This is a genomic window from Pelagibius litoralis, assembly GCF_011683915.1.
Classification (GTDB): Bacteria; Pseudomonadota; Alphaproteobacteria; order Kiloniellales; family Kiloniellaceae; genus Pelagibius; species Pelagibius litoralis.
Map to the genome: position 1 here is coordinate 171,391 of NZ_JAAQPH010000009.1, position 54,519 is coordinate 225,909.

Annotated in this window: 57 protein-coding genes (1 of these 57 only partly in view); 34 read left to right on the plus strand and 23 right to left on the minus strand. The window is 63.9% G+C overall.

Annotated elements, in window-relative coordinates:
• From HBA54_RS13405 to HBA54_RS13430, 6 genes are all read right to left on the minus strand, one after another.
• Nucleotides 1-1,453 carry the 5' portion of a hypothetical protein gene (locus tag HBA54_RS13405; protein WP_167225338.1) on the minus strand. Its footprint begins 794 nt before the window's first position, so 1,453 of the gene's 2,247 nt are visible here — the first part of the coding sequence; it begins with the start codon at nt 1,451-1,453; the stop codon falls past the left edge of the window.
• A gap of 220 nt (nt 1,454-1,673) precedes the next feature.
• Nucleotides 1,674-3,476 (minus strand): hypothetical protein, encoded by a 1,803-nt coding sequence (locus HBA54_RS13410; RefSeq protein ID WP_167225340.1) that lies wholly within the window; start codon nt 3,474-3,476, stop codon nt 1,674-1,676.
• A 1,603-nt stretch (nt 3,477-5,079) separates the two neighbouring features.
• Nucleotides 5,080-5,976, minus strand: coding sequence for a pirin family protein (locus tag HBA54_RS13415; RefSeq protein ID WP_167225342.1), 897 nt, complete (start codon nt 5,974-5,976; stop codon nt 5,080-5,082).
• A 56-nt stretch (nt 5,977-6,032) separates the two neighbouring features.
• Complete coding sequence (locus HBA54_RS13420) at nt 6,033-6,371, minus strand: hypothetical protein (RefSeq protein ID WP_167225343.1); 339 nt, start codon at nt 6,369-6,371, stop codon at nt 6,033-6,035.
• A gap of 72 nt (nt 6,372-6,443) precedes the next feature.
• A complete protein-coding gene (locus HBA54_RS13425) occupies nt 6,444-7,259 on the minus strand; it encodes a competence/damage-inducible protein A (protein ID WP_167225345.1) in 816 nt (271 codons plus the stop codon).
• Between the two features lie 5 nt (nt 7,260-7,264).
• Nucleotides 7,265-7,840 (minus strand): hypothetical protein, encoded by a 576-nt coding sequence (locus tag HBA54_RS13430; RefSeq protein ID WP_167225347.1) that lies wholly within the window; start codon nt 7,838-7,840, stop codon nt 7,265-7,267.
• 196 nt (nt 7,841-8,036) lie between these two features.
• Here HBA54_RS13430 and sfsA point away from each other — a divergent pair, with 196 nt between their 5' ends.
• The 4 genes from sfsA (at nt 8,037) to purB (ending at nt 11,791) form a co-directional block, all read left to right on the plus strand.
• The gene (sfsA, locus tag HBA54_RS13435) at nt 8,037-8,753 is read left to right on the plus strand and encodes a DNA/RNA nuclease SfsA (RefSeq protein ID WP_167225348.1); all 717 of its coding nucleotides are present in this window, start codon (nt 8,037-8,039) and stop codon (nt 8,751-8,753) included.
• 64 nt (nt 8,754-8,817) lie between these two features.
• Complete coding sequence (gene map / locus HBA54_RS13440) at nt 8,818-9,645, plus strand: type I methionyl aminopeptidase (RefSeq protein ID WP_167225350.1); 828 nt, start codon at nt 8,818-8,820, stop codon at nt 9,643-9,645.
• Entirely contained in the window at nt 9,635-10,387 is a 753-nt protein-coding gene (gene radC, locus HBA54_RS13445; RefSeq protein WP_167225352.1) for a RadC family protein, read from the plus strand. Before map ends, radC begins: the two co-directional genes overlap by 11 nt.
• 111 nt (nt 10,388-10,498) lie before the next feature.
• A complete protein-coding gene (gene purB, locus HBA54_RS13450) occupies nt 10,499-11,791 on the plus strand; it encodes an adenylosuccinate lyase (RefSeq protein ID WP_167225354.1) in 1,293 nt (430 codons plus the stop codon).
• 32 nt (nt 11,792-11,823) lie between these two features.
• On the opposite strand, the gene HBA54_RS13455 is transcribed toward purB, so the two are convergent.
• A complete protein-coding gene (locus HBA54_RS13455; RefSeq protein WP_167225356.1) occupies nt 11,824-12,147 on the minus strand; it encodes a DUF1476 domain-containing protein in 324 nt (107 codons plus the stop codon).
• A 199-nt stretch (nt 12,148-12,346) separates the two neighbouring features.
• Between HBA54_RS13455 and HBA54_RS13460 the strand changes: the two genes are divergently transcribed.
• The 12 genes from HBA54_RS13460 to grxD all read left to right on the plus strand — a co-directional run bounded on the left by HBA54_RS13460 (nt 12,347) and on the right by grxD (nt 21,008).
• A complete protein-coding gene (locus HBA54_RS13460) occupies nt 12,347-13,180 on the plus strand; it encodes an NRDE family protein (RefSeq protein ID WP_167225358.1) in 834 nt (277 codons plus the stop codon).
• Nucleotides 13,181-13,380: 200 nt separating this feature from the next.
• On the plus strand, nt 13,381-14,142 hold the full coding sequence (gene purC / locus HBA54_RS13465) for a phosphoribosylaminoimidazolesuccinocarboxamide synthase (protein ID WP_167225360.1): 762 nt from the start codon (nt 13,381-13,383) through the stop codon (nt 14,140-14,142).
• Nucleotides 14,143-14,243: 101 nt separating this feature from the next.
• Nucleotides 14,244-14,738 (plus strand): MarR family winged helix-turn-helix transcriptional regulator, encoded by a 495-nt coding sequence (locus HBA54_RS13470; RefSeq protein WP_205944633.1) that lies wholly within the window; start codon nt 14,244-14,246, stop codon nt 14,736-14,738.
• A gap of 94 nt (nt 14,739-14,832) precedes the next feature.
• Complete coding sequence (locus HBA54_RS13475) at nt 14,833-15,231, plus strand: Spy/CpxP family protein refolding chaperone (RefSeq protein WP_167225362.1); 399 nt, start codon at nt 14,833-14,835, stop codon at nt 15,229-15,231.
• Complete coding sequence (locus tag HBA54_RS29080) at nt 15,228-15,710, plus strand: methyltransferase family protein (RefSeq protein WP_167225364.1); 483 nt, start codon at nt 15,228-15,230, stop codon at nt 15,708-15,710. Before HBA54_RS13475 ends, HBA54_RS29080 begins: the two co-directional genes overlap by 4 nt.
• Before the next feature lie 58 nt (nt 15,711-15,768).
• Nucleotides 15,769-16,332 carry a lipid-binding SYLF domain-containing protein gene (locus tag HBA54_RS13485; RefSeq protein ID WP_167225366.1) on the plus strand — a complete coding sequence of 188 codons (564 nt, stop codon included), beginning with the start codon at nt 15,769-15,771 and terminating at the stop codon, nt 16,330-16,332.
• Between the two features lie 120 nt (nt 16,333-16,452).
• Nucleotides 16,453-16,695: a phosphoribosylformylglycinamidine synthase subunit PurS gene (gene purS, locus HBA54_RS13490; protein ID WP_167225368.1), complete on the plus strand. Its 243-nt coding sequence runs from the start codon at nt 16,453-16,455 to the stop codon at nt 16,693-16,695.
• A 10-nt stretch (nt 16,696-16,705) separates the two neighbouring features.
• Nucleotides 16,706-17,335 (plus strand): putative glycolipid-binding domain-containing protein, encoded by a 630-nt coding sequence (locus HBA54_RS13495; RefSeq protein WP_167225370.1) that lies wholly within the window; start codon nt 16,706-16,708, stop codon nt 17,333-17,335.
• 58 nt (nt 17,336-17,393) lie between these two features.
• Nucleotides 17,394-18,083 carry a phosphoribosylformylglycinamidine synthase subunit PurQ gene (gene purQ, locus HBA54_RS13500; protein WP_167225372.1) on the plus strand — a complete coding sequence of 230 codons (690 nt, stop codon included), beginning with the start codon at nt 17,394-17,396 and terminating at the stop codon, nt 18,081-18,083.
• 8 nt (nt 18,084-18,091) lie between these two features.
• Nucleotides 18,092-20,296 carry a phosphoribosylformylglycinamidine synthase subunit PurL gene (purL, locus tag HBA54_RS13505; protein ID WP_167225486.1) on the plus strand — a complete coding sequence of 735 codons (2,205 nt, stop codon included), beginning with the start codon at nt 18,092-18,094 and terminating at the stop codon, nt 20,294-20,296.
• Nucleotides 20,297-20,359: 63 nt separating this feature from the next.
• Complete coding sequence (locus HBA54_RS13510) at nt 20,360-20,599, plus strand: BolA family protein (RefSeq protein ID WP_167225374.1); 240 nt, start codon at nt 20,360-20,362, stop codon at nt 20,597-20,599.
• 70 nt (nt 20,600-20,669) lie between these two features.
• Nucleotides 20,670-21,008: a Grx4 family monothiol glutaredoxin gene (gene grxD, locus HBA54_RS13515; protein ID WP_167225376.1), complete on the plus strand. Its 339-nt coding sequence runs from the start codon at nt 20,670-20,672 to the stop codon at nt 21,006-21,008.
• Between the two features lie 68 nt (nt 21,009-21,076).
• Here the strand turns inward: grxD and HBA54_RS13520 are convergent, their stop codons facing one another.
• Both HBA54_RS13520 and HBA54_RS13525 read right to left on the minus strand, forming a co-directional pair.
• Nucleotides 21,077-21,772, minus strand: coding sequence for a transglutaminase-like cysteine peptidase (locus HBA54_RS13520; RefSeq protein WP_167225378.1), 696 nt, complete (start codon nt 21,770-21,772; stop codon nt 21,077-21,079).
• A 224-nt stretch (nt 21,773-21,996) separates the two neighbouring features.
• The gene (locus tag HBA54_RS13525) at nt 21,997-22,860 is read right to left on the minus strand and encodes an MBL fold metallo-hydrolase (RefSeq protein ID WP_167225380.1); all 864 of its coding nucleotides are present in this window, start codon (nt 22,858-22,860) and stop codon (nt 21,997-21,999) included.
• Nucleotides 22,861-23,147: 287 nt separating this feature from the next.
• Between HBA54_RS13525 and HBA54_RS13530 the strand changes: the two genes are divergently transcribed.
• From HBA54_RS13530 to HBA54_RS13540, 3 genes are all read left to right on the plus strand, one after another.
• The gene (locus HBA54_RS13530) at nt 23,148-24,374 is read left to right on the plus strand and encodes an MFS transporter (protein ID WP_167225382.1); all 1,227 of its coding nucleotides are present in this window, start codon (nt 23,148-23,150) and stop codon (nt 24,372-24,374) included.
• A gap of 11 nt (nt 24,375-24,385) precedes the next feature.
• Entirely contained in the window at nt 24,386-24,769 is a 384-nt protein-coding gene (locus HBA54_RS13535) for a hypothetical protein (protein ID WP_167225384.1), read from the plus strand.
• Between the two features lie 132 nt (nt 24,770-24,901).
• On the plus strand, nt 24,902-25,483 hold the full coding sequence (locus HBA54_RS13540; RefSeq protein WP_167225386.1) for a CARDB domain-containing protein: 582 nt from the start codon (nt 24,902-24,904) through the stop codon (nt 25,481-25,483).
• Between the two features lie 58 nt (nt 25,484-25,541).
• Here the strand turns inward: HBA54_RS13540 and HBA54_RS13545 are convergent, their stop codons facing one another.
• Together HBA54_RS13545 and rpsD are read right to left on the minus strand one after the other, a co-directional pair.
• A complete protein-coding gene (locus HBA54_RS13545; RefSeq protein WP_167225388.1) occupies nt 25,542-25,943 on the minus strand; it encodes a cyclophilin-like fold protein in 402 nt (133 codons plus the stop codon).
• A gap of 90 nt (nt 25,944-26,033) precedes the next feature.
• Entirely contained in the window at nt 26,034-26,648 is a 615-nt protein-coding gene (gene rpsD / locus HBA54_RS13550) for a 30S ribosomal protein S4 (protein ID WP_167225390.1), read from the minus strand.
• A gap of 311 nt (nt 26,649-26,959) precedes the next feature.
• Here rpsD and HBA54_RS13555 point away from each other — a divergent pair, with 311 nt between their 5' ends.
• The 3 genes from HBA54_RS13555 to HBA54_RS13565 all read left to right on the plus strand — a co-directional run bounded on the left by HBA54_RS13555 (nt 26,960) and on the right by HBA54_RS13565 (nt 28,883).
• Nucleotides 26,960-27,805 carry a DMT family transporter gene (locus HBA54_RS13555; RefSeq protein WP_167225392.1) on the plus strand — a complete coding sequence of 282 codons (846 nt, stop codon included), beginning with the start codon at nt 26,960-26,962 and terminating at the stop codon, nt 27,803-27,805.
• Nucleotides 27,802-28,224, plus strand: coding sequence for an alternative ribosome rescue aminoacyl-tRNA hydrolase ArfB (gene arfB, locus HBA54_RS13560; RefSeq protein WP_167225394.1), 423 nt, complete (start codon nt 27,802-27,804; stop codon nt 28,222-28,224). The genes HBA54_RS13555 and arfB overlap by 4 nt, the downstream gene beginning before the upstream one ends.
• 80 nt (nt 28,225-28,304) lie before the next feature.
• Nucleotides 28,305-28,883 carry a histidine phosphatase family protein gene (locus HBA54_RS13565; protein WP_167225397.1) on the plus strand — a complete coding sequence of 193 codons (579 nt, stop codon included), beginning with the start codon at nt 28,305-28,307 and terminating at the stop codon, nt 28,881-28,883.
• Between the two features lie 20 nt (nt 28,884-28,903).
• Here HBA54_RS13565 and HBA54_RS13570 read toward each other — a convergent pair whose 3' ends face one another.
• The 5 genes from HBA54_RS13570 to gcvA all read right to left on the minus strand — a co-directional run bounded on the left by HBA54_RS13570 (nt 28,904) and on the right by gcvA (nt 34,056).
• On the minus strand, nt 28,904-29,644 hold the full coding sequence (locus HBA54_RS13570) for an SDR family oxidoreductase (RefSeq protein ID WP_167225399.1): 741 nt from the start codon (nt 29,642-29,644) through the stop codon (nt 28,904-28,906).
• A 134-nt stretch (nt 29,645-29,778) separates the two neighbouring features.
• Nucleotides 29,779-30,561, minus strand: coding sequence for an RNA methyltransferase (locus tag HBA54_RS13575; RefSeq protein WP_167225401.1), 783 nt, complete (start codon nt 30,559-30,561; stop codon nt 29,779-29,781).
• Nucleotides 30,562-30,578: 17 nt separating this feature from the next.
• Nucleotides 30,579-31,349 (minus strand): hypothetical protein, encoded by a 771-nt coding sequence (locus HBA54_RS13580; RefSeq protein WP_167225403.1) that lies wholly within the window; start codon nt 31,347-31,349, stop codon nt 30,579-30,581.
• The gene (cimA, locus tag HBA54_RS13585; protein ID WP_167225405.1) at nt 31,346-32,959 is read right to left on the minus strand and encodes a citramalate synthase; all 1,614 of its coding nucleotides are present in this window, start codon (nt 32,957-32,959) and stop codon (nt 31,346-31,348) included. Before cimA ends, HBA54_RS13580 begins: the two co-directional genes overlap by 4 nt.
• A 134-nt stretch (nt 32,960-33,093) precedes the next feature.
• Nucleotides 33,094-34,056 (minus strand): transcriptional regulator GcvA, encoded by a 963-nt coding sequence (gene gcvA / locus HBA54_RS13590; protein ID WP_167225407.1) that lies wholly within the window; start codon nt 34,054-34,056, stop codon nt 33,094-33,096.
• 153 nt (nt 34,057-34,209) lie between these two features.
• Between gcvA and HBA54_RS28715 the strand changes: the two genes are divergently transcribed.
• The gene (locus HBA54_RS28715) at nt 34,210-34,485 is read left to right on the plus strand and encodes a DUF1127 domain-containing protein (RefSeq protein ID WP_205944634.1); all 276 of its coding nucleotides are present in this window, start codon (nt 34,210-34,212) and stop codon (nt 34,483-34,485) included.
• A 166-nt stretch (nt 34,486-34,651) separates the two neighbouring features.
• Here the strand turns inward: HBA54_RS28715 and HBA54_RS13600 are convergent, their stop codons facing one another.
• A complete protein-coding gene (locus HBA54_RS13600; RefSeq protein ID WP_167225410.1) occupies nt 34,652-35,230 on the minus strand; it encodes a hypothetical protein in 579 nt (192 codons plus the stop codon).
• 96 nt (nt 35,231-35,326) lie between these two features.
• Nucleotides 35,327-35,755 (minus strand): universal stress protein, encoded by a 429-nt coding sequence (locus HBA54_RS13605; protein ID WP_205944635.1) that lies wholly within the window; start codon nt 35,753-35,755, stop codon nt 35,327-35,329.
• Between the two features lie 212 nt (nt 35,756-35,967).
• Here HBA54_RS13605 and HBA54_RS13610 point away from each other — a divergent pair, with 212 nt between their 5' ends.
• Entirely contained in the window at nt 35,968-36,672 is a 705-nt protein-coding gene (locus tag HBA54_RS13610; RefSeq protein WP_205944636.1) for a DUF1287 domain-containing protein, read from the plus strand.
• An 85-nt stretch (nt 36,673-36,757) separates the two neighbouring features.
• Nucleotides 36,758-37,489, plus strand: coding sequence for an SIMPL domain-containing protein (locus HBA54_RS13615; protein ID WP_167225414.1), 732 nt, complete (start codon nt 36,758-36,760; stop codon nt 37,487-37,489).
• Nucleotides 37,490-37,492: 3 nt separating this feature from the next.
• On the opposite strand, the gene HBA54_RS13620 is transcribed toward HBA54_RS13615, so the two are convergent.
• Nucleotides 37,493-37,852: a GFA family protein gene (locus HBA54_RS13620; protein WP_167225416.1), complete on the minus strand. Its 360-nt coding sequence runs from the start codon at nt 37,850-37,852 to the stop codon at nt 37,493-37,495.
• A gap of 177 nt (nt 37,853-38,029) precedes the next feature.
• Here HBA54_RS13620 and HBA54_RS13625 point away from each other — a divergent pair, with 177 nt between their 5' ends.
• The 5 genes from HBA54_RS13625 to HBA54_RS13645 all read left to right on the plus strand — a co-directional run bounded on the left by HBA54_RS13625 (nt 38,030) and on the right by HBA54_RS13645 (nt 43,952).
• Nucleotides 38,030-39,430 (plus strand): class II 3-deoxy-7-phosphoheptulonate synthase, encoded by a 1,401-nt coding sequence (locus tag HBA54_RS13625; RefSeq protein ID WP_167225418.1) that lies wholly within the window; start codon nt 38,030-38,032, stop codon nt 39,428-39,430.
• A 326-nt stretch (nt 39,431-39,756) separates the two neighbouring features.
• On the plus strand, nt 39,757-40,275 hold the full coding sequence (locus HBA54_RS13630; protein WP_167225421.1) for a DUF1127 domain-containing protein: 519 nt from the start codon (nt 39,757-39,759) through the stop codon (nt 40,273-40,275).
• Between the two features lie 257 nt (nt 40,276-40,532).
• The gene (locus HBA54_RS13635) at nt 40,533-41,645 is read left to right on the plus strand and encodes a nicotinate phosphoribosyltransferase (protein ID WP_167225491.1); all 1,113 of its coding nucleotides are present in this window, start codon (nt 40,533-40,535) and stop codon (nt 41,643-41,645) included.
• A gap of 87 nt (nt 41,646-41,732) precedes the next feature.
• Nucleotides 41,733-42,173, plus strand: coding sequence for a SufE family protein (locus tag HBA54_RS13640; RefSeq protein WP_167225423.1), 441 nt, complete (start codon nt 41,733-41,735; stop codon nt 42,171-42,173).
• A 54-nt stretch (nt 42,174-42,227) separates the two neighbouring features.
• Nucleotides 42,228-43,952 (plus strand): NAD+ synthase, encoded by a 1,725-nt coding sequence (locus tag HBA54_RS13645; protein ID WP_167225426.1) that lies wholly within the window; start codon nt 42,228-42,230, stop codon nt 43,950-43,952.
• A 48-nt stretch (nt 43,953-44,000) separates the two neighbouring features.
• Here the strand turns inward: HBA54_RS13645 and HBA54_RS13650 are convergent, their stop codons facing one another.
• A complete protein-coding gene (locus HBA54_RS13650) occupies nt 44,001-45,506 on the minus strand; it encodes a methyl-accepting chemotaxis protein (RefSeq protein ID WP_167225428.1) in 1,506 nt (501 codons plus the stop codon).
• Nucleotides 45,507-45,829: 323 nt separating this feature from the next.
• Here HBA54_RS13650 and gltX point away from each other — a divergent pair, with 323 nt between their 5' ends.
• Together gltX and cysS are read left to right on the plus strand one after the other, a co-directional pair.
• On the plus strand, nt 45,830-47,152 hold the full coding sequence (gene gltX / locus HBA54_RS13655) for a glutamate--tRNA ligase (protein WP_205944637.1): 1,323 nt from the start codon (nt 45,830-45,832) through the stop codon (nt 47,150-47,152).
• Between the two features lie 205 nt (nt 47,153-47,357).
• Nucleotides 47,358-48,740, plus strand: a complete 1,383-nt coding sequence (gene cysS, locus HBA54_RS13660; protein WP_167225432.1) for a cysteine--tRNA ligase — start codon at nt 47,358-47,360, stop codon at nt 48,738-48,740.
• Between the two features lie 250 nt (nt 48,741-48,990).
• Here the strand turns inward: cysS and HBA54_RS13665 are convergent, their stop codons facing one another.
• A complete protein-coding gene (locus HBA54_RS13665) occupies nt 48,991-49,227 on the minus strand; it encodes a helix-turn-helix domain-containing protein (RefSeq protein ID WP_167225434.1) in 237 nt (78 codons plus the stop codon).
• Between the two features lie 260 nt (nt 49,228-49,487).
• Between HBA54_RS13665 and HBA54_RS13670 the strand changes: the two genes are divergently transcribed.
• On the plus strand, nt 49,488-49,718 hold the full coding sequence (locus HBA54_RS13670; protein WP_167225436.1) for a helix-turn-helix transcriptional regulator: 231 nt from the start codon (nt 49,488-49,490) through the stop codon (nt 49,716-49,718).
• Nucleotides 49,719-50,015: 297 nt separating this feature from the next.
• On the opposite strand, the gene gor is transcribed toward HBA54_RS13670, so the two are convergent.
• Entirely contained in the window at nt 50,016-51,392 is a 1,377-nt protein-coding gene (gene gor, locus HBA54_RS13675) for a glutathione-disulfide reductase (protein ID WP_167225438.1), read from the minus strand.
• Between the two features lie 243 nt (nt 51,393-51,635).
• Here gor and HBA54_RS13680 point away from each other — a divergent pair, with 243 nt between their 5' ends.
• Nucleotides 51,636-52,868: an SAM-dependent methyltransferase gene (locus HBA54_RS13680; protein WP_167225440.1), complete on the plus strand. Its 1,233-nt coding sequence runs from the start codon at nt 51,636-51,638 to the stop codon at nt 52,866-52,868.
• 159 nt (nt 52,869-53,027) lie between these two features.
• Here HBA54_RS13680 and gabD read toward each other — a convergent pair whose 3' ends face one another.
• Nucleotides 53,028-54,515, minus strand: a complete 1,488-nt coding sequence (gene gabD / locus HBA54_RS13685) for an NADP-dependent succinate-semialdehyde dehydrogenase (RefSeq protein WP_167225442.1) — start codon at nt 54,513-54,515, stop codon at nt 53,028-53,030.
• Nucleotides 54,516-54,519: the final 4 nt, after the last annotated feature.

Genomic DNA, 54,519 nt, shown 5'->3' on the forward strand with positions numbered 1-54,519 from the left:
AGGCAAGGGTGCCCTGGATGATCGGCTCGCATTTGAAGGTTTGGCTGGACTTGATGGTATCAACCACCTCGCCAGTCATATTACGGATGACCATCTGAAGATGAACCTCCTGGCCCTGCACATTACCAACGTGCCAGGATAATTCCCGTTCGCCCCCGAAATAGACCGTCTCACCCTGATCGACATCGTAAACTTCCGCGGCCAACTGTTGTTGATCGACGAACAGAACCACCGTGCCGGCCCCCTTGCCCCGCCCCTGGAGGCCGCCTTCAACCCGCATTCGCGCGGGACAAAGGTAGGGATGAGACGTGCTTTCCTCGCCCACGACGGTAAGAGTCTGCACGTTGACGGTTTCTTTGGCGCCGGAAAAGGCCTCCAGGCGGGTGGCCTTCGGCGGCAAGGCGACCAGCAGGTCGTTCGTCGGCGCGGAGCAGTCGACGTCGTAGTCGGCCCAGTCGGAGGTGAAGTCGATATTCTCGCCGACCATCCGGATTTTGCCTTCGTTCTTCTCGCCGACCACATGATCAAGAGGATAGGAGTGCGTAAAGACATGCTGCATCGCTTTTACCACGCCGGGAACCGGAGAGATGGTTTTCACATCGCTTTCCTTGCCCGTTTCATCAACGTAGCGAAACGTGACGGGCATATCCGAGCGCGTGGTGGTTATGGTCCCGGCGAGTTGCAACACGCAGCTGCCCTGCAGATGAACCGAGTCGAAGGTTCCGGCGGAAAGATTGGACGACAGGACAGCCGGCGGCAGCGGCGGCGGCGGCGCGGCAACAGGCGTCTTGAGGCAGACGATCGTGACCGGCTTAATCTCATGATCATTTATTGGGAAGTTCAGGCCGATCTGGTTGTCGTTAGCTCCACCTGACATTTTCCAAGTCATCCCGGTGCTGACCTTGACAGAAATCGAGCGATCGCGCGCGAAGATGTACTCATCGGTCTTGTTAAGCGTATTACGCAGAAAAGAGGCCCGTCTGTTGCAACTGTCTGTGGCGTAATCTCTGTAAGCCTCCAGTGGGATGAAAAGGGGATACTTGCGCGTCACCTTCTTGGGCCTGTCGCCGAGTGGATAGCTGGCCGACTTGCCGAGTTCCGGGAAGTCCTTAGTGGGCCCGCTATCAGTCACCATGGCCGGCCATGCAGCCCAGGATTTCACCCGGCCACGTATGTCAGCATCCAAGTGTACCACCCACATGCCGGTAATGGCAGGGGACGAGTCCGATACTGTCGTATAGTTCTCGCCATCGCTGGCAACCTCGATAATGGCGGCGTCCAGTTTATAGACATGTGTGTACGTGTAGTCGGCCAAAGCCGGGCCGGCGGCGGTCATGGCCAGGGCCAGCGCGCCGGCGGGCAGCAGGGCGCGGCGCCAGGCGGCGCTTGCGCGGTGACGAGTGGACAGGACTTGATCAAGGCACTCGACGCCCGGTTTGGTTCGGCTGAACACGGCTGCTCTCCTGTGATTCATACATTGAATACGTGGCGAAGAATACGTGGCGAAAGCGCGACCGGAAGCCGGGCCCGTAACTGTTGGTCGTCTGCCGCCGCGCCAAGGTTCAATGGCCCGGCCCGGAGATCCGGCAAGCTGCCCCTATGGATGACATCGGGGGATAAAGCGTGAGGCAAAGACAGGCGGCCGGGCCGATTGACGGGCCCGGCCTTGGGATTCATCCGCCGATATTCGGGATGATGGAGTAGGTTGGTGACTGCTGCGGGTCACCCGTGGGGGCCTGGAACGTACCGGCCGCCAGCACCTTGAAGTCCGACGTCTTGCAGGCCTTGACGTTCGGGATCTTGCCGCCCTTTGCCATCGGACAGACCCGCAGGCGCCAGGTACCGGCGTTCAGCGCGGCCATGTTGAAGCTGGCCGCGTTCCCGGTCATCTGCTTGGGCAGCTGGGCCGAGTTGACGATCTTGTAACCGCCGCTGTTGGACTTGCGCAGGAAACGCAGCTTAAAGGCCTGGTCCGGCTTGGCACCGGACAGACGGATCTGGCCGTTGCGGACCCGGTTCTTCGGCGTAACGATATTGAAATTCAGACCGGCCTGCGCCGTGGCATTGTCGTTGGTGGATTGTGGCGGCGTGCTGCCAGACCCGGCACTTGCCTTGTCGTTGGTGGGCTGTGGTGGCGTCAAAGCGAGAGCGCCCTGAACGATCCGCTCGCACTTGAAGGTCTGGCTGGACTTGATGCTATCAACCACCTCGCCGGCCATATTGCGGATCATCAACTGAAGAACGACCTCCTGGCCGTGCACATTACCGACGTGCCAGGACAGCTCACGTTCGCCCCCGAAGTAGACCGTATCACCCTGGTCGACGTCATAGACTTCCTCGGCAAGCTGCTCTTTACTGGCAAACAGCACCGCTTTACCAGACGCTTTGCCCCGCCCCTGGAGGCCGCCTTCAACCCGCATCCGTGCGGGACAAAGATAGGGATGAGACGTGCTTTCCACGCCCACGACGGTAAGGGTCTGCACGTGGACGGTTTTCTTGGCGCCGGAAAAGGCCTCCAAGCGCGTGGCCTTCGGCGGCAGGGCGACCAGCAGGTCGTTCGTCGGCGCGGCGCAGTCGACATCGTAGTCGGCCCAGTTCGATTCAAACTCGATGTTCTCGCCGACCATCCGGATTTTGCCTTCGTTCTTCTCGCCGACCACATGATCAAGTGGGTAGGAATGCATGAAGACATGCTGCATCGCTTTTACCACGCCGGGAACCGGAGAGATGGTTTTCACATCACTTTCCTTGCCCGTTTCATCAACGTAGCGAAACGTGACGGGCAGATCCGAGCGCGTCACGGTTATGGCGCCCCCAAGCCGCAAGACACATTGACTCTGGAGGCCGCTGCTGATGTTTCCCGCTTCCACGGAAAGTTGCGATGCGACCACTTTCAGCTCAGGCGCCGGCTGGGTCGGCGTCTTGAGGCAAACGATCGTGACCGGCTTAATCTTGTTATTTTCTGCTCCGGGAGTGACCTCCACAGCGGGGGGGTTTTCGTTGGCTCGACCTGACATATCCCAGGTGATCCCGGCGCTTACCTCGACAGGAATCGAACGGTCGACCGCGAAGATCTCGTCATTGGTCTTGCCGCTGTAGTTGCGCAGTCTGAAGGCCATTTGGTTGCAGGCCTCTTTGACGTAGGCTCTATAAGCCTGCAAGGGAATGAAAAGGGGATACTCGCGGTTCACTATCTTGGGCCTGTCGCCGAGTGGATAGCTGGCCGACTTGCCGAGTTCCGGAAAGTCCTTGGTGGGCATGCCCTGAGCCTGCATGGCCGGCCATGCAGCCCAGGATTTCACCCGGCCACGTTTATGAGCATTCAGGTGTATAAACCACATGCCGGTGATGGCGGGGGACGAGTCCGACACTGTCGTATAGGTCTCGCCATCGCTGGAGACCTCGATAACGGCGAGGTCCAGTTCTTCGATGTCCGCGTTCCCAGTATCCGCCAGAGCCGGGCCGGCGGCGGTCATGGCCAGGGCCAGCGCGCCGGCGGGCAGCAGGGCGCGGCGCCAGGCGGCGCTGCCGCGAGGACGGGTGAAAAGGGATTCATTGGCGCGCGGGGCGCCAAGCTCAGTCCGGCGGGACATGGCGGTTCTCCTGAAATCCATCAAAACGTTGCGCGGCCCAAGGCCGGCGCTTTTGTGTTGGTCGTTGGCGCCCGGGTCAGGGTTCAATGTTTCTCTGGGCGTGTTCCCAGGGCCCGCAGGGGCGGCATCGGCGAATAGGGCGCGAGCCTGGGATACAGACAAACCGGCCCGGCTTGAACCCGTGAAACCGCACGAAGGCCATGCAACTTTGCAGGGCATGCCCGTTAACTTATTGGAAACAATACAACTAATTGATAGAGAAGAGCTTTCCCCGCGTCCGTGACCGGACCAAAGCGGCCGGAACGGGCGTTGCCGGGGCGCTCTCACCAGCTCCCTGAAAGCAGCCGGAAAAGAAGGAACGGCCCTGGTCGCCGACCGCCGCCGTCCCTCCTCCGCCTGACCTGCCCGCTCCCGGGTTTATCCGCCCAGCCCGGGCAGGATGAATATCTTCGCCGGCTTGAGTGCTACCGCCCCGGACAGTTTGAAGCTGGCCGAAGCAGCCGCATAAACGGAACGTCAGCTCCGATTAACCCAGGTTGGACAACGCGAACCTCTGGCCCGCGCCAAGAGAAAGTTTTCATGAGAGTGAGAGAGAGATAACGGGCGGCTGCAGTCGCCGCCGACAGCCGCCCGTCGGCAAGTGCTGGGCCGACCGATGGGTCCGACCCCACCCCCGCGCCCATCCTGACACGGCTACGGGAGTCCACTGAAAAGACGTCGTGTGGGCGACACTTCGCAGCTGACACTTGCAGCCGATGAGGTAAAGACAAAGCCGTCGGATTTGAACCCGAGAAACCGCACAAGCTCAATGCAAGAACGCAGGACCACACTCAGAATAGGCAAACGACAGGCCGGGCGGCTCCCCACTCAGGAGAGTCGCACGGCCTCTGTACAGGTTATCGGCGTGTGGATCTCCACAGCCGCTTTGTCACTGGGAGCATTGTTATTGGCAGCATCGTTGCCGGGAGTGTCTGCGAGACTTTAGAAAGGCGGCGGCCTGACAGATAGGCTGATGGGTCAAACAACAAGAAGACGGGCGGCTGTAGTCGCCGCCAACAGCCGCCCGTCCACGGGGTCCGTACAGATAAATTGCACAGTCCCCGTCTCCCCGGGCCTTGTTCAGGCCCGATGATGCCCTTCAGTCGCGGGCAGTAGCGGCGGGGTTCAAAACAATCTGCGGAATTTCACACCTGCGGCATCACCGGATGTCTTTCAGGATTCTGATCTGGCTCCAGCAAAGATGGCCACCTGACCGGCCTGCCGGTGGTGTGGTCAACAGGGAGACGGGCGGCTGAAGTCGCCGCCAACAGCCGCCCGCCCACGAGGCCCGAGCAGATAAATTGCGCGACCCCCGTCCCCCCCGGGCCTTGTTCAGGCCCGATGACGTCTTTCAGTCGTTGGCATTGGGGACGAGGTTCAAAGAGAGGGATTTTTTCTGAACCCGGGGGAGCGGGCTGGAACCGATCCGACGCAAGTCGAAAACGATCTAGTCTTCCGGCAGGGGAATGAATTCGTCGTCGCCGGGCACCCTGGCGAAGCGGCCGGCCTTCCAATCCGCTTTGGCCCGCTCCATGCGCTCCGGCGAGGAGGAGACGAAGTTCCACCAGATGGCCCGCTCGCCCGGCAAGGTGGCGCCGCCCAGCAGCATCACCCGGCTGGATGCTGTCGCCGTCATCTCCACAGGCACGCCCGGTTTGAACACCGCCATGGTGTTCGCCTCATAGCGTTGCCCGGCGATCTCGACGGAGCCGTTCACAACATAGACGGCACGCTCCGCATAGCTGTCAGGCAGGGCAAGCTCCGCGCCTTCCGCCACCTCGGCATGGAGATAGAACATCTCCGAAAACACCTTCACCGGTGACGTCCGGCCGTAGGCAGATCCGGCGATCAGGCGCATCCAGACGCCGGGCCGTTGGATCTCCGGCAGCGCCGCGGTCGGGTAGTGCGTGAAGCCGGGCTCCGCTTCCTCGTCTTCCACCGGCAGGGCGATCCAGGACTGCATGCCGTGCAGGCGCTGTGCGCCCGCCCGCGCCTCCTCGCCGGTCCGCTCGGAATGGACGATCCCCCTGCCCGCGGTCATCCAGTTCACCGCCCCCGGCCGGATCGCCTGTGCATAGCCCAGGCTGTCATGATGCATGATCTCGCCGTCGAAGAGATAGGTGACCGTGGCCAGGCCGATGTGCGGATGGGGACGCACGTCGATGCCCTCGCCCGCCGGGAAATCGGCAGGGCCCATCTCGTCGAGGAAGATAAAGGGTCCGACAAGGCGGCGCTTGGCGTAAGGCAGGATACGGCGCACGGAAAACCCGCCGAGGTCGCGGCTGCGCGGCTCTATCGTCAATTCCACCGGATCGTTGCCGGCGGCCCGGGATGGCTCGCTCATCTTTTCCTCTCCTGCCGGCGCCGGTAGGGTAGCGGCCCGTCAGCTGCACCGCCCGGCTACTGCTCGTTCTGTTTCAACGACGAAGGGCGGGTCGCCTTCAGCCGCCACATCTCGAAGAGTCCAAAACATATCGGAACCACGGCGCCGAACACCAGCGCCAAGCCACCGAGATCGTAGCCCAGACTGCGCTCGATAAGAGCGGTCGCATAAAAGTCGTCGACAAAAGGCTGGCCCCATTCGCTGTAAGACAGCATAGCGATCCCCCAGGCGGCGAGGCAGACGGCAGCACAGAAAAGCGCCGTTACCCGGATGATCGAACGCGCCAGATCGGCGCTGCCAAGGGACAGCACATAGGCCACCAAGGCAGTCGTAAACAGCAACGGCAGGAGGTCCATCGCTTATTTTGCCCTTCTCACTCCCCCCGGCGCCCATCGCCGAGGCTCTCCCCCATTCAACGTACCCGAAGGCTAACCGGCGGCCCGTTCATCCGACACCGGCGCTTCGCGGCTTTCCACTTCCCCTGATTGCTGCGTCCCTCTGTCCCAATCGCCGGTGCTTCCAAAGCCGGCGATCATCGTATCCATTACCCCACAGGCTTGCTCCAGCTGGTCCTCTTCGGTCGAACGCAAAACGACGCGGACGCCGAAATTGCCATTCCGATTGAAGGGGTAACTGCCGATTTCCACGCTGGGGAACTGGTCCTGTATCTTCCCCAGAGCCGCTGCGATCGTGCCCTCGCCCAACGCCAGGGTGACCGTTCTCGATTGCAAGGGGGCACCGCCGACAAGGCGGTGGCGAAGGCTCTGAAACATCGCCTGCATGATCGCCGGAATGCCCGCCATCACGAAGACGTTCTCCATCTGGAAACCCGGTGCCTTGCTGACCGGGTTGTCGATCAGATCGGCCCCTTCGGGGGTCCGCGCCATGCGCAGCCGGGCCTCGTTCAGCTGGCCGGCCTCATAGTGCGCTTCCAGAATTGCCCGGGCCTCTGGGTTAACGATCAGCGGCACGCCAAAAGCCTTGGCAACGCACTCGGCGGTGATGTCGTCGTGGGTCGGCCCGATCCCTCCCGTGGTGAACACATAGTCAAAGCGCCGTCGCACTTCGTTCAGGGTGCTCACGATAACGGCCTCGTCATCGGGGACGACCCGAACCTCCATCATGCGCACGCCCAGCAGATTGAGCTGCTCACCGATGTAGGCCAGATTCTTGTCCTGGGTGCGCCCGGAGAGAATTTCGTTGCCGATGATAAGAAGGCAGGCGGTGACCGTCGGCGTCGTCATAGCTCTCAGAATTCCAGGCGCGGCAACACGGTATCGCTGCGGGCGTAGCCCTTGGCCTCCATGCAGCCGGTCATCAGCGAGCCGCGGCGCTGGCGCAGGTCGAATTCATCGACCCGCTGACGCAGGCCCGCGTAGCGCGATGAACTGGTCAGGGTGTCGATCCCGGCATTACGGTCGTCGGTAATCTGGGCGTCCCGGCGCGTCTGAGCCCAGGCGTAATTGTAGCAATCCTCAATGTCGATCCGATAAGCCTCTTCGTCCTTGTCGCTCTGGATCGTCCAAGTCGTGCCGTCCGGGCCCTTAAGGATCACGCCTTCCTCCTCGGCCGCCGCTTCTCCACCGGCTTGGTCCTGAGAGGGCACGGCCGGCAGGCCGGCCGACTGCTCGCCACCGTCCGCGCCCGGCGGCGGCAGGGCGTTACCGCCGGCGGCGCCACTGTCCTGGCTTCCCGGCGGCGGCGCCGCACCACTGCTTTCGCCGCCCAGGACGACGGGGTCCGACGCACAGGCGGCAAGCATCAGCAAACCGGCAGAGGCGATGGTAATGGACGAAAACAGACGGCGACGTGGCTGAACGAGCATTTAGGATTCCTTGCAGCGACTGGCCCAAAGACCCGGCACCCCGAAGTGCCGGGTAGAGCGAGCGGAAACGCATTGCTAGACTGTGCTTCGTACAGTGGCTCCCCGGGCTGGAAGTTGCAAGCCCATGTCATTAACTCTTCTCGCGATAAGCACACCTAGTGGTTGCGCTTTCTCGAGTTCTATCTATACCGGCGAAATGCGATTTCCAGCCCCCCTGATTCAAGGCCGTCTTGTCAAGCGTTACAAGCGTTTCCTCTCCGACATCGCCATGCCGGACGGCACCGAGGTGGTCGCCCACTGCGCCAACCCGGGATCCATGCTGGGATTGGCGACTCCCGGCTCGGTTGCATGGCTTTCGCCTGCGACAAACCCTGCGCGAAAGCTGAAATACTCCTGGGAACTGGTCGAGGCCGAGGGCGCCCTGGTCGGCATCCATACCGGCCGGGCCAACGCCCTGGTCGAAGAGGCCCTGGAGGCCGGCCGCATCGAGGCATTGCGGCCCTATGGGTCGATCCGGCGCGAAGTGCCCTACGGCACCAACAGCCGGGTGGATTTTCTGCTGCAAGCCCCGGAAACCCAGGACCGTTCTCTGCCGGACTGTTATCTGGAAGTGAAGTCGGTCACCCTGATGCGCCGTCCGGGCCTGGCGGAATTTCCGGACTCGGTCACGGCGCGGGGCGCCAAGCATTTGGCCGAATTGGCAAAGATTGCCCAGGGCGGGCAAAGAGCTGTGCTTCTTTTCCTGGTCCAGCGGGGCGATTGCGACACCGTGGCAGTGGCCGCCGACATCGATCCGGCCTATGCCAGGGCCCTGAACACGGCAGTAGCGCAAGGGGTTGAAGTCCTGTGCTATAGTTGCAAGGTATCGGCAGAGGCGGTCGTGTTGGACGCAGCCCTGACTTTGGCGCTATAAGCGGCCTCTGGCCACACGGCTGGCGGCAATTTCTTTGAACTACTCCCCAGCAGGGGTCGGATTGATGAAGCAAGGTTACAGTGCAGAGCGGGTCAGCCCCCAGGACGGCGGCTATGTTGTCCATGACGAGGCGGGCTTTGAAGGCATGCGCCGCGCGGGCCAACTGGCGGCGGAAACCCTCGACATGATCACCCCGGAGGTGAAGCCGGGCATCACCACGGAAGAACTCGACCGGATCTGCCACAACTATATCGAAGGCCACGGTGCCGTTCCGGCGCCTTTGAACTATCGCGGCTTTCCCAAATCGATCTGCACCTCGGTGAACCATGTCGTCTGCCACGGCATTCCCAGCCCGGACAAGCGCCTGGAGAATGGGGACGTCGTCAACATCGACGTTACCGTGATCATCGACGGCTGGCATGGCGATACCAGCCGCATGTTCTTTGTCGGGGAACCCAAGATCAAAGCTCGCCGCCTTGTCGAGGTCACCTATGAATCGATGATGCGCGGGATCGAGGTGGTGAAGCCCGGCACCACCCTGGGCGACATCGGCCATGCCATCCAGAGCTTCGCGGAGAAGCAGCGCTTCTCGGTCGTCAGGGATTTCTGCGGCCACGGTCTGGGCCAGGTCTTTCACGATGCCCCCAGCATTTTGCACTATGGCCGGCCGGGCGACGGGATCGCCCTGCGCGAGGGCATGTTCTTCACCATCGAGCCGATGATCAACGCCGGCCGCCCGGAGGTGAAGATCCTGCAGGACGGCTGGACCGCCGTCACCCGTGACATGAAACTCTCCGCCCAGTTCGAACACTCCATCGGCGTGACCGCAACGGGCTACGAGATCTTCACCCTCTCCCCCAAGGGCTGGCACGCGCCGCCCTATGCCGTTTAAGGCGCCGGCCGACAAGCCGGCCCGACCGACCGTGGAAGAGGCCCAGCCCCCGGACCCGACCCCCGCCCCCAAGCCCCACTACCACGGTCACCGCGATCGCCTGCGCGACCGTCTGCTGGATCGCGGCGGCGACAGCCTTTCGGACTACGAGATCCTGGAGTTCCTGCTGTTCGGCGCCAAACCGCGCGGCGATATGAAGCCTTTAGCCAAAACACTGCTCGCCAAATTTGGTAGCCTTTCCAAAGTTTTGGCTGCCGAACCGGAAGTTTTGTCCAAGGTGTCCGGCATGGGCAAGGCGTCCATCGCCGCCCTGAAGGTCGTACCGGAGGCCGCCGCCCGGCTGGCCCGTGAGGAGATGATCGAGGCAGCGGAAATTTCCGCCTGGGACAAGCTGCTGGACTACTGCCGCATTACCATGGCCCACGAGCCGGTCGAACAGTTCCGGCTGCTGTTTCTCGACAAGCGCAACCGCGTCATCGCCGACGAGGTGCAGCAGCGCGGCACCATCGATCACACGCCGGTCTATACCCGCGAGGTGGTGAAGCGGGCCCTGGAGCTGGGGGCGGCGGCGCTCATCCTGGTCCATAACCATCCCTCCGGCGAGCCGGAACCCTCACCCGCCGATATCGCGATGACCGAGGAGCTGCGCCAGGCGGCCGAAAAACTGGGGATCGCCATTCACGACCACGTGGTCATCGGCCGCGCCGGCCACGCCAGTTTCCGGGCAATGGGTTTGCTGTAAGCGCGCCACGGCGCTATAAAACAGACTCCGCAGCGCTCTTTAAAGCTCTCTGCAGCTCCCTTCTTTCAGCGGCCCCTTTCGGGGCCCGCTCTCGTTCAGGACCCGACATCGATGATCCCACGCTACAGCCGTCCCGAAATGACCGCCATCTGGGAACCGGAGAACCGGTTCCGCATCTGGTTCGAGATCGAGGCCCATGCCTGCGACGCCCAGGCCGAACTCGGCGTGATCCCCAAAGAAGCCGCCAAAGCGGTTTGGGAGCGCGGCGCCTTCGAGGTGGAGCGGATCGACGAGATCGAGCGGGAAACCAAGCACGACGTCATCGCCTTCCTGACCAACCTGGCCGAACACGTGGGCGAAGAAGCGCGCTTCGTGCACCAGGGCATGACCTCCTCCGATGTTCTGGATACCTGCCTGGCGGTGCAGCTCACCCAGGCCGCCGACATTCTGCTGGCCGATCTGGACCGCCTGCTGGCCGCGCTGAAAACCAGGGCCCTGGAGCACAAGGACTCGGTCTGCCTGGGCCGCAGCCACGCCATCCATGCCGAACCCACCACCTTCGGCGTGAAGCTGGCCGGCCACTACGCCGCCTTTCAGCGCAACCGCGCCCGCCTGGAGGCCGCGCGGGCGGAGATCGCCACCTGCGCCATCTCAGGCGCCGTCGGTACCTTCGCCAACATCGACCCCTTCGTCGAAGAATACGTCGCCGGAAAACTCGGCCTGACGCCGGAGCCGGTCTCCACCCAGGTGATCCCGCGCGACCGCCATGCCGCCTTCTTCGCGACGCTGGGCGTCATCGCCGCGTCGATCGAGAACCTGGCGACCGAGATCCGGCACCTGCAGCGCACCGAGGTGCGCGAGGCCGAAGAGTTCTTCGCGCCCGGCCAAAAAGGTTCCTCGGCCATGCCGCACAAACGCAATCCGATCCTGACGGAAAACCTGACCGGCCTGGCCCGGGTGGTGCGTGCCGCCGTGGTGCCGGCGCTGGAGAACGTGGCCCTCTGGCATGAGCGCGATATCTCCCACTCCTCGGTCGAGCGGATGTTCGGCCCCGACGCGACGGTCACGCTGGATTTCGCCCTCAACCGGTTGGCCGGGGTCGTCGAGAAGCTGCTGATCTATCCGGAGACGATGCAGAAGAACCTGGATCAGCTCGGCGGGCTGGTCCATTCCCAACGCGTGCTGCTGGCCCTGACCCAGGCCGGCATCAGCCGCGAGGACTCCTATCGTGTGGTCCAGCGCAACGCCATGCAGGTCTGGGCCGGCGAAGGCGACTTTCTGGCTTTATTGAAGGCGGACCCGGACGTCTCGGCGAAGATGGAGCCTTCGGCCCTGGAAGCCTGCTTCGATCCGGCCTATCACACCAAGCACGTCGACACGATTTTCAAGCGGGTCTTCGGCTGAGCCCGGCCTGCCGGGTGTAGGGAACCTGCCCCCTACTCCTCCATGATCTGCTTCTTGGCCTCGACCATCAGATCGTCCATGCGGGTGCGCAGGCGATGCTCGGTGAAATCGACGGCCTTGGCCTCGAGATCGGCCATGACCTTGCGGACCACGTCGTCGGGGCCGGGTTCGTCGAGGTCGGACGCTACGACCTCTTTGGCGTAGGCGTCCACGGCGTCGCCTTCCAGGCCGAGCAGTTCGGTCGCGAGCCACCGCCCCAGGAGCTTGTTGCGCCGCACCTCTGTGCGGAACTGCAGGTCCTGGTCGTGCTTGAACTTGTCCTCGAATGCCTTTTCGCGGTCGCTGAATGTGTTCATCGGCCCCTTAGTCTCCCGGAACGATCTATACGTTAATATCAGGTGGCGGTTCACACCCGCCGCTTCAAGCAGTGGAATGCCTGAAGGCTTTATAAACTCCTTCGCGGCGGGGGGAAACTGCTTGCTGCGCCCGCGGGACCTGTGGGAAAGGGTGACCGGTCGGGCGAAAGCCCCGTCGAAAAGGATCCTGATCGCCGCCATGTGCACGCTTGTCCTTCTGCGCCGTCCCGGCCATCCCTGGCCGCTGCTGCTGGCGGCCAACCGCGACGAGATGATCGATCGCCCCTGGGCGCCGCCCGGCCGCCACTGGTCCGACCGGCCGGAGACGGTCGCCGGCCTGGACCGGACGGCGGGCGGTTCCTGGCTGGGCATGAACGACCATGGCCTGGTGGCGGCGATCCTCAATCGCAAAGGCTCCCTGGGTCCGGCAGCAGATAAGCGCAGCCGCGGCGAACTGGTGCTGGAGGCGCTGGACCACGCCGACGCGGTTTCCGCCGCCGAGGCGCTGGCCGACCTCAATCCCGCTGCCTACCGCAGTTTCAACCTGGTAGTGGCCGACAACCGCGATGCCTACTGGATCAGCAATCCGGACGGTCCGGCGGCGCGCGCGGTCGCGCTGCGGCCGATTACCGAGGGGCTCTCGATGGTCACCGCCTATGACCTGAACGACCCCCAAAGCCCGCGTATCAAGCGCCACCGGCACGACCTGGAACAAGCGGCCGCGCCGGATCCGGCCTCCGGCGACTGGAGCGCGTGGCAGGCCATCATGGCCCGCAGCGCCGCCGACGATCCGCAGAGCGAGGCTGAGGCTGCCATGACGGTGGACCTGGGGGCCTTCCAAACTGTGTCCTCTTCGCTCATCGCGCTGCCCGCAGCACCGCAAAGCCTGGGCGCGGAGCCGCCCCGGCCGGTCTGGATGTTCGCTGCCGGACGCCCGGACAGGCAACTTTACGAGCCGGTCGGGCTGGGCTCGCCGCCTACCGCCGAGAGCCAGACGGACCCCGCTTCATGGGACCCGACGGAAGGAATCTGAGGCCCTGTAAGGCCCCGCTGGGCCGCAGCCGGACCGGCTCTGGGCAACCTCTGGGCGCGATTGTTTTGCCCCCCTTCACCTGCTATATCAACTGCCCCGTCCGAGCAGCCGGTGGAGAGCCAGGAAAGGCGCCGCAGCCCTTATCAGCAAACTGGCCAATCCGACCAAATGGGACAATGATCCTAATATAGGTGCAATCGATGCGACGCAGACAGATCTACGAGGGCAAGGCCAAGATCATCTACGAGGGCCCCGAGCCCGGCACAGTTGTCCAGTATTTCAAGGACGATGCGACCGCCTTCAACAATCAGAAGAAGGGCACCATCACCGGCAAGGGCGTGCTGAACAACCGCATCTCGGAATACCTGATGACGCGGCTGGAAAGCATCGGCATCCCCACCCATTTCGTGCGCCGCCTCAACATGCGCGAGCAGCTGGTGCGCGAGGTCGAGATCGTCCCGATCGAAGTCGTCGTCCGCAACATTGCCGCCGGCACCCTGGTGAAGCGTCTGGGGCTGGAAGAAGGCGCGCGCCTGCCCCGCTCCATCGTCGAGTACTATTACAAGAACGACGAACTGGGCGACCCGCTGGTCTCCGAAGAGCACATCACCGCCTTCGGCTGGGCCAACACCCAGGATCTCGACGAGATGCTGCAGTACGCGCTCAGGATAAACGACTTTCTCTGCGGCCTGTTCCTCGGGGTTGGCCTGAAATTGGTCGACTTCAAACTGGAGTTCGGGCGCCTCTGGGAAGACGAGGAGATGCGCATTGTCCTGGCCGACGAGATCAGCCCGGACTCCTGCCGCATCTGGGATGTCGCCACCGATAAGAAACTGGACAAGGACCGCTTCCGTCGGGATCTGGGCGAGGTCGAAGAGGCCTATCAGGAAGTCGCTCGCCGCCTCGGCGTTCTGCCGGAAGCAGGCCCGATCGACATCAAGGGTCCGCGCCTGATGCAGTGATGGCGCGGTTGCGGCACGATGGTTGTCGCCCTGCACCAAACTGACATGGCCAAACTGACAAGTATGTTGTCATAAGGCCATCGCCTTGCTAACCCTGGGCGATGGTTGACACTTCATCCAAAACATCAAAACGCAACACGCCGACGCCGGAAGCGCGGGCGGTCTTCGATCTGCTGCTGGAGGTCTCGGCGACCTTCTTCAAGCTGCGCGCGGTCGGGCAGCGCGGCGGCAGTGTCACGGCCTGGGGCGGCGGTCTCTGGGGCCTCCTGCACAGCCTGCAGACACAGGGCCCGCAAACCGTCCCACAGCTTGCCCGCGCCCGGCCCGTCGCCCGCCAGCATATCCAAAAACTGGCCGATGAAATGGCCGCCGAGGGTCTGGTCGAGTTTGTCGAGAACCCGGCCCACAAGCGCTCGAGGCTGTTGCGGCCGACGCCGGAGGGCGAGGCCGTGTATCTTGAAATCACGGATGAGCTTCTGACGCTCTGCCGTGATTTCTCAACGGGGCAGGATCTGGATGATCTTCAGACAAGTCTGAGTACAATCAGAGATTTGAAAGAAAGCCTTGCGGCATTGCTTGATGATGAAAACGCCTGACAGGCGTCACTCGTAAATCACCTATTGACAATTTTGTTGTCATTTTACATGCTGCTCTAAATGACAATAGAGTTGTCACTTTAGGAGCAAGCTGATGTCTTGGATGAAGTACCTTGGTGGACCCCAGCAACAGCCGCCTGCGCCGGCACGGCGGTCGTCCCTGTGTCCAGCCGAGCCCGCTGCACTGACCGACAGTCTGGCCCTTTTCATTGAGCGCGACCTGCAGCTCACAGAGGAACAGAAACCGGCGTGGCAGCGTCTGACGGGCGACGTTAAAGCGGCGATAGCGACGATCGACGACGGCGCACGAAAGCCGAGCCTGGTGCCCTCCGGCGATGCCCTTGACCAGCTCGAAGACCTGCGCCGGCTGTTCACCCGGGGCCTGGACACCCTCGATCAGGTCGAACCTGCCTTCCGCGATTTCTATGCCCTGTTGGACCACCGGCAGCAGGCGCGCCTCGATGCCGCCTTGCAGCACGGGGGGCACCCGTGAACGACCGGCGGGAATCCGATACGGCCGGTGTCATCGCACACCCACCGGTCCTCTATCTCGGCTTTCTGCTGGCCGGCCTCGCCGCCGACAGGCTCCTCGGCCTGCCCGCCCTGCCCTATCTTGCCGGTGACCTGGGTTTTTCCCTTGGCACCGCCTCGGGCCTCGCCGGTCTGGCTTTGCTCTTTGCCGCGGCGGCCCGCTTCATCAAGGCCGGCACCAACATCCCCACCAGCCGTCCCTCGACGGCGCTGGTGACCGGCGGGCTCTACCGGTTCAGCCGCAACCCGATCTATCTCGGCCTCACCCTCATATACCTGGGCCTGACGCTGGGCCTCGCCAGCCTGGCCGCCCTTCTGTTCCTGCCGTTGCTGCTCGCGGTCATGCAGGTCGGCGTGATCCAGCGCGAGGAGCGGTACCTGGAAGCGAAGTTCGGCGAGCCTTACCGGGCATACAAACAAAAGGTACGGCGTTGGCTCTAGGCGGGTCCGCGCGGTAGAATGACGCCAGGCACAGAGCCTGTCGGATTCGGAGGAGACAATGATGCGCTTGCCCTTCCCAGCCATGTTCACCGTCCTTATGGCAGCCATGATCGTCCTGGCTTTTCAGGGCGCCCCGGCCAGGGCGGAAAAGGCGGCAACCATCGAGCAGCACTCGCGTGAGGCGCTGGCGCTGCTGCTCCAGCAATCGGAGGCGGCGAAGCGGCTGGCGGACGATGCATCCGGCATTCTGGTGTTTCCGAAGATCGTAAAGGGCGGCCTGATCGTCGGCGGCCAGTACGGCGAGGGCGCCCTTTTTAAGAGTGACGACGTCGCCGGGTATTACAGCACCGCCTCGGCTTCTTTCGGCCTGCAGGCGGGCCTGCAGACCTTCGGATACGCGATTTTCTTCCTCAACGATGACGGCCTGAAGTTCCTGGACAACAGCGACGGTTGGGAAATCGGCACCGCCCCCAACGTGGTACTGGTCGACAAGGGCGCTGGGGCTTCGCTGACCACGACCTCAGGGCGCGGCAACATCTACGTCTTCTTCTTCGATCAGAAAGGCCTTATGGCCGGCGTGACGGTCGAGGGTACGAAGATCACAACCATCAATCCGGAATAGCGCTCGAAACAGAAGCCGATTTGGCGCCGCTGCGGCTTGTCACTGCGGCTTGTCACGAGGGCCCGGGAGAGCTAAGTTCCGGCCAACTTTCCACCCCCCGCGAGTCGGAGCGATGTGCCCATGAAGGCCCGCGTTCATGTTACCCTGAAAAACGGCGTCCTCGATCCCCAGGGCAAGGCCATCGAACAGGCTCTCGGCGCCCTCGGCTTCGGCGGTGTCGAAGAGGTCCGCCAGGGCAAGGTCATAGAGTTCTCGCTGCAGGAGAGCGATCCGGCAAAGGCTCGCGCCGATGTCGAGGCCATGTGCCAAAAGCTTCTGGCCAACACCGTGATCGAGAACTACGCCATTGAGCTGGACGGCTGAAGCTGCGCCCGTGAGTTCCGCCGAAAGCAAACCGAGCGAAACCGCCGCCTCAGGCAATACGGTGCGCGATATCTACTGGACACCCTGGACGGGCCCGGGGGTCGAACACCTGCACATGACCGATCATGGCGACCGCATCGCCGCCTTCGGCCTGATCCTGCGTCCCCTGCGCGACGAACATGTGCGCATCCGCTTCGGCTTTCATACCGATGCCCTGTGGAACACCCGCCGGGTGATGGTGGCTTTGGCCAACGCGGAAGAAGAGCGGCCGAGGCGCGTGGTCCTGGAAGGCGACGGCGAAGGTCACTGGCAGTTCATGGAACGCCCGGCGCCGCAGTTCGACGGCTGCCGCGATGTCGACATCGAAGCCAGCCCCTTCAGCAACACCGTTCCGATCCGCCGCCTCAATCTGGCGACCGGGCAGTCGGCGGAGATCAAGGCAATCTACCTGCCGCTCCCCGGCCTGGAGCCGACCCTGGTGCGCCAGCGCTATACCTGCCTGGAGCCGCTGGGGCCGCTCGGCGGGGCTTTCCGGTATGAGAATCTCGACTCCGGCTTTGCCGCCGACCTTCAGGTCGACGGCGACGGGCTGGTGAAAGACTACCCCGAAACCTTCCGGCGCAGCTGGCCGACGTGGTAGGGCGCGGATTGCCCATGGCCATACGGACCAAAGGCCGGATTCTGCAGGGAGAGCGTGCATGAAAGCAGCGGTCATCGTCTTTCCAGGATCGAACTGCGATCGCGATGTGCAGGTTGCCCTCCGGCAATCCATGGGTCGCGAACCGCTGATGGTCTGGCACAAGGAAACCGACTTCGATGCCGTCGACCTCATCGTACTGCCGGGCGGTTTTTCTTACGGCGACTATCTGCGCTGCGGCGCCATGGCCGCCAACTCCCCGGTCATGAAAGAGGTGGTCGCCCGCGCCGCCAAGGGCGTCGCAGTGCTCGGCATCTGCAACGGCTTTCAGATGTTGACGGAAACCGGCCTGCTGCCCGGCGTTCTGATGCGCAACGCCGATCTGCGCTTCGTCTGCCGCGATGTGGGCATCAAGGTTGAAACCAGCCAAAGCGTCTTCACCAGCAGATACGAACAGGGCGAGGCGATCCGCATTCCCGTGGCCCATCACGACGGCAACTACTTCGCCGACGAAGACACCCTGTCGGCCCTGGAGGATCGAGGCCAGATCGCTTTCCGCTATTGCGACGCGGACGGGACCGTCACACCGCAGGCCAACCCCAACGGCTCACAGCGCAACATCGCCGGGGTCTACAATGAAGCCAAGACAGTGCTGGGCCTGATGCCCCACCCGGAGCGTCTGGCCGACCCCAAGCTGGGCGGCAACGACGGGCGGCCGATCTTCGACGGCCTGGTGGAGGCGCTGTCGTGACTACAGCCATGGCCAGCGAACGCCCGGTGACGCCGGAGGTGGTGCGCGAGCACGGCCTGAGCGATGCCGAGTACGAGCTGGTGCTCGACATCATGGGCCGCGCCCCCAATCTGCTGGAACTGGGCATCTTCTCGGTCATGTGGTCGGAGCACTGTTCCTACAAGTCCTCCAAAAAGTGGCTGAAGACCCTGCCCACCAAGGGTCCGCAGGTGATAAAGGGGCCGGGCGAGAACGCCGGCGTCATCGACATCGGTGAGGGGCTGGCCGCCATCTTCAAGATGGAGAGCCACAATCACCCCTCTTTCATCGAACCCTATCAGGGCGCGGCGACCGGGGTCGGCGGCATCCTGCGTGACGTCTTCACCATGGGCGCAAGGCCGGTGGCCAATCTGAATGCCCTGCGCTTCGGCGCGCCGGAACACCCCAAGACACGCCATCTTGTGGCCGGGGTGGTGGCGGGCATCGGCGGCTACGGCAACTGTGTCGGCGTGCCCACCGTGGGCGGCGAGATAAACTTCGATCCCTCCTACAACGGCAATATCCTGGTCAACGCGATGACCGTGGGCATCGCCCCAGCCGACCGGATCTTTTATTCCGCTGCCGCCGGCGTCGGCAAACCGGTGGTCTACGTCGGCTCCAAGACCGGGCGCGACGGCATCCACGGGGCCACCATGGCCTCGGCGGAGTTCGACGAGGATTCAGAGGAGAAGCGTCCCACGGTGCAGGTCGGCGATCCCTTCACGGAAAAGCTGCTGATCGAAGCCTGTCTGGAGCTGATGGCGACCGACGCCATCGTTGCGATCCAGGATATGGGCGCCGCCGGCCTCACCTCTTCGTCTTTTGAGATGGCCTCAAAGGGCGGCTCCGGCGTCGAGCTTGAGCTCGACAAGGTGCCCTGCCGCGAAGACGGCATGACGCCCTATGAGATGATGCTCTCGGAAAGCCAGGAGCGCATGCTGATCGTGCTGCAGCCCGGCAAGGAAGGTCTGGCGCGCGGCATCTTCCAGAAATGGGATCTCGATTTCGCCGTTATCGGTCACCTGACCGACAGCGGCCGCATGGTCCTGAAAATGCATGGGCAAGTGGTTGGCGACCTGCCCATCGACCCGCTGGCCGAGGCTTCGCCGGAATACGACCGGCCCTGGCAGCCGACACCGCCCCGCGGCGACATCGACCCGGCAAGCCTGACGACCGCAACCGCTGCCGCCGAAGCCCTCACCCGTCTGATGGCGACACCCGATCTTTGTTCAAAACGCTGGGTCTGGGAACAGTACGACCATACGGTCATGGCCGACACGGTCGCCCGGCCCGGCGGCGATGCCGCTGTGGTGCGCATCCACGGCTCCAACCGCGGCCTTGCCATGGCCAGCGACTGTACGCCGCGCTATTGCGAGGCCGGGCCGGAGCGCGGCGGCGCCCAGGCGGTGGCGGAAAGCTGGCGCAATCTGACGGCGGTCGGCGCCCGGCCGCTGGCGGTTACCGACAACATGAACTTTGGCAACCCGGAGCGCCCGGAAATCATGGGCCAGTTCGTCGGCTGCATCGCCGGCATGAAGGCAGCCTGCGACGCGCTGAGCTATCCGGTGGTTTCCGGCAACGTCTCGCTCTACAACGAGACCAACGGACAGGCCATCCTGCCGACCCCGGTGATCGGCGGCGTCGGGCTGATCGACGATCTGGACTGCCTGATCGGGGCGGCCCTGCCCGGCCCGGACCAGGCCATCGTTCTGATCGGCGAAACCCTCGGGCATCTGGGCGCCTCGATCTACCTACGCGACATAGAAGATCGCCGCGACGGCGCCCCGCCGCCGGTCGATCTGGCCGACGAACGGCGCAACGGCGACTTCGTGCGCGCGCAGATCCACCAGGGCGGCGTGAGCGCCTGCCACGACCTCTCCGACGGTGGGCTGGCCGTGGCCCTGGCGGAAATGGCCCTGGCCGGCGATTGCGGCGCCGACATCTCCGGGGCCTTGCCGGAGAACACCCCACTGACCGCATGGTTGTTCGGGGAAGACCAGGCGCGCTATCTTGTCACCAGCAGCGATGCCGAAGCAGTTCTGGCGGCAGCCGCGGAGGCTGGCGTAGCGGCCCGGCTTCTGGGGCGCAGCGGCGGAGATCGGTTGATCCTGGCAGAGGGTGAAGCCATATCCCTTGCAGAGCTGCGCGAAGCCCATGACAATTGGTTGGGCGACTACATGAAGGGACAAGGCTAAAGCCCTGTTTCGCAAAGAAAATTAAAAGGCCCGATAATAAGGGATGTGGGAAGGATCGAGAGCATGCCGATGAACCCGGCGGAAATCGAGGGCATGATAAAAACGGCAATGCCGGACGCCGAGGTCCGCATCGAGGATCTTCGCGGCGATGGCGATCACTATGCCGCCTATGTCGTCTCGGCAGCCTTCCAGGGAAAGTCCAGGGTGCAGCAGCATCAGATGGTTTACGAGGCCCTGCAGGGGCGAATGGGTAACGAATTACACGCACTGGCGCTGCAGACCTCGACCCCGACGGAGGCCTGACCGCCGGCAGATCGATGAAAACGAGCAGCCCCAGCGGCGCTAAATCGCAATCGCGAAAGGAGTGAAGGTTATGGATGAAACCGTAGCCACGAGGATCAAGCAGGAGATCGACAACAGCCAGGTCGTGCTGTTCATGAAAGGCACGCCCGTGTTTCCGCAGTGCGGCTTTTCCGCCGCCGTGGTGCAGATCCTGTCGCATCTGAATGTGAAGTTCAAAGGCGTGGACGTCCTGCAGGACCCGGGCATCCGCCAGGGCGTCAAGGACTTCAGCAACTGGCCGACCATCCCCCAGCTTTATGTGAAGGGGGAGTTCGTCGGCGGCTGCGACATCATCCGCGAGATGTTCCAGACCGGCGAACTGGCCGAGTTTCTCCAGACCAACGGGGTCGAAGTCAAACCGGCGGCCTGATCCCAAGTTCATATTCTACATGAGGGCCGCTCCAGCACACCGGGGCGGCCCTTACTCCGTCCGCCGTCTTATGATGTTTTGATGTAGACCAGGGTCTTCTGATGAGGGCCGATCTGGTATTTCGGCGTCCAACCGCCGAACGGCCTAGCATGAATGCGTGGTGTCAGATTGTCCAAAAGCACCCGGCGGTCGGGGCCATAGTCGACACCAAGCATCATATGGGCTTCACCCGACAGCAGGATGCCGGCCACCAGGTGCAGACGTTCAAGCGGCCACCCCCGGGTATAGAGAACGTAGCCCTTGAGCAACGCGTAGTCCTCACAGTCGCCGCCCTCTTCCAAGGTCTCGACGGGCCCATACCAGCGGTCGCGGGTATGGCCGTGCAGCCAATCCGAAATGTAGCGCACGTCGCCGTTGACCATCTGGTTGGCCGCCACCGCCAGGCGCTCGTCATGGACCCTGGCCAGGCTCGAAAGTTCCCGGCGCCAGCGAACCAGCACCGGATGATCCGAACGATCCAGCGTCGTGGCCTCGCGCCGGACAAGATCCACCCAGCGCTGCAGCCGCGCCTCCACCTTGGGCGCCGAACGTTGCATGGCAAGATAAGTGTGGTGATGTGGCGTCGAGGGGTGGAAGGGGCTGATCGCGGGATGCCGATGCTGGCCCGGCGGCGCGGCGGACGGCATCGCCGTGAAAGGGACGGAGGCGCAACCCGCCAGAACGGCTGCCGACAAGGAAAGCACGCTGCGACGGGTAAGCTGCATTCCAGAATCCTGTCCTGCCACCGCAAGAGAGTCTGCGTTGCCTTGCTTGAATCGCTTTGATCATGCATTAATCAAAACATCAGCATCAGGGCGAAGGTAGCAGGCAAAGGATGCCGACTGCAATCACAGGAAAAGCCCGCAGGCACAAAATCCCCAATGAGTAGTAATGCGCCGGAACGTCCTCGCGCAGCCCGTCAATTTCGGCAACGGCCGTCTGGTGCCGATCAGTTGCCGCGGCGGTGCAGGGCGATGTTGGCCGCCATGCCTTCGATGTTCTCGACGCGCCACTTGTCGTACTGACCCCAGTCCTTATAGGCGTCGAGGGTGATGGAGGCCTTCATCTCTTCCACCGACTTGCCGGCCCGTGCCGCCGCCAGGACTTCGGCGTAGAGCGCTTCCAGGTAGCCGCGGTGATCGGCGGCGTCTGCCTTGGTCCCCACCGCGCCGTGGCCGGGCAGCAGGATATCGAAGTCGATCGCCTCGACGCGCCGGATCGCCTCCATCCAGCCCGGGAAGTAGGCATCCGAAAGCGTGCGGAAGGGCAGCCGCTTCACCGAGATGAAGTCGACGGCAAAGACCGCCCGTTCGACCGGGAAGTGCGCCACGATCATGTTGTTTGAATGGCTGGGCCCGACGGAGATCAGTTCCACGGTGTGGCCGCCGAGGGTGAGAGTCATGCGCTCGTCAAAGGTGATATCAGGCACCGCCGTCGGGCGCTGCTCGCCGATGATGGTCTGCTTGGCGTTTTCATGCGCGACCACGACGGCCCCAGCCTCCTTGAAAACCTCGCCGCCGGCAATGTGGTCGCGGTGATCGTGGCTGTAGACCACGTAGCGGATCGGCTGATTGAAGCGTTCCATGACTTCAGCCTGCAGCCAGGCCGCCGCTTCGGCATCGATGGGATCGGTGGCGATCACCCCTTCTTCGGTCACCAGAAAGACCGAAAAGTGAAAATTGTTCTGGAAACGATAGAGATCGCCGGCGACCTGGGTGATCGACCGTTTCACCTCGGACTGCTGTGCCGCCGCCGGGGTTGCCGCCATCAGCACCGCCGCCATGACCAAAACCGCCCTCGCCCATCCAATCATTGCACCGCTCCTTTTTCATCCAGGCTTTGGACCAGCATATAGCGCGATGCGATGACCGGCGAAGGCCCAACGGCCTGAACCCCTTCACTTGGTCGTGAAGCACCCGACTGCCACGATCTCACCAAGGCCTGGCAGAAATCGGGGGATCGGTCACGGGCCGCCGCCGGATTCCTCCGATACAGCCATGCCTTGAGAACATGCCCCCCTGCGAGCCTGCAGGTTTGCGCCTTTTTCCGGCAGTCCCTAGACTTTGGGGACCTTCACCCCAAGCAAAGAGCGGCCAGTCGATGACGGTTTCCAGCCCAGCCCCACAGCCTCTGCCGTTCTGGCGCGCGACCCTGTTTGTGATCGCCGCCGGCTGCCTGCTGGCCCTGCTTTCTTTCGGGATAAGGGCCAGCTTCGGGCTGTTCCTGGCGCCGATGTCCAGCGAGTTCGGCTGGGGGCGCGAAGTTTTTGCCATCGCCATTGCCCTGCAGAACCTGCTCTGGGGTCTGGCGCAACCGGTCGCCGGCGCCTTTGCCGACCGCCACGGCTCCGGCCGGGTGCTGACCATTGGTGCTCTGGTCTATGCCGCCGGCCTGTTCATCATGGCCAATGCCTCGACGCCTGGAATGCTCACCCTCTCCGCCGGCATCCTGGTCGGGCTCGGGGTGGCCGGTGCTTCCTTCGCCATCGTACTGGCCGCCTTCACGCGCCTGGTTTCGGAGGAGAGGCGCTCCTGGGCGCTGGGCATCGGCACGGCGGCCGGCTCCGCCGGCCAGTTCCTCATGGTGCCCCTCGGCCAGAGCTTCCTCAGCGCCTACGGCTGGTCCATGGCGCTGACCATCTTCGGCTTCATCGCCCTCTTGATGGTGCCCTGCGCCGCCGCCCTGACCGGCCGACCGACGACGAAGTACCAGATGCCACAGTCGATCGGCGTGGCCCTGGGCGAAGCTTTCCGCCACCCCAGCTACAACTATCTGATCGCCGGTTTCTTCGTCTGCGGTTTCCACGTCGCCTTCATCCAGGTCCATCTGCCGGCCTATATCACCGACATGGGCCTGCAGGCCGGGCTCGCCGCCTGGGCCCTGGCCCTGGTCGGCGGTGGCAACATCATCGGCGCCTACATGTCGGGCGTTCTGGGCGGGCGCTTCAGCAAGAAGTACCTGCTCTCCGGGCTCTACCTCGCCCGCTCAGTCGTCATTACCATTTTCATCACCCTGCCGATCAGCGAGATCAGCGTGCTCGCCTTCTCGCTCGCCATCGGCCTGCTGTGGCTTTCCACGGTGCCGCTGACCTCCGGCCTGGTGGCCCAGTTCTTCGGTACCCAGCACATGGCCATGCTGTTCGGCATCGTCTTCTTCAGCCACCAGATCGGCGCCTTCCTGGGGGTCTGGATGGGCGGCTACTTCTTCGACGTGACCGGCTCCTACGATATGGTCTGGTGGGTCAGCGTGGCGCTCGGGCTTTTCGCCGCCGCCATCCACTGGCCGATCCGCGAGCAGAGCATCGCCCGCCCGGCGGCGACCGGCTGACGGGCCACATCATGATGAAAGGGACACACGGCATCGCATTGAAAGTGCTGCTGTTGTTCCTCGGCCTCTGGCTGGCCGCCATGGCGCTCGCCCTGCCTCAGGCAGCCCTGGAAGACGATGAAACCGGCTTGGTGCTGGCGGTCTTTCCCTTGCAGCTTCCCGAGGACGGCAACTTGCTGAACATCGCCGCGGCCGAGGGACGCGCTGTGCGCAGCCTGCTCGGCGGACGCCTCTGGCTCACTCAGTCCGACCGGCCCGGCTTCGTCCGGCAACTGAAATCCGCCGGCGCCTGGGCAGCCTTCGATCCAGGGATCCTTATCGGCCTGCCCCAGGGCGGATGCTTCTTCATTTCAGTGCACCCACCGGGACCGCCGCGCCCTCACCCACCGATTTAAGATGGGGATTTTTTATATATTTTTCAATATATTATAGGGATTTCTTGAATTTCAATAGAGGCGGATGAACCTTCGTCACAGGGCTTTCGACTACCAGAGCGAACCGTATCGAGCCTCATGGAGTAAGCCCTTATGATTAAGAACCTGATTCTGGCCTCGGCCACGGCAGTTACTGCCCTGACTTTCAGCGCCCCGGAATTCGCAGGGGGTTCTCAGGCTGCCGCAGGAATGACGGCCCAGTCAGCCCAACTGAAGGCAGGCCCCGCAAAGCAGCAACCGCCGACGCGCAAGCCGACAGATCTGCCGGGCGCCGGCGCCGCCGATGACTATAAACCCGCACCCTATGTGGACCTCTACGGCACCTTTGGTTTTCCCCTTGGCCTGGAGGGAACGCCCGGCGCCTTTTTCTGCGCGCCGCTGTTCACCGGCGACACGAAGTCGGAGTTCGTTCAGATCAAAGTGCGCAATCAGGGGACCAAGGCCGCCGGGCCGGTCCGGGTGGTGTTCGAGTTCCCCGGCAGCGGGCGCGTGGCCCAGACCATGCCGATGAACAACCTGAACGGCACCTACGTTTATCAGGCCAACATTCCGGCGAATGCCTGGAAGAACGGCAAGGTGGACTTCACCATGCGCATCGACCACCCCAACAAGGTGGCCGAGAGCAACGAAAACAACAACGTCTACTCAAGCTTCTGCACCGATCCCAATGCCTGACCTTCGCCAGGCGGTCCGTGGACCAGCAGAACATGGCTGAAAAAGGGGCGGCCGCGCGTCATCGCCGGCGGTCCCTTTTCGGTTCTTCAGACAGCGCTACTACGGTCACGGACTCGCCGTCGCGTACAGCGGCCAGCGTTCGCACGTCGTCCAGGGCGTCGGCCCAGATGTTGGTGGGTGAGGCCAGACGGATCTCGTCGCCCTGGGAAATCGGCGTACGCCCGAAGCCGATGGCGATGGCATCGCCGTCGGTCCAGAAGGCGATCTCCCCCGCCTTCACCACCGCCTTGGCGTCCGCTTCCCGCGCCACGCTGACGGGGGTGTCGAAATAGACCTCCTCGCCCCAGGTGCGCGCCGTGGAGTGGATCGGCAAAGCCGCAAGGATCGCCGCCGCCGTCGGTGTATCGCGGGTCTCGATCACCATCGATACAGGCCCGGCGGTCACCATCAGTTTTGCCATCGGCGCCATCCTTTCTCATGAAAAAAGCCGCTCAGCAGACTGCTGAGCGGCTTCGTTCTTGGCAACCCCGCGGGGCTGCGTCTCCCAGAATTAACGCGAGTAGAACTCGATGACCAGATTCGGTTCCATGGAGACCGGATAGGGCACGTCAGCCAGCTTGGGCGCGCGCACGAAGATCGCCTTCATCTGGTTGTGATCGACCTCGATGTAGTCCGGCAGATCGCGCTCGACCGACTCGACGCCTTCCAGCACCAGCGGCAGCTCGCGGCTCTTGGACTTGACCTGCACGATATCGCCGTCCTTCACGTTGTAGGAAGGGATGTTGACGCGCTTGCCGTTCACGGTGATGTGGCCGTGGTTGACGAACTGGCGGGCGGCAAAAACCGTGGGGACGAATTTGGAGCGGTAGATCACCGCGTCCAGGCGGCGCTCCAGCAGGCCGACCAGGTTCTCACCCGTATCGCCGCGGCGCCGTGAAGCCTCTTGATAGTAGCGGCGGAACTGCTTCTCGCCGATGTTGCCGTAGTAGCCCTTGAGCTTCTGCTTGGCCGCCAGCTGAATGCCGAAATCCGTCGGCTTGCGGCGCCGCTGGCCATGCTGGCCGGGGCCGTATTCACGCTTGTTGACGGGGCTTTTGGGGCGGCCCCAGAGGTTGACCCCGAGGCGGCGGTTGATCTTGTACTTCGAAGCAATGCGCTTGGACATGGCCGAGCGGCTCCTTTCCTTGTTTAATGCCGCCTCGCTTCGAGGTCGGCTGTTGTTGTTCCGGTAGTTTCAAGACCGGCGAAAATCGCCTAAGTAGTAGTCCTGAACGGGGTTGGGGTCTTTGCCCGCCCACATTCCCGGAAAGAAGCGCGGACTATACGAACCGCCACCGAAATGTCAAACCTTCAGGACTGTGAAGTTCCGGACCCCTTATGACCCTGTCTTCTCCCCCTATCGCCACGGGAAAAAGCCCCAAAAACAGCCATAGTTCTAGCCCGGGGACGGGTCCGGCGGCGTCCCGCCCCCGGGGCTTGCTGCTGACCACCCTGGGCGTGCTCATCCTGACCCCGGATACCCTGCTGGTGCGCCTCGTCGACCTGGACCCCTTCTCCCTGCTGGTCTGGCGGGGACTGCTCCAGGCCCTGGGCACCACCGCCATCCTTTTCATCCTCTATCGGGGCCGGACCTGGGAGAGCTTTCACGCCGTCGGCCGTCGGGGCCTGCTGGCCGCCGGGTTCTTCACCGGCAGCACCTTTTTCTTCATCCTCGCCCTGCATGCCACCTCGGTCGCCAACACCCTGGTTATCATCGCCGCTGCGCCACTCTGCGCCGCCCTGATGAGCCGGATTTTCCTGGGCGAGAGCATTGCCGGACGCACCTGGGCGGCGATCTTCGGCGCCCTGGCCGGGATCGCCATCCTGGCCTGGAACGACCTAGGTGCCGGCCAGTTCTGGGGCAACCTCTTTGCGCTGGCCGTCGCCTTCTGCCTGGCCGGCAACTTCACCATCCTGCGCCATTCCAAGGCGGTGAACATGATTCCCTCCATGGCGATCGGCGGTATCATGGTGGCGGTGCTGGCCCTGCCTTTCGCAGACTTCACGGCCATCGTGCCGCCGGGTCCGCGCTTCGGCTATCTGCTGCTGATGGGCCTTGTGGTCCTGCCGCTGTCTTTCGCCTTGATCACGCTCGGCCCGCGCAGTCTGCCGGCCGCAGAGGTTGCCCTGATCCTATTGTTGGAGACCGTGCTGGGGCCGCTCTGGGTCTGGCTGGCAATCGAGGAGTATCCCGGCGACTGGTCGCTGATCGGCGGCGGCGTTGTGGTCCTGACCCTGGTCGCGCACGCTCTGGCCGCCAACGGCAAGTCGCGGTCGCCATGATCGAAATTACCGAACGGATCAGCCTGGACCCCGAGGAAATCGAGGAAACCTTCGTGCGTGCTTCCGGCCCCGGCGGCCAGAACGTCAACAAGGTCTCCACCGCCGTTCAGTTGCGCTTCGACATCAGGCATTCACCCTCCCTGCCGGAGGCGGTGCGCCTGCGTGCTGAGCGGCTGGCCGGAAAGCGCCTCACCAAGGACGGCGTCCTGGTGCTGACGGCCGCCCGCTTCCGCAGCCAGGAGCGCAACCGCGAAGACGCCGTAGAGCGCCTTGTCGCCTTGCTGCAGGAAGCCGCGCAGCGGCCCGAGCCGCGGCGCCCGACCCGGCCATCGCGCGCCGCCAAACAGCGCCGGGTCGATACCAAGACCCAGCGTGGCAGCATCAAGAAGCTGCGCCAACGCCCGCCGCGCGACGACTGAGGCCCTTGCCAGCCCGGTGCCCTTGCCAGCGGGCCGGCGGCGACTAGGTTTTAGCCCAACAGCAAAGACTGGGAGCCGCCATGCGTGCCGCACTACTCGCCATTGTGATCAGCGTCTTGGTTCCGCTGGGCTGGATCTCCGTCGCCGCCGCGGCAGAGGACCCCACGGTGCTGCAGCGCCTCGACGAACCGCGGACCCATGCGATCATGCGACACGCCCTTGCCCCCGGTACCGGCGATCCGGCCGACTTCGCCCTCGGCGACTGTACGACCCAGCGCAACCTGAACGACCGCGGCCGGGATCAGGCTCGCGCCATCGGCGCGGCCTTTCAAACAGCAGACATTGCGGTCGATCAGGTGCTGACCAGCCAGTGGTGTCGTTGCGCAGAAACCGCCCGCTTGCTCGGCCTTGGAACGGTGACGGAGGAACCGGCCCTGAGTTCCTTCTTCGCCGACCGCAGCACTGCCGCGGCCCAGACGGCAGTCACCCGCGACCTCCTGGCGGCAATGCCGGAAGATCAAACAGCGATCCTGGTCACCCATCAGGTGAACATCACCGCCCTGATCGGCGTCTTTCCGCGCTCCGGCGAAGTCTTTGTGTTGAAGGTCGGCGACGGCGGCGAGATCGAGGTTCTGGGTTCCTTCCTCGCCGCCGAATAGACCGGCGTCGCGAGGACTCGCTAGCCGCGCCCGATGAAGGGCATGTTGGTTGCCATGATCGTCATGAACTGCACATTGGCCTCAAGCGGCAGGCCGGCCATGGACACAACCGCATCGGCGACATGGGCCACATCCATGACCGGCTCCGGCTTCATGGTGCCGTCGGCCTGGGGTACACCGGCGGACATGGCGGCTGTCATATGCGAGGCCGCGTTGCCGATATCGATCTGGCCGCAGGCGATGTTGAAGGGCCGCCCATCCAGCGAGATGCTGCGCGTCAGGCCGGTGATGGCGTGCTTGGACGCCGTATAGGGCGCGGAGCCGGGCCGCGGCACATGAGCCGAGATCGATCCGTTGTTGATGATCCGCCCGCCCTGGGGCGACTGGCGCTGCATCAGTTTGAAGGCCCCATGGGCGCAGAGGAAGGCGCCGTTCAGATTGACGCCGATCACTTTCAGCCACTGTTCGGGCGTCAGGTCGCCGAAGCTGGTGGCGGGCACGTTGGTGCCGGCGTTATTGAAGACCACATCGAGCCGGCCAAGGTCGCTCTCGATCTTGCCATAGAGCGCTTCCACCGCCGCCGGGTCGGTGACATCGCAGGGCAGCACCGCCATACCACCGCCGCCTTCGGCATCGGTTTCCTTCAGCGCCTCCTCACGCCGTCCGCAGAGCGCGACCTTGAAGCCCGCCTTATGTAGCGCCAGGGCCGCTGCCCGGCCGATACCCGATCCCGCACCCGTCACCAATGCCGTCTTCGCCATAGCCTCTTCCTCCAACTCTGTTCTTATTTGATCGATGACGGATCATGAGCGAAAGCACAGCGAACCCGACAAGAGCGCCGGAGTTTAAACCATGGCCCCAGTCCAGCGCCAGGGTCCAAGGTGAAGGTTCAGGGCTAACGGTCCTGGCCGAACTTGCCGCGCAGGGCGGAGACGATGCCGTGCAGGGTGTTCACCTCCGCCTCGGTGGGGGCGATGCGGTGAAAGAGGTTGCGCAGGTTGCGCACCATGTTCGGACGCTTCTCCGGCGGATTGAGAAACTTGGTTTCATCCAGCGCGGCTTCGAGGCGATTGAAGAAGTTCACCAGCTCCGCCTTGCTGGCCGGCTGGCCGGCGCCGAGTTCCAGCTTGCGCGGCGCGGTGTCGTCGGCCGCCATGAACCAGGCATGGCCCACCAGCAACACCGCCTGGGCCAGGTTCAGGGAGGAGAAGGCGGGGTTCAGCGGCACGCTGAGGACGGCATCGGCAAGCACGATGTCGTCGTTGACGAGACCGGATCGCTCCGGCCCGAAGAGCAGACCCGCCTTTCGGCCCGCCGCCGCGGCTTCGCGCAGTTCGACCGCCGCCTGGGCCGGGGTCACCACCGGCTTCACCATGCCCCGCGGCCGCGCCGTGGTGGCATAGACCCACTGCAGGTCGGCAATCGCCGCCTCGGTCGTATCGAACAGCCGGACGCCTTCAATGACTTCAAGGGCGCCGGAGGCTGCGGTGTCCGCGCGCTCATTCGGCCAGCCATCGCGCGGCCGCACCAGGCGCAACTCCGTCAGGCCACAGTTCAGCATGGCGCGCGCCACCATGCCGATGTTCTGGCCCAACTGCGGATCGACCAGAATCACCGCGGGCGCACCGCCCGGGCCGGCTTCCGTGATGCTTTCCTGAGTCCGGTCAGTTCCCGCCATGGATGATTGCGGTCCGCTTATTCGGCCAGCACTGACCGGGCGCGCAGGACCGTATCCTCGATAGGCACGCCGACCGCCAGTTGCTCATTGAAGAAAAGCGCGAAGACCGCCTCGCCGAGCGGTGTCAGGCCGGGGCCGGTCTCGGTGTCGTTGCTGATCAGGCCGGTGAGTTCTGGCCCCAGGGTCACCCCACCCAGGGCCCAGACCGTCGCCAGGATGAGGGAGGCTTCGCGCGCCAGCGGCGGCTCGTCGTCGGCCAGCAACACCATGCCGCGCCGCCCGTCACCCTCAGCGAAAGAGAACATGAAAGGCAGGGTACCCAGCTCAAAGCGCGCCAGCATTCCCAGATCGAATTTCTCCGCAAAGGCGATCTCCGCCAGGGCGAGGCGCGGGCCGATGGCAATCACCAGATCGGCCGCCGGCGCCAAGCCGGCTGCCGCCTGGTCAGCCGACGGCGATGGTCCGGAATCGACCATCGAAATGGCCTGCCCCGTCGCCTGGGAGAATACCGCCATCACCCGTTCCAGGGAGGGCGTCAGCCTATCCGCACCGTCAGCCAGCAGGGCGATCCGCAGGCCGCCGCTACGCCGCCAGAAAGTATCCGCCGGCAGGCCGAAGAGCTGTTCGCGCATCTCGCCCCGATCCACCAGCTTTACAAAAGCGGCGTGCACCGCCGCCGGGTCGACCCGGGTATCGGCGCCGGCATCTGCAGTTTCGCCGCTTTGCGCAAAGCCGGCCCGGGGCAACGCAAAGACAACGGCAAGCAGCAGCGCAAAAAGGACCCTCATTCAGCGACCTCCAGCGGCACCTCGGCGCCGTCCTGCAGCAGCTTCCAGGTAATGCCGTCGTGCAGGGCGTTGAAAGAGGCATCGATGACGTTGGTCGAGACCCCGATGGTGGCCCAGCGCCGTCCTTGTGAATCGGCGCTTTCGATCATCACCCGGGTGACCGCACGGGTTCCGGCCTGGGGCGTGAGAATGCGCACCTTATAGTCGACGAGACGCATGTCTTTGAGTTGCGGATAGAGCGGCACGAGGGCTTTGCGCAGGGCGGTGTCCAGGGCATTCACCGGGCCGTTGCCGTCGGCGACCTCCATCTTGGCCTTGCCGGCAACTTCCAGGGTCACCGTCGCCTCCGATTCCGTCACCAGCTCACCGCGGGCATTCCAGCGCCGGTCGTCCATGATGCGAAAACGGGCAAGAGAAAAATAGTTCGGCACCTCGCCGCGCGCCCGGCGGGCCAGCAGCTCGAAAGACGCTTCGGCACCGTCGTAGGCAAAGCCTTCGAACTCCCGCGCCTTTACCTGCTCCACCAGCTTGTTGATCCCCGGATCGTCGGCGTCCAAGGCGATACCGATCTCGGCCAGGCGGGTCAGGATGTTGGAGCGGCCGGCCTGGTCGGAGACCACGATGTGACGCTGGTTGCCGACCACGGCCGGGTCGATATGCTCGTAGGTGCGCGGGTCCTTGGCGACGGCGGAGACATGCAGGCCGCCCTTGTGAGCGAAGGCCGACTCGCCGACGTAGGCGGAGTGGCGCAGCGGCTGCTGGTTCAGCCGCTCGTCCAACAGGCGCGACAGCGGCGTCAGGTGTTTCAGCGCCGCATCGTCGAGGCCGACGTCGTAGTCGGTCTTCAGCATCAGGGAAGCGATCAGCGAAATCAGATTGGCGTTGCCGCAGCGCTCACCCAGGCCGTTTATGGTGCCCTGGACCTGGCGCGCGCCGGCGCGGATCGCAGCGAGGGAATTGGCCACTGCGTTCTCTGTGTCGTTGTGACAATGGATGCCGACGTGACTGCCCGGGATCTTCTCGCAGACCGTGGCGACGATGCGCGCCACCTCGTCCGGCAGGGTGCCGCCGTTGGTGTCACAGAGCACGACCCAGCGGGCCCCCGCCTTGTGGGCCGCCTCCAGGCACTCCATGGCAAAGGCCGGGTTCGACTTGTAGCCATCGAAGAAGTGCTCGGCATCGAACATCACCTCGTCTTTGCGGGTCAGGGCATGAGCCACCGAGTCCGCGATCATGGCGACATTCTCGGAACGCTCGATCTCCAGGGCGACGTCGACATGGAAGTCCCAGGTCTTGCCGACCATGCAGATGGCATCGGCCGAGGTGTTCAGCAGGCCGGACAGGCCGGGGTCGTTCTCAGGGCTGCGGCCGGGCCGCCGGGTCATCCCGAAGGCGACGAAGCGGCTGTTCTCAAAATGGGGCGGATCGGCGAAGAAGGCATCGTCGGTGGGGTTGGCGCCGGGCCAGCCGCCCTCCACGTAATCCACGCCCAGGCGGTCCAGGGCCGTGGCGATGGCGAGCTTGTCCGACACCGAAAAATCGACCCCCTGGCTCTGCGCCCCGTCACGCAGAGTGGAATCGAAGAGATAGACCCGCTTGTCGTTAACCATGCCACTTTCCCGCCCGTTCGAGCGCGCTATTCACCACAGGCGGGACGTTACGTCAACTTGGGCCCCTGGTGGCCACTGGTACTGACACATCCTGACAGCATCGGTTGAGCGGCCAGTTGGGGTGGCGGGATCGGCTATGACGGCGCCACACCGTCCTTTGCCGCGACGCCATCGCGGGCGGTATCGCGGGCGAAGCTTTTGCCCTCTTCCACAAGCCAGTCGCGGAAGGCCGCAACCTTGGGCTTGCGGGCCGCCGCCTTGGTGCTGAGCACGAAATAGGCCATGGAGCCCTCGACCGAGCGGTCGAACAGCCGGACCAAGCGCCCGGCCCGCAGGTCGTCGTCCGCCAGGGTCGCCCAGGTGAGCGCCACCCCCTGGCCGTGGATTGCCGCCTGGATCAGCATATAGCTGTTGGGAAAGCTGGGCCCCTGGGCCGGATCGACCCCGGCCACGCCAAGGATTCCCAGCCAAACCTCCCAGTTCGCCATGGAGTTCACCTCCAGGCGCGTCGACTCGCTGTGCAGCAGGGTGTGATTCTCCAGGTCCCGGGGCCGGCGCAGCGGCAGCCCTTTGGTCAGCAGTTCCGGGCTGCAAACGGCAAAAACCGTCTCATGCATGATCGCCTTGGCATCGAGCCCCGGGAACGGCCCCTGCCCGAAACGGATCGCCATATCGATGGTGCCCGCTTCGGCCTCAACGTCGATGCGCTGGCCGCTCGGCCGGATGCGCACGTCGATCTCCGGGTAGAGCATGTTGAACCGGCCGAGACGCGGAATCAGCCACTTCACCGCCAGGGAGGGACTGGCAGAAACTGTCAGGATGCCACCCTCCTCCGGCTGCTGCAGTTCCTCCACCTTGTCGAAGAGGCGGCGGAAAACGGAATGGGCGGTTTCGGCCAGGGCTTCGCCCTTATCGGTCAAGGTCAGGCCCCGCGCGCCGCGGTGAAACAGCGCAAACCCAAGGTTGGCCTCAAGTTGCTTGATCTGCTGGCTGACGGCCCCCTGGGTGATATGGAGCTCGGCCGCCGCTTTGGTGAAACTGAGGTGCCGGGCGGCCACGTCAAAGGTGCGCAGCGCGGCCAGTGGCGGCGCGACCATAAGGGTTCTCCTGATCTATCGACTCATTAGGTTTGCTTATCCAACCCATTATGAATCGTCGTTTGTCGATCTCGTCCAAATACCCGATATTCCTGGGCAGAAGAGATTTGATCTGTCAAGCCCTCGACCCACCCAAGCCAATCAGGTGAACTAATGACGAGCTTTACAAAAGGGGTCTCACCCGGGGCCCCGGCAAGCCTACCCTATCTCCCGGGCCGTGCGCCCTATATCCAACCCGACCTCGGCCGGCCGGATGTCCGCTGGCGCCATGGCCGTGGCCTGCTGTCGCAAGCCCTGTTGGGCGGTTTTTTCCTGCTGGCAAGGCCGCTGATCGCCTGGCAGCAACGGCTGGAGACCCGCGAGCGGCTGCGCGATATGCCCGATTACCTGCTGCGGGACATCGGCCTGAAGCGCGAAAATCTGGAGTAGACCGCCGCAGCGCCGATGCTGCCCCGCCGATCCCCGGCACTTTTAAGTTTCCTTGCGCGTTTACCCTGCAAACTGCGGCGGCGGGCGGTTCCCCCCCGAGCCTTTGCCCGCCGCCGGTTTTTTTCCGACAAACCCCGATTTTTTGCTCGATAAACCGCCGCGCCGCTCAATCCTCGTTGTCAAAGGGCGAGGCTTCCTGCGGCCCCTTCAGCTTTTCTATCGCTTCGGCCACCATCGGCGCATCGGCAATGCCGTAGAAAGCCTCGATCTGATAGCTGCCGCCGGCAGAGCGCTTCCACCACGGCAGTTTCCGCTCAAGAAAGACAACAACGCCCCGCCCTGCCTCGGTGGCCATGGTCCTGGGTGCGTCGATCTCCCCGGGCAGGAAAACCCGGCTGCGGCGAAAGGGCCAGAGGGAGAGGATCATGATCCGCCGATCGGTCACCGCATAGACCATGCTGCGCGCCGAAATCTTGGCGATGTTGGGCGAGAAGATCAGCACCAGGCAATAAGCCGACGCAGCGATCAGGAAACCGAAGAGCAACGCATGCTGACCGCCGATCCGCCAATCCGGAACATAGCCATACCAGTGCAGTCCTGCGATCACCGCCAGGCCCAATACCCCGCGGATGACCTGGGGAACCTTGGTACGGGCAAAAGCCTCCGGGCTCGGCCGGTCGGCCCAGACCAGCGTTTCGCCGGGCTCCAGCGCCTGCCGCGCCGTCTCAAGTGGATCACCCGACAACTAATTTACCCCTACAGGTCACCACCGAAACAACCCCGCTGTCCCGGCCTGCCCTCTCCCCAAAACGAGTCAAAAAAACGCTCCTCCGTGCAAGATCTAAGCATGCACCACCATGACCGGAACCTTGGCGATGTGCAGCACCTTGCGGGAGACGGAGCCGAGCAGCAATTCGGCATATTCGCCCAGGCCACGGCTGCCGACCACGATGAGGTCGGCCCCGACGCGCCCGGCCTCGGCCAGGATCTCGTCCGCCGGATCGCCGCTTCCAATCCGCTGCTCGATCTTCACGTCACCGGGAACCTCCGCCAGAATCTGGGCCGAGGAGAGAATGCGCTCAAAGACCTCGCTGCGGCTGATGTCTTCCGAGTGGGCGAGTTCGGCCAGCGGCCCCTTCAGCGGCCTGTGTCCGTCCACCGCCAGCATGACCAGGGTCGCCCCATAGGTCTTGGCCATGTCGGCGGCACAACGCACCGCCTTGCTGGCGTGGCCGGAGCCATCGACGGCGACAAGAATGGTCTCGAACATTGTCCTTACTCCCTTGGCTGGCTCTACCCGGCTTTGGTGAAACATCCCGCAAACCCGCGGCAGGCATAGCTTAGCGGCCTTCGCCTCTTCGATCCAATCTTCAAAACCCGCCCTCGGATGCCAAAAGCAGGCGCCTTAAAAAAACCGCAAGGCAGAATGAACCTGAGCCCGCGCGTTAACGACCAAGAAATGACCGGAACGAGGGATGAAGCATGAGCGAAGCTATTTCGTCTGACGCCGCCCGACACCGGCGCGCGGCGAGAAACCGTCGCGCCGCCATCATCCTGGCTGCGATGCTGCTGCCGGCAGGCGGGGCCCTGGCCCAACCGGCCGGGCCGGCGGCTGAGATCGAGGCATCGGCCAGCGACAGCTTTTCCAAGCGTCTGAACGCCGCCGCCCTGGCCCGCACAAAAGTGCGTGTGACCTACGATCCCGCCTATCTGCGCATCGCCTATCCCGGCGGCGACGTGGCGGCGGACCGCGGCGTCTGTTCCGATGTGGTGATCCGCGCCTATCGCACCCTGGGGATCGACCTGCAGCAGTTGGTGCATGAGGACATGCGCAAAGCCTTCGACGCCTATCCCGCGCACTGGGGCCTGACACGCCCCGACAGCAACATCGATCACCGCCGGGTGCCGAACCTGGAAACCTTTCTGCGGCGCCAGGGGGCGGCTTTGCCGAAAAGCGAAAACGCGGATGACTACAAACCCGGTGACCTCGTCGCCTGGAACCTGCGCGGCCCTGGCGGTTTCCTGCCCCACATCGGTATCGTGACAGATCGGATCGCCCCGTCCGGACGGCCGAAGATCGTTCACAACATCGGTGCCGGGCCGCAGCTGGAAGACGTGCTGTTCTCCTGGCCGATGACCGGCCACTATCGCTACCAGCCCACGGAGTTCATGACCGGGGGTTCATGACGCACCACAGAAAGAACGCAATGATCGGTGAACCTTGCCGGCAATGATGACGACAGACTTGCGACGCAACACATAGAGGTTCTTCATGCCCAACAACATCTTCGGCCTCGCCGCGGCTTTCGCGCTGGCCATCGGTATCGCCGTCAGCGGCTGGTTCGTCGGCGACGGTTTCCTGCAGGGCCGCAAGGCGGACCGCTACGTCACCGTGAAGGGCGTCGCCGAGCAGGAGGTCAGAGCCGATCTGGCGGTCTGGGCCTTGCGCTTCGTCGCCACCGGCAACGACCTGGCAGCGGTGCAGCAGAAGATCGCCGCAGACAGCACAGTGGTGCGGGACTTTCTGATCAACAGCGGCTTCAAGACCGAAGAGATCGAGAATCGGGACCTTCAGGTTGTAGACCGCCTGGCGCAGCAGTATCGCCAAGGCGAGGTCGACAGCCGCTTCATCATCGCCCAGACCGTCGCCTTGCGGACAGCCGACGTGGACCGGGTCGCGGATACCTTCAAGCGCATCGGCGAGTTGGTCGCCACCGGGCTGGTCCTCTCCGACGAAAACCAATGGGCCGCCGGCCCGACTTACATCTTCACCGGGCTGAATGCGCTGAAGCCGGCGATGATCGCCGAGGCGACAAAGAACGCCCGGGCCGGCGCCGAGCAGTTCGCCGCCGATTCCGGCAGCGGCGTCGGCACCATCCGCCGCGCAAATCAGGGTGTTTTCCAGATCCTGCCGCGTGACAGCATCCCCGGCGCCCAGGAAGCCAAGCAGATCCACAAGACGGTCCGGGTGGTTTCAACCATCGAATTCAGCCTGCAGAACTAAACGTCAGTCCAGATAGTCCCAGGTATCGGCCCCATCGAAACGGCGCACCCGCAGATCGGCGATGTCCGCCGGCTCGGCCAGAGCGCAGTTGACCCCCATGCGCGCCTCGGGGCTGGGGTCCAGGTTTTCCCAATGCGTCGTGCAGCCGCAGGTCTTGCAGCTATGGAAGGCCAGGGTTTTGTCGCCCCAGATGTATCTGAGCGTGGCTCCCTCCGCGAAGTTCAGCGTGATCCGGCCGGTCTCGGCGTAGGCCCAGAGGGCACCGGCGCGCCGGCAAAAAGAGCAATTGCACCGCTTCAGCCAGTCCGGCCGATCCGGGTACACGAAACTGACGGCGCCGCAGTGGCAGGCTCCCTGGATCATGGGTTTCTCCCTTCGCGCTGCTTTACGCGTTTCAGCAGCAATACTCAACGACGGAGCGCGACTCCAGGGTTAACGGCACATTTTGGTTAATCGGAATGCCGCTTTTCCTGTGGAAAAAGCGGGCCAAGGCGCGTAAAACCGGCGATCCGAGACACCCTGTGGAAAAAGAGGTCTGCCATGGCCACGACCTGGACACCTGAGTCCTGGCGCAACAAGCCGATCCGCCAAGTGCCGGATTACGCCGACAAAGCCGCGCTGGAGCGCGTTGAACAGCAGCTTTCGGGCTATCCGCCCCTGGTTTTTGCTGGGGAAGCGCGGCGCCTGCGCCAACAACTCGGCGAAGTCGCCGAAGGCCGGGCCTTTCTTCTCCAGGGTGGCGATTGCGCGGAAAGCTTCGCTGAGTTCCACCCCAACAATATCCGCGACACCTTCCGTGTGATGCTGCAGATGGCCGTGGTGCTGACCTTCGGCGCCGGCTGCCCGATCGTGAAGGTTGGCCGCCTGGCCGGCCAGTTCGCCAAACCACGCTCAGCCCCGACCGAAGTCATCGACGGCGTCGAGCTGCCGAGCTACCGCGGCGACATCATCAACGGCATCGACTTCAACGAAGCTGAGCGCGAGCCGGACCCGGAGCGTCTGGTGCGCGCCTACAATCAGTCGGCGGCAACATTGAACCTGCTGCGTGCCTTTGCCCAGGGCGGTTTCGCCGACCTGCACAAGGTCCATCAATGGAACCTGGAGTTCGTTTCCGACGGGGCGCCGGCCCAGCGCTACGAGGAACTGGCCGGGCGCATCGACGAGGCCCTGGCCTTCATGCGCGCCTGCGGCATCGCGCCGGAAACCGTGCCGAAACTGCGCGAGACCGATTTCTACACCAGCCACGAGGCCTTGCTGCTGTGGTACGAGCAGGCGCTGACCCGTGTCGATAGCCTGACCGGCCAGTGGTACGACTGCTCGGCCCACATGGTCTGGATCGGCGATCGCACGCGCCACCCGGAGGAAGCGCATGTCGAGTTCATGCGCGGCATCCAGAACCCGATCGGCATGAAGTGCGGCCCGACCACGGACCCCGATGAGCTGATCCGCCTGATCGACATCCTGAACCCGGCTAATGAGGCCGGGCGCCTGACCCTGATCGCCCGCATGGGTCACGACAAGGTGGGCGACCATCTGCCGGCCCTGATCCGCGCGGTTCAGCGCGAGGGCAAGCAGGTCGTCTGGTCCTGCGATCCCATGCACGGCAACACCGTTAAATCGTCCAGCGGCTACAAGACCCGGCCTTTCGACCGCATCCTGGCCGAGGTGAAGAACTTCTTCGCCGTCCACCGCGCCGAGGGCAGCTATGCCGGCGGCGTTCATTTCGAGATGACCGGCCAGGACGTGACCGAGTGCATCGGCGGCGCCCAGGCGATCAGCGACGAGCGCCTTGGGGACCGCTATCACACCCACTGCGATCCGCGCCTCAACGCCAAACAGTCGCTGGAGCTGGCCTTCCTGATCTCCGAGGCCCTGAAGGACGAGCGCATAGCCCGCCAGAACGGCAACGGCCGGACCGGCAAGGTAGCGGCGGCTTTCTAGAGCAGCGCCATACGGCCAATGCTGTAGCGCAATATAACGGATGTCCTGCGCCTCCGGCATGTCATCTTTTTCAACCTGCCGAGTCGAGATTTACGGCTATATCGGCAACCTGCTAATCAACAAAGCATTGATAAACATCAGTAAATAACTCCGATCCGGATTCGACTTATCGGGCGGACCGGAGTTTTTCTGAAATTGTGCACTGCAACATTTTTTATTGACACGAACGGCGGAGCGCCCTAACTAGGAAGGCAACACCGCGCCATAACGCGAGCCGATAAAGAGCATCATTGGGTTGGAAACGTCCGTTTTGACGGAGTTTGACAATGTACCCAACACAGCAAAGCGAAGCCAACCGGGTTGACGCATCTGCTCCACAACCCGCCAATCGCTCAATTTCCCCAAATCGATCCGGCCAGCGGCATTTCTTCGCCGGCACGCCGCTGCCCGCCTGGCTCAATGATCTGCCGGACACCATGCTGCGCGCCTGGGAGCGCCGGCAGCTCCGCGAGGCCCTGACGCCGTGCAGCGACCGCGTGCTCGCGGACACCGGCTTCAGCCGGGAAAACCTGCCCGAGGAGATCGATGCCGTAGTTGCCGAGTTCCAGCGCTGGCGCGAGATCAAGCGCCAGGTCCGCCGCGAATTGGCGAGCTACAGTGACCGCGAACTCGATGACATCGGCATCAGCCGGGTCGATATTCCGCGCATCGCCCGCGAGCACCCGAGACCGGTGCTCGACCTGAACCGGCTCGGCATTATGGATGCCGGTGAGGTCCTGCGCGCCATCGCCAACGACAACGGCGGCCGCCGGCACAGACATAGGGCTCCCGAAAGCGCGGCATAGCGCCGTCGCCTGCCACGGCCGCCCCATCGCGCCTCGCGATGGAGCAGCCGGGTATGCAGTTGGTGGTTACTGGCGCCATCGGCACGTCCGGTCGCACGCTGCATGCATGGCAGCCCACCGCTCGGCGGTGCTGGTCCTGGGCTTCACGCTGGGCTAGGGTTCCTCAAACAAGCAATCGCTTGAAGGAATGGGTGATGCCAGAAGGTCCCAGCCGCAGCGAGATTCCTGAGTCGCCGACCAGGATCGATCGCTGGCCCATGGAAGAGGCGGATATCGCCGCCTGGACCGACGTTTACTTCAAACGCACCCGCAAGGCGGTGGAGCGCTTCGGCGACGCCACCGTCACCTATGCGGTCTTCATGCGCCGCCCGGTGATATCGGCGCCCTGCCTGGCAATCGACTGGCTGAAGCAGATCGCCAAGCAGCGCAACACCAGCTTCGAGATCGACCTGCGCTATCCCGAGGGCAAGTGGGTCGGCGCCGGTGAGCCGCTGTTCTACGTGACCGGACAGCTTTTGCATCTGGCGGATCTGGAAACCCTGCTGCTGCAGAAGCTGGGGCCCACCTGCGTTGCCGCCTACAACGCCTATACCATGTGCGCCGAGCTGCCCAAGGCGGCCTTCCTGGCAATGGATGCCCGGCACTGCGCCGGCGCGGAGATGGCCGAGGCCATGGCCTATGCCGCCTCGGTCGGCTCGCAGCGGGCCCGGCGCAAGGTCGGGGCCGTCGGCTTCATCGGCAACGCAACCGACGCCACAGCCCATTACTTCGACCAGGACCGCGGCATGGGCACCATGCCCCATGCCTTTATCGGCTATGCGGGCAGCACCCTGCGCGCTGCCGAGATGTACGACGAGACCTTCCCCGACGAGCCCATGACGGTGCTGGTCGACTACTTTGCCCGAGAGGTCACCGACGCCCTGACCTGCTGCCGCCGTTTTCCGGGCCGCGCCGCAGCCGGCAACCTCGCCGTGCGCATCGACACGCCCGGCGGCCGCTTCATCGAAGGCCTGGACCCGCCGGGGTCCTACGCCGTGGTGGAGCGCAACGTGCCCGGGGTGTTGCGCGGCTACCGCACCGACGACGAACTGCGCTACCTCGTCGGGCCCGGCGTCTCGGCGGCCGCCATCTGGCGCATGCGCGAGTGCCTGGACAAAGAGGGTTTCACCAAGGTGAAGATCGTCGCCTCGTCCGGCTTCAGCCCGGCCAAGTGCCGGCTGATGGCCGAGGCCAGGGCACCCATCGACGTGGTCGGCACCGGCTCCTACCTGCCCGGCAAGTGGTCGGAAACCTACGCCACCGCCGATATCGTCGAATACGATGGCGTTTCGCGGGTGAAGGTCGGCCGTGAGTTCCTGTTGCGAAAATAGGGCGCGTCGCCGATAAATCGGACAAGGCCCAGGGACCCGCCGGCGGCACCCCTTGAGCCTGCCCAAGTATCACCTAGTTGAAGGCCCATGGCAGCAGATACCCGCACCGCTGAAGTGATCGACAACTTCACCTTCCTGGACGACTGGGAGGACCGCTTTCGTTATCTGATCGATCTCGGCCGCAAGCTGCCCCCCATGGACGCGGCGCTGAAGACCGAGGAGACGAAGGTGCGCGGCTGCACCAGCCAGGTCTGGATCGTCGACACGGTCGCGCCCGGAAGCCCGCCGATCCTGCATTTCCAGGCCGACAGCGATGCCCACATCGTCAAGGGCCTGATCGCCGTTCTGCTGTCGATCTATGACGGCCGCAGCCCGGCGGAGATCCTGGCGGTCGATATCAAGTCCGCGATCGGCGAGCTGGGCTTTGCCGAGCATTTGAGCCCCAACCGGGCCAACGGGCTCTTCTCCATGGTCGAGCGCATTCGCCAGCTTGCCGCAAAAGAGGCGGCCGGCTGCGCGGAGACTTAGCGTAACCCTGTCCGCCCCCTTGCCGGGCTGCAGGTGCGGGAGTAATAAGCTTTCATGGCTGACCGTTTGAAAATCGCGCTGGCGCAGATCAACCCCACCATGGGCGATATCCAGGGCAACTTGGCACGCCTGCGTGCCGCCCGGGCAGAGGCCGCCGCCAAGGGCGCCGATCTGGTCGTCGCCTCGGAAATGGTGATCACCGGCTATCCGACGGAAGACCTGGTGCTGAAGCCGATGTTCCTCGATGCCGCCGAAGCGGCCATCGGAGAGCTGGCGAAAGACACCGCCGACGGCGGCCCCGGGATGATCGTCGGCGGCCCTTCCCGCCCGGACCCGGCGGCACAACCGCCGCTCTTCGGTAAGGTGTTAAACTCCGCCTATGTCCTGGACGGCGGTGAGATCGTCACCCTGCGCTCCAAGTACGACCTGCCCAACTACGGCGTCTTCGACGACAAGCGGGTTTTCGGAGCAGGGCCTCTGCCAGGGCCGGTGAACTATCGCGGCGTGCGCCTGGGGGTGATGGTCTGCGAGGACATGTGGACACCGGAAGTCAGCGAGTGCCTGGAAGAATCCGGCGCCGAGATCCTGGTGGTGATCAATGGCTCGCCCTACGAAATGAACAAGACCGAAGAACGCGTCCAACTGGCGGTCGGCCGGGTCAGCGAAACCGGCCTGCCGATCATCTATGTGAACCAGGTGGGCGGTCAGGACGAATTGGTCTTCGACGGCGCCTCCTTCGTCCTGAACGGCGACAACTCCATGCCGATTCATCTGCCCGCCTTCGTCGAAGCAGTGGCGGTGAGCGACTGGCGGCGCAGCGATGGCGCCTGGCACTGCGAAGAGGGTTTGCGCGAAGCGCCCGACAGCAGCCTGGACGGCGGACCAGAGGCCGGGATGGAACCGGTCTATCGCGCCTTGATGCTGGGTCTGCGCGACTATGTGAACAAAAACCGCTTTCCCGGCGTGATCCTGGGCCTCTCCGGCGGTATCGACTCAGCCCTCTCGGCGGCCATCGCGGTGGATGCCCTGGGCCCGGAGCGGGTGCACAGCGTGATGATGCCCTCGCCCTACACCAGCCAGGAGAGCCTGGACGACGCCGCCGAAGCAGCGACACTCATGGGAATCAAACTGGATCAGGTCTCCATCGAACCGGCGATGACGGCGTTCGGCGAGATGCTGACACCGATGCTGAACGGCTATGCCCCCTCGACCAATTCCGAGGACACCACGGAAGAGAACATCCAGGCGCGTTCGCGCGGCCTGACGCTGATGGCGATCTCCAACAAGCTGGGTTACATGGTGCTTTCCACCGGCAACAAATCGGAAGTGTCGGTCGGCTACGCCACGCTCTACGGCGACATGGTGGGCGGCTACAACGTCCTGAAAGACGTTTACAAGACCCTGGTCTTTTCCCTGTCGCGCTGGCGCAACCAGGTGCTGCCGCCCAGCGCCTTGGGGCCGGCGGGTCGGGTGATCCCGGAGCGTATCATCACCAAGCCGCCCTCGGCCGAGTTGAAGCCCGACCAGAAGGACGAAGACAGCCTGCCACCCTACGACGTGCTGGACGATATCCTGAAAGCGCTGATCGAGGACGAGGCGGGCATTGACAGCATCGTCGCAGGCGGTCACGACCGCGATCTGGTCAACCGGATCTGGCGCATGCTGGAGCTGGCGGAATACAAGCGCCGACAGGCCTGCCCCGGTGTGAAGATCACGCGCCGCGCCTTTGGCCGCGACCGCCGCTATCCCATCACCAACGCCTTCAAGGGACCGGCCTGAGCAGAAGGCCTGGCTACCTGCCAGCCCTCCTTTCTTCCTGGCTTTGGTCTAGAGCTTGCGCACTTCGACCAGGAAATCGCCGACGCGCTGCTTGAGCTGCCCCGATTGCTCGTTCAGTTCGCCGGCGGCGGAGAGAACCTGACCGGCGGCCTTGCCGATCTCCGCCGAGGCGGAGGAGACCCCGCTGATGTTGTTGGTCACCTCCTGGGTTGCCGACTGCTGTTCTTCGACCGCGGCTGAAATCGCCGTGGTCACCTCACTGATCTCATCGATCACCTTGCTGATGGTGCCGATGGCACCGACCGCCGAGTCCGTCGATCCCTGGATCGCGGAAACCTGGTTCCCGATGTCGTCGGTTGCCTTGGCGGTCTGATTGGCCAGGGCCTTCACCTCATTGGCCACCACCGCGAAACCTTTGCCCGCGTCACCGGCGCGCGCTGCTTCGATGGTGGCGTTCAAGGCCAGCAGGTTGGTCTGCTCGGCGATGTCCTGGATCAGACTGACGACATCACCGATTTTCTCGGCGCCCTGGGAAAGCCCGTTGACCAGTGTTGTCGAACGTTCCGCTTCGGTAACCGCCTGCGCGGCGATGTTCGCACACTGCGAGATCTGGCGGGAGATCTCCTGGGCCGAAGCGGTCAGTTCTTCCGCGGCGGTCGCCACGGAGTTGGCCTGGGCGTTGGTCTCGTCAGCCGTGCTGGAGAGCGGGCTGGCGCTTTCCTGCATCTGCAATGCCGCCGCCGAGACGGTTTCGACCACGGCACCGATATTGGTTTCGAAATCATCGGCAAGGCGCACGCGGTCGGTCGCGACCGACCAGGTCACCATCGGCCCGACATAGCTGCCGGACTGATCCGTAACCGCCGACACACGCAGATCCAGAATGTCGTCGCCGACCTCTATCTTCGCGTTGTGGGGCAACTGCGAAGGGTCGGCCAGGAGATTGCGCTGCGTCTGCGGATTTTTGTGGAAGACGTCGATGCAGGTCCCCTTCAATGCATCGACGGATACCGGCAGCGACGCCTGCAGCGGGCGCAGCGTATCCACGCTGGTCTTGTTCACATAGGTGATCTCCAGGCTGTCTTTATCGGCCAGCATCACATTGATCGGCATTTGATCCAGCATGCTGAGCAGAAGGGTTGCCTCTTTTTCCTTGCGAACCTGCTCTGTCACGATCTTCCATGACAGCATGGGTCCGATGTAGCGGCCTCCGCGCCCCACGATGGCCGTCACCAGCAGGTCGAGGGTTTCGTCCCCCACCTCGATCCGGGTTTCCCAGGGCAGATTCTCAGGATCGGACAACAGGCGCCGCTGGTGCGCCGGATCTTTATGAAAAATGTCCACGCACTGGCCGACGATCTCGTCAGCGGGGACCGGCAGTGCGTTCTCGATGGAATGAAGGGCCTCGATAGAGGCCTTGTTGGCATAGTTGATGGTGAAACTGGAAAGATCCATTGTCATCACCGGAACAGGGAGGCTGTCGATCATCTGCTGCAAAGTGCGGCGGTCGAAAGAGGCCTCGGAATTTCTCGTAAGCTGAAGTGCGGCGAGCATAACTACTTCCTTTCATAGTTGATATGGCTATCTATATTAATCAAGACATGTAATTATTCTTGATTATTAAGCCAAGGAAGATTAAAATCTGCCCGTCTTAAGTAAACAAATCACCTGTATGTACAATCTATTGATGTAGATCAATTCGTCTTGTTCGAGGCCCGGCGCCGTTACTTGCCCTTCCATCGGACACAGCGGGGGCGTGGGATCGCCGCGCAACCGACAGGCGGCTCTACCGCTCACATTCGGTCTTTGTTGGTTGGCGCTGCGGTGATAACAAGGCGCCATCAACAGCCCGACACCAACAACAAGCTGATTTGTCGATGAAAGTTCGCTTCGCCCCCAGCCCGACCGGCCTGCTGCACGTCGGCAATACCCGCCAGGCGCTGGTCAACTGGCTCTACACCCGTGCCAAGGGCGGGCGCTATCTGCTGCGCATCGACGATACCGATACGGAGCGCTCGACGCCTGAATTCGCGACGGCGATCGAACGGGATCTGACCTGGCTCGGCCTCACCTGGGACGAAAAGGCAGTGCAGTCCGAGCGTCTCGACCGCTATGCCGCCGCTGCGGAACGCCTGAAGCAGGCCGGCAGGCTCTATGCCTGCTACGAAACGCCGGAGGAACTGGGCCTGAAACGCAAGGTGGCACTGAGCGCAGGCCGGCCGCCGATCTACGACCGCGGCGCCCTGGCGCTCAGCGATCAGGAAAGATCAAACCTGGAGGCCGAGGGCCGCAAACCCCACTGGCGCTTCAAGCTGGAGCACAGCGAGATCGCCTGGCTCGACCGGGTGCGCGGGCCGGTCTCCTTCCAGGGCCAGAACCTCAGCGACCCGGTACTGATCCGCGAGGACGGGCGGCCGCTCTACACCCTGACCTCGGTGGTCGACGATATCGAGCTGGAAGTGACCGACATCCTGCGCGGCGAAGATCACGTCGCCAATACGGCGGTTCAGGTACAGCTCTTCGCCGCCCTCGGCGGAACCGTTCCCGCCTTCGGCCACCTCTCCCTCATCGCCGGCGCGGGCGGGGAGACCCTGTCCAAGCGCCTCGGCTCTCTCTCCCTTGCCTCCCTGCGCGAGGAGGGGCTGGAGGCGATGACGATCAATTGCTATCTCGCGCGGCTCGGCACCCCCGACCCGGTGGAGCCTCTGCAGAGCCTCGACGACCTGGTCCGGAGTTTCGATATCGCGCGCTTCGGCCGGGCGACGCCGAAGTTCAACGCCAAGGATCTGGAACACCTGAATGCCCGCCTGCTGCACGGCATGCCCTTTGCGGCAGTGGCGGAGCGCCTGCCCGCCGGCTTCGACGCCGCGCTCTGGGAGGCGGTGCGCCCCAACCTCACCCGCCTGGCGGAGGCCGAGACCTGGCAGATCATCTGCCGCGGGCCGGTGGCGCCGGTCATCGTCGATGCCGACTTCACCCGCCAGGCAGCCGAACTGCTGCCGGCCGAGCCCTGGGACGACACCACCTGGCAAGCCTGGACCGCGCGGGTGAAGGAGGCAACGGGACACAAAGGCAAGGCCCTCTTCCTGCCGCTGCGCCAGGCGCTCACCGGCCTCGACCACGGGCCGGAGTTGAAGGCCCTGCTGCCCCTCATCGGACGGGAACGGGCCGAGGCCCGGCTGGCGGGACGCGCCGCATGATCGCGCCGGATGCCCCAAAAGGCCCCCTTGACCCCAGCGCCCAGGGCCCTAAAGTCCCGGACATGACATACTCGGTCCTCTTTGGCGCGCTCTTCAGCGTCGGCGCGCGATGTTGCAATTGTCCGGCCTCCCCGGCCTGAGACAGCCCTTTTGCATGCGGCCAGCACTGGCCGGCCGCGCCCCAAGACGACCCGGATGAAACCTCATGAATTTGCAGCTTCACAACACGCTGACGCGCCGTAAGGAGCGTTTCGAGCCCCTCGATCCCGCAAACGTCCGCATGTATGTCTGCGGACCCACGGTCTACGACTACGCCCATATCGGCAACGCCCGGCCCGTGGTGGTTTTCGACGTGCTGTTCCGTCTGCTGCGCCATCTCTACAGCCCCGGGCACGTCACCTATGCGCGCAACATCACCGACGTCGAAGACAAGATCATCTCGGCCGCCAGGAAAAGCGGCGAGCCCATCGAGGCGGTGACCAAGCGCACGGCCCAGGCCTATCACGACGACATGGGCGCACTCGGCGCGCTGCCGCCCACGGTGGAGCCGCGTGCGACCGAGCACATCGGCCAGATGATCGCCATGACCGAGACCCTGATCGGCAAGGGCCACGCCTACGCCGCCGACGGTCACGTGCTGTTCTCGGTCGCCTCCATGGCCGACTACGGCAAGCTCTCACGCCACAATCGCGACGAGATCATCGCCGGCGCCCGGGTCGAGGTTGCGCCCTATAAAAAGGACGCCGCCGACTTCGTGCTGTGGAAGCCGAGCACGCGGGAGCAACCGGGCTGGGACAGCCCCTGGGGCCGCGGACGGCCGGGCTGGCACATCGAATGCTCGGCCATGGCCGAAGAGCATCTCGGCCAGACCTTCGACATCCACGGCGGCGGCCTGGACCTTGTGTTTCCGCACCACGAGAACGAGATCGCCCAGAGCCGCTGCGCCCACGGCAGCGACCTCATGGCCCGGGTCTGGATGCACAACGGCTATGTGGTGGTGAACGGCGAGAAGATGTCCAAGTCCCTGGGCAACTACTTCACGGTCCGGCAGTTGCTGGAAGAGGGCCTGCGCGGCGAAGCGATCCGCCTCGCCCTGTTGTCGGGCCACTACCGCGCGCCCCTCGACATCACCCGCGAGAAGGTCGCCGAGTGCAAAGGCCAGCTCGATCGTCTCTACGGCGCGCTGCGCGGTGTGGATGCCGAGGAAGCAGCCGAGCCACCGGCGGCCCTGCTCGCCGCCCTGGGCGACGATCTCAACACCCCGCTGGCGGTCGCCGAACTGCACGAACTGGCAACGGCGATCAACAAGTCACAGGACGAAGGCAAGCGCGAAGCGCTGGCCGGCGCGCTGCTGGCGGGCGGCGCCCTGCTCGGCCTGCTGCAGGACGATCCCGATGCCTGGTTCAAGGGCGAAGCCGCGGAGGGCGCACTCTCCGCCGCAGAAATCGAAACCATGATCGCGGCGCGCATCGAAGCACGCAAGGCCAAGAACTTCGCCGAGGCCGACCGCCTCCGCGACGACCTGCTGGCCCAGGGCATCACCCTGGAAGACGGCCCCGGCGGCACCACCTGGAAACGGGCGGATTAAGGAAAGGGCCCCCTCACCCTCCCGCTTACGCGGGCCCCTCCCTCTCCCACGAAGGGGAGAGGGGATTACAGCGCGCGCCTAACGGCAAACCCTCTCCCCTGGTGGGAGAGGGTTGCGCAGCCTTGGCGAGGCAATCAGCCGAGCTTAGGCGAAGCTGGGTGAGGGGGAAACGCCCCCTACTCCGCCGCCTTCGCCTCTTCTTCCAGCAGCGGTTCGCGCATGGTGACGAACTCCTTGACGGCCAGCGGCACTATCCCGGCGGCTTGGCGAGGCAGACGCCGGGGCCACCGCTGCTGTCGCCATCGATCAGAAGAACGCCCGCCGCTTCAAAGGTCAGGCGCAGCAACTGGGCATTGGCCCGCTTCAGGGTGCAGTGGCCGAGTTCGAAGTTACAAAGAGTGATGTAGTGGATGCCGGTGCGCTCGCCGAGGTCTTCCCGGCTCCATTGCAGCATGGCGCGCGCTGCGCGGCATTGTTTGCCAGTCATGATAGGACGGGTTGATTCCTCTTGACCCGCCTGGACACCGTTGCCGGGGCCGCGGTTGTTAGAGGAAAGCGAATCCGTGATAAGGGTAGCTTCAGCCATGACCTGACTCCGTAACAGTTGGGTTGCGGTCAGGCGCGGGCGGGTGTGCAACCACCCGTTCGCGCCGCTTCGGAAACCATTGCGAGTGCAACAGTCTTACACTATCAACGTAAGGCTATCCATCGAAAAGTCAATTTTAGTTTCGGATATTACAAATTAAAATGATAACGCCAACTCAATGCAAAGCCGCGCGGGCCCTAGCGGAGATGAAGCAAGTTGACTTGGCGGAAGCGGCCGGGATCTCGAACCAAACCATAGTGGATTTCGAGCGCGGCGCCCGCCAGCCACATCGCAACAACCTCGCCGCTTTGCAGTCAGCCCTGGAAGTTGCAGGGGTCGTTTTCATCGAAGCAGACGAGAGTGGTGGCGTTGGCGTACGCCTGAAGGACTAACGCAGCACCGCCCGCAAGGCCAAGAACTTCGCCGAGGCCGACCCTCCGCCACGACCTGCTGGCCCAGGGCATCACCCTGGAAGACGGCCCCGGCGGCACCACCTGGAAACGGGCGGACTAAGGAAAGGGCCCCCTCACCCTCCCGCTTACGCGGGCCCCTCCCTCTCCCACAGAGGGGAGAGGGGATTACAGCGCGCGCCTAACGGCAAACCCTCTCCCCTGGTGGGAGAGGGTTGCGCAGCCTTGGCGAGGCAATCAGCCGAGCTTAGGCGAAGCTGGGTGAGGGGGAAACGCCCCCTACTCCGCCGCCTTCGCTTCGGCCTCCGGCAGCGGCTCGCGCATGGTGACGAACTCTTCGGCGGCGGTGGGGTGGATGCCGACGGTGGCGTCGAAGTGCTGCTTGGTGGCGCCGGCCTTGATGGCAACGGCCAGGCCCTGCACGATCTCCGGCGCGTCGAGGCCGACCATGTGGATGCCCACCACCTTCTGCCCGGCACGCTCGACGATGAGCTTCATCATGGTCTTCTCGTCACGGCCCGAAAGGGTGTGCTTCATGGGCTTGAAGGTGGAGCGGTAGAGATCAACGGCGCCGTACTTTTCGCGCGCCTGCAGCTCGGTCAGGCCGACGGTGGAAACCGGCGGGTGGCTGAACACGGCGGAGGGCACGTCGGCGTGGTCCATGGCGCGCGGCGCGCCGCGGTAGACCGTATCGACGAAGGCCATGGCCTCCTGGATCGCCACCGGGGTCAGGTTGATGCGGTCGGTCACGTCGCCGACGGCGTAGATGTTTTCCGCCGTGGTGCGCGAATAGGCATCCACCTTGATGGCGCCGCGTTCGTTCAGTTCGACGCCCGCCGTCTCGAGCCCGAGGCTCTCGACATTGGGCTTGCGCCCCGTTGCGGCCATCAGCAGATCGGTCTCCAGGGTCGAACCGTCGGAGAGATGGAGCAACAGGTCCTTCTCGCGCTTTTCCACCCGGTCGATGATGGTCTCGACGATGATGTCGATGCCCTTTTTCACCATCTCCCCCGCCAGGGTGTTGCGCACATCGTCGTCGAAGCCGCGCAGGATCTGCGGGCCGCGGTACATCTGCGTCACCTTGCTGCCGAGGCCGTTGAAGATGCCGGCGAACTCCACCGCGATGTAGCCGCCCCCGGCGATCACCACGCGCTTGGGCAGGCCTTCCAGGTGAAAGGCTTCGTTGGAGGAGATGCCGTGCTCCCAGCCCGGCTCCATGGGAAAGGTCGGCGTGCCGCCGGTGGCGATGAGGATCGTCTCGGCGGAGAACACCTCCTCCCCGACCTCGACACGGTGGGCATCCAGCAGGCGGGCATGGCCCTGGTAGATCTCGACCCCCGCCGTATTCAGCAGCTTCTTGTAGATGCCCTCCAGCCGGTCGATTTCCTTGTCCTTGTTGGCGATCAGAGTCGCCCAGTCGAAGGTCGTCTCCGGCACCGTCCAGCCGAAGCCGGCGGCATCCTCGAAGTCCTCATGAAAATGGCTGGCGTAGGACAACAGCTTTTTGGGCACGCAGCCGCGAATCACACAGGTGCCGCCATAACGGTAGGATTCCGCTATGGCAACGCGCGCACCGGTTGCAGCCGCCATGCGCCCGCCCCGGACCCCGCCCGATCCGCCGCCAATAACGAAAAGGTCATAGTCGTACCCGGCCATCTTTTGTCCTCTAAAAAACGCCCGGAACCCGGGACTTGCTTGGTTGGCCCTCAATCTAGGCAGCAGCCTCCGGCCCCGCAAGGCTCAGCGGTTTCGAAAAACTAGTCTGAACGCTTAGCCATTGGTTTTGCCGGGAGTTGCGCGATCCAAATCATCGCGCCAAGATGATGAAGCAAATGAAACAAAAGATACAAAAGGGGACATAAAAACCACCTCAAAAGGACGGATACCGGGAGCTGAACCATGTTGTTTCAGAAGTTGATGCAAAAGGTCGTCGAGAAAGGCAACTTGCGCCTGATCGGTGCAGGAGGACGGGTTTACGACTGCGGTGACGGCAGCGGGGAACGCTGCACCCTGCGCCTGCATAACCGCGCCCTCGAATACACCCTCGTTCTCAATCCGCCGCTGTACCTCGCCGAAGCCTATATGAATGGCACGATCAGCGTGGAAGAAGGCAGCCTGCGCGGCTTCATCGAGATGCTGGCGCGCAACTATCACGTCCTGGAGAACAACAGGCTTGTCACCCTGGGCTTTGCCCTGGCCCGCCACACCCGCCACCTGAAGCAGTACAATCCGGTCGGCAAGGCCCAGCAGAACGTCGCCCATCACTACGACCTGTCAGGCGAACTCTACGACCTCTTCCTTGATACCGACCGGCAGTACTCCTGCGCCTACTTCCGCAACGGCGATGAAAGCCTGGAGCAGGCCCAGGCCGACAAGAAACTGCATCTCGCCGCCAAGCTCTACCTGAACCGGCCGGGACTGAAACTGCTCGATATCGGTTCGGGTTGGGGCGGCCTCGGCCTCTACATGGCACAGGCCGGCGACTGCGACGTAACCGGCGTCACCCTCAGCACCGAGCAGCACAAGCTGAGCTGCGAGCGGGCGAAGAAGGCCGGCCTGGAAGACCGGGTGAAATTCCATCTGCGCGACTACCGCGAAGACGACAACCGCTACGACCGGATCGTCTCGGTGGGCATGTTCGAGCATGTCGGCAAGAAGAACTACCGCGAGTTCTTCGAAAAGGTCAGCAGCCTGCTGGCGGACGACGGCGTCTTCGTGCTGCACTCCGTCGGGCGCGTGAACGACCCGGGCCCGGTCAACCCCTTCATCCGCAAGTACATCTTCCCGGGCACCGATGTGCCGACCCTGGGCGAAGTGCTGCCGGTGATCGAAGACTGCATGCTGACGGTGACCGACGTGGAGGTCCTGCGCCTGCACTACGCAGAGACCCTGCGCCACTGGGAGGAACGCTTCCAGGCCAACCGGGGCAAGGTCGCCGAGCTTTACGACGAGCGCTTCTGCCGCATGTGGGAGGCCTATCTGGTCGGCTGCGAGATGGGCTTCCGCCACCAGGGCCTGATGGTCTTCCAGATCCAGATCACCAAGAGCGCCACGGCGGTGCCGCAGACCCGCGACTACATCTACGAATGGGAACACCGCCACGCCGGCGAAGCCAGCCAGGCGGCGGAGTAGCAGCCGAGAGAAATCAAAAGAGCCCCCTCACCCCGACCCTCTCCCACGGAGGGGAGAGGGAGAAACAAAAAGGGTCGCCTTAAACCCCCTCTCCCCTCCGTGGGAGAGGGAGGGGCCCGCGCAGCGGGAGGGTGAGGGGGGAGCGCGCTGCCCGCCCCGCTACACGCCGCCCATGCAGAGGTATTTGACCTCCAGGAACTCCTCGATGCCGTACTTGGAGCCCTCGCGGCCGATGCCGGACTCCTTGACGCCGCCGAAGGGGGCGACCTCGGTGGAGATCAGGCCGGTGTTGATACCCACCATGCCGCTTTCCAGCGCCTCGCCGACGCGCCAGATACGGCCGATGTCGCGGGCGTAGAAGTAGGCGGCCAGGCCGAACTCGGTATCGTTGGCCATGGCCACGCCCTCTTCTTCGGTCTTGAAGCGGAACAGCGGGGCGACGGGCCCGAAGGTCTCTTCGCGGGTTATCTTCATCGCGGTGGTGACATCGGTCAGAACCGTCGGCTGGAAGAACGTGCCGCCACGTTCATGCCGGGCACCGCCGAGCACCACCCGGGCGCCCTTTTCGGTTGCGTCGGAGACATGTTCCTCGACCTTCGCCAGCGCCGCAGAGTCGATCAGCGGACCCTGGCCCACACCCTCTTCCTGACCCGGGCCGACCTTCAACTGCTTCACCGCCTCCGTCAGCTTGGCGGCAAAGGCGTCGTAGACGCCCTCCTGCACCAGGATGCGATTGGCGCAGACGCAGGTCTGACCGGTGTTGCGGAATTTGGAGATCATCGCGCCTTCGACCGCGGCGTCCAGATCGGCGTCGTCGAACACCAGGAAGGGTGCGTTGCCGCCCAGCTCCAGGGAAATCTTCTTCACCGTGGAAGCGCATTGTTCCATCAGCAGCTTGCCGATCCCGGTCGAGCCGGTGAAGGAAAGCTTGCGCACAATGGGGCTGGAGGTCATCTCACCACCGATCGCCCTGGCATCGCCGGTCACGATGTTGACGATGCCGGCCGGGATACCGGCGCGCTCCGCCAGCTCGGCAAGAGCAAAGGCCGAATAGGGTGTCTGGGCCGCCGGCTTGATGACCACCGGGCAGCCGGCCGCCAGGGCCGGCGCACACTTGCGGGTGATCATGGCGTTGGGGAAATTCCAGGGTGTGATAGCCGCTACCACGCCGATCGACTGCTTGATCACGACGATCCGCTTGTCGGCCTGATGCTGCGGGATCGTGTCGCCGTAGACGCGTTTGGCCTCTTCCGCGAACCATTCGATGAAGCCGGCGCCGTAGACCACCTCGCCACGGGCTTCGGCCAGCGGCTTGCCCTGCTCCAGGGTCATCAGATGGGCCAGATCCTCCTGGTTCTCCAGAATCAGCTCGAACCATTTGCGCAGAATGGTGGCCCGTTCCTTGGCAAGCAGGCCGCTCCAGGCCGGCCAGGCCTTTTCCGCCGCCTCGATCGCCCGCCGGGTCTCAGCCGCGCCCATGTTCGGAACCGACCCCAGGGTCTCGCCGTTGGCCGGGTTGGTCACGTCGATGACCCCACCGCCGTCGGCGTCCACCCAACGGCCGTCGATATAGCATTGTTCGCGGAACAGGCCGGGATCGGAGAGCCGCGGCGCTGCGGCGGCTAGGGGTTGGGCTTGTGCGGTCATCTCT

What these genes read in the sequence shown, in the direction of transcription:
- HBA54_RS13410 (WP_167225340.1), bottom strand. Translation starts at nt 3,476, where the DNA reads ATGACCGCCGCCGGCCCGGCTCTGGCGGATACTGGGAACGCGGACATC.
- HBA54_RS13415 (WP_167225342.1), bottom strand. Translation starts at nt 5,976, where the DNA reads ATGAGCGAGCCATCCCGGGCCGCCGGCAACGATCCGGTGGAATTGACG.
- HBA54_RS13420 (WP_167225343.1), bottom strand. Translation starts at nt 6,371, where the DNA reads ATGGACCTCCTGCCGTTGCTGTTTACGACTGCCTTGGTGGCCTATGTG.
- HBA54_RS13425 (WP_167225345.1), bottom strand. Translation starts at nt 7,259, where the DNA reads ATGACGACGCCGACGGTCACCGCCTGCCTTCTTATCATCGGCAACGAA.
- HBA54_RS13430 (WP_167225347.1), bottom strand. Translation starts at nt 7,840, where the DNA reads ATGCTCGTTCAGCCACGTCGCCGTCTGTTTTCGTCCATTACCATCGCC.
- sfsA (WP_167225348.1), top strand. Translation starts at nt 8,037, where the DNA reads ATGCGATTTCCAGCCCCCCTGATTCAAGGCCGTCTTGTCAAGCGTTAC.
- map (WP_167225350.1), top strand. Translation starts at nt 8,818, where the DNA reads ATGAAGCAAGGTTACAGTGCAGAGCGGGTCAGCCCCCAGGACGGCGGC.
- radC (WP_167225352.1), top strand. Translation starts at nt 9,635, where the DNA reads ATGCCGTTTAAGGCGCCGGCCGACAAGCCGGCCCGACCGACCGTGGAA.
- purB (WP_167225354.1), top strand. Translation starts at nt 10,499, where the DNA reads ATGATCCCACGCTACAGCCGTCCCGAAATGACCGCCATCTGGGAACCG.
- HBA54_RS13455 (WP_167225356.1), bottom strand. Translation starts at nt 12,147, where the DNA reads ATGAACACATTCAGCGACCGCGAAAAGGCATTCGAGGACAAGTTCAAG.
- HBA54_RS13460 (WP_167225358.1), top strand. Translation starts at nt 12,347, where the DNA reads ATGTGCACGCTTGTCCTTCTGCGCCGTCCCGGCCATCCCTGGCCGCTG.
- purC (WP_167225360.1), top strand. Translation starts at nt 13,381, where the DNA reads ATGCGACGCAGACAGATCTACGAGGGCAAGGCCAAGATCATCTACGAG.
- HBA54_RS13470 (WP_205944633.1), top strand. Translation starts at nt 14,244, where the DNA reads ATGGTTGACACTTCATCCAAAACATCAAAACGCAACACGCCGACGCCG.
- HBA54_RS13475 (WP_167225362.1), top strand. Translation starts at nt 14,833, where the DNA reads ATGTCTTGGATGAAGTACCTTGGTGGACCCCAGCAACAGCCGCCTGCG.
- HBA54_RS13485 (WP_167225366.1), top strand. Translation starts at nt 15,769, where the DNA reads ATGATGCGCTTGCCCTTCCCAGCCATGTTCACCGTCCTTATGGCAGCC.
- purS (WP_167225368.1), top strand. Translation starts at nt 16,453, where the DNA reads ATGAAGGCCCGCGTTCATGTTACCCTGAAAAACGGCGTCCTCGATCCC.
- purQ (WP_167225372.1), top strand. Translation starts at nt 17,394, where the DNA reads ATGAAAGCAGCGGTCATCGTCTTTCCAGGATCGAACTGCGATCGCGAT.
- purL (WP_167225486.1), top strand. Translation starts at nt 18,092, where the DNA reads ATGGCCAGCGAACGCCCGGTGACGCCGGAGGTGGTGCGCGAGCACGGC.
- HBA54_RS13510 (WP_167225374.1), top strand. Translation starts at nt 20,360, where the DNA reads ATGCCGATGAACCCGGCGGAAATCGAGGGCATGATAAAAACGGCAATG.
- grxD (WP_167225376.1), top strand. Translation starts at nt 20,670, where the DNA reads ATGGATGAAACCGTAGCCACGAGGATCAAGCAGGAGATCGACAACAGC.
- HBA54_RS13520 (WP_167225378.1), bottom strand. Translation starts at nt 21,772, where the DNA reads ATGCAGCTTACCCGTCGCAGCGTGCTTTCCTTGTCGGCAGCCGTTCTG.
- HBA54_RS13525 (WP_167225380.1), bottom strand. Translation starts at nt 22,860, where the DNA reads ATGATTGGATGGGCGAGGGCGGTTTTGGTCATGGCGGCGGTGCTGATG.
- HBA54_RS13530 (WP_167225382.1), top strand. Translation starts at nt 23,148, where the DNA reads ATGACGGTTTCCAGCCCAGCCCCACAGCCTCTGCCGTTCTGGCGCGCG.
- HBA54_RS13535 (WP_167225384.1), top strand. Translation starts at nt 24,386, where the DNA reads ATGATGAAAGGGACACACGGCATCGCATTGAAAGTGCTGCTGTTGTTC.
- HBA54_RS13540 (WP_167225386.1), top strand. Translation starts at nt 24,902, where the DNA reads ATGATTAAGAACCTGATTCTGGCCTCGGCCACGGCAGTTACTGCCCTG.
- HBA54_RS13545 (WP_167225388.1), bottom strand. Translation starts at nt 25,943, where the DNA reads ATGGCAAAACTGATGGTGACCGCCGGGCCTGTATCGATGGTGATCGAG.
- rpsD (WP_167225390.1), bottom strand. Translation starts at nt 26,648, where the DNA reads ATGTCCAAGCGCATTGCTTCGAAGTACAAGATCAACCGCCGCCTCGGG.
- arfB (WP_167225394.1), top strand. Translation starts at nt 27,802, where the DNA reads ATGATCGAAATTACCGAACGGATCAGCCTGGACCCCGAGGAAATCGAG.
- HBA54_RS13565 (WP_167225397.1), top strand. Translation starts at nt 28,305, where the DNA reads ATGCGTGCCGCACTACTCGCCATTGTGATCAGCGTCTTGGTTCCGCTG.
- HBA54_RS13570 (WP_167225399.1), bottom strand. Translation starts at nt 29,644, where the DNA reads ATGGCGAAGACGGCATTGGTGACGGGTGCGGGATCGGGTATCGGCCGG.
- HBA54_RS13575 (WP_167225401.1), bottom strand. Translation starts at nt 30,561, where the DNA reads ATGGCGGGAACTGACCGGACTCAGGAAAGCATCACGGAAGCCGGCCCG.
- HBA54_RS13580 (WP_167225403.1), bottom strand. Translation starts at nt 31,349, where the DNA reads ATGAGGGTCCTTTTTGCGCTGCTGCTTGCCGTTGTCTTTGCGTTGCCC.
- cimA (WP_167225405.1), bottom strand. Translation starts at nt 32,959, where the DNA reads ATGGTTAACGACAAGCGGGTCTATCTCTTCGATTCCACTCTGCGTGAC.
- gcvA (WP_167225407.1), bottom strand. Translation starts at nt 34,056, where the DNA reads ATGGTCGCGCCGCCACTGGCCGCGCTGCGCACCTTTGACGTGGCCGCC.
- HBA54_RS28715 (WP_205944634.1), top strand. Translation starts at nt 34,210, where the DNA reads ATGACGAGCTTTACAAAAGGGGTCTCACCCGGGGCCCCGGCAAGCCTA.
- HBA54_RS13605 (WP_205944635.1), bottom strand. Translation starts at nt 35,755, where the DNA reads ATGTTCGAGACCATTCTTGTCGCCGTCGATGGCTCCGGCCACGCCAGC.
- HBA54_RS13610 (WP_205944636.1), top strand. Translation starts at nt 35,968, where the DNA reads ATGAGCGAAGCTATTTCGTCTGACGCCGCCCGACACCGGCGCGCGGCG.
- HBA54_RS13615 (WP_167225414.1), top strand. Translation starts at nt 36,758, where the DNA reads ATGCCCAACAACATCTTCGGCCTCGCCGCGGCTTTCGCGCTGGCCATC.
- HBA54_RS13620 (WP_167225416.1), bottom strand. Translation starts at nt 37,852, where the DNA reads ATGATCCAGGGAGCCTGCCACTGCGGCGCCGTCAGTTTCGTGTACCCG.
- HBA54_RS13625 (WP_167225418.1), top strand. Translation starts at nt 38,030, where the DNA reads ATGGCCACGACCTGGACACCTGAGTCCTGGCGCAACAAGCCGATCCGC.
- HBA54_RS13630 (WP_167225421.1), top strand. Translation starts at nt 39,757, where the DNA reads ATGTACCCAACACAGCAAAGCGAAGCCAACCGGGTTGACGCATCTGCT.
- HBA54_RS13635 (WP_167225491.1), top strand. Translation starts at nt 40,533, where the DNA reads ATGGAAGAGGCGGATATCGCCGCCTGGACCGACGTTTACTTCAAACGC.
- HBA54_RS13640 (WP_167225423.1), top strand. Translation starts at nt 41,733, where the DNA reads ATGGCAGCAGATACCCGCACCGCTGAAGTGATCGACAACTTCACCTTC.
- HBA54_RS13645 (WP_167225426.1), top strand. Translation starts at nt 42,228, where the DNA reads ATGGCTGACCGTTTGAAAATCGCGCTGGCGCAGATCAACCCCACCATG.
- HBA54_RS13650 (WP_167225428.1), bottom strand. Translation starts at nt 45,506, where the DNA reads ATGCTCGCCGCACTTCAGCTTACGAGAAATTCCGAGGCCTCTTTCGAC.
- gltX (WP_205944637.1), top strand. Translation starts at nt 45,830, where the DNA reads ATGAAAGTTCGCTTCGCCCCCAGCCCGACCGGCCTGCTGCACGTCGGC.
- cysS (WP_167225432.1), top strand. Translation starts at nt 47,358, where the DNA reads ATGAATTTGCAGCTTCACAACACGCTGACGCGCCGTAAGGAGCGTTTC.
- HBA54_RS13665 (WP_167225434.1), bottom strand. Translation starts at nt 49,227, where the DNA reads ATGACTGGCAAACAATGCCGCGCAGCGCGCGCCATGCTGCAATGGAGC.
- HBA54_RS13670 (WP_167225436.1), top strand. Translation starts at nt 49,488, where the DNA reads ATGATAACGCCAACTCAATGCAAAGCCGCGCGGGCCCTAGCGGAGATG.
- gor (WP_167225438.1), bottom strand. Translation starts at nt 51,392, where the DNA reads ATGGCCGGGTACGACTATGACCTTTTCGTTATTGGCGGCGGATCGGGC.
- HBA54_RS13680 (WP_167225440.1), top strand. Translation starts at nt 51,636, where the DNA reads ATGTTGTTTCAGAAGTTGATGCAAAAGGTCGTCGAGAAAGGCAACTTG.
- gabD (WP_167225442.1), bottom strand. Translation starts at nt 54,515, where the DNA reads ATGACCGCACAAGCCCAACCCCTAGCCGCCGCAGCGCCGCGGCTCTCC.